The sequence below is a fragment of the Methylosinus sp. sav-2 genome, assembly GCF_004366495.1.
Classification (GTDB): Bacteria; Pseudomonadota; Alphaproteobacteria; order Rhizobiales; family Beijerinckiaceae; genus Methylosinus.
This window is the reverse complement of the sequence record NZ_SOEJ01000016.1, coordinates 1-57,671: the sequence shown is the minus strand read 5'-3', so window position 1 is coordinate 57,671 and position 57,671 is coordinate 1. Positions and strand designations below refer to the sequence as shown.

35 protein-coding genes and 1 tRNA gene (1 of these 36 running past the window's edge) are annotated in these 57,671 nt (G+C 63.4%); 22 read left to right on the top strand and 14 right to left on the bottom strand.

Annotated features, from left to right (window positions below):
- The 3 genes in view from EDE12_RS18645 to EDE12_RS18635 are tightly spaced (each overlapping or abutting the next) and all read left to right on the top strand, a layout consistent with a single transcriptional unit that may run on beyond the window.
- Nucleotides 1–469 carry the end of an FUSC family protein gene (locus EDE12_RS18645; RefSeq protein WP_026598245.1) on the top strand. It extends 1,529 nt beyond the left edge of the window, so only the last 469 of its 1,998 coding nucleotides appear in the window; the start codon falls outside the window, past its left edge; it ends in the stop codon at nucleotides 467–469.
- Nucleotides 466–675 carry a DUF1656 domain-containing protein gene (locus tag EDE12_RS18640; protein ID WP_024881741.1) on the top strand — a complete coding sequence of 70 codons (210 nt, stop codon included), beginning with the start codon at nucleotides 466–468 and terminating at the stop codon, nucleotides 673–675. The genes EDE12_RS18645 and EDE12_RS18640 overlap by 4 nt, the downstream gene beginning before the upstream one ends.
- Complete coding sequence (locus EDE12_RS18635; protein WP_026598244.1) at nucleotides 672–1,556, top strand: HlyD family secretion protein; 885 nt, start codon at nucleotides 672–674, stop codon at nucleotides 1,554–1,556. Before EDE12_RS18640 ends, EDE12_RS18635 begins: the two co-directional genes overlap by 4 nt.
- 48 nt (nucleotides 1,557–1,604) lie before the next feature.
- Here the strand turns inward: EDE12_RS18635 and EDE12_RS18630 are convergent, their stop codons facing one another.
- From EDE12_RS18630 to EDE12_RS18615, 4 genes are all read right to left on the bottom strand, one after another.
- Entirely contained in the window at nucleotides 1,605–3,116 is a 1,512-nt protein-coding gene (locus tag EDE12_RS18630; RefSeq protein WP_026598243.1) for a diaminobutyrate--2-oxoglutarate transaminase, read from the bottom strand.
- Between the two features lie 284 nt (nucleotides 3,117–3,400).
- Nucleotides 3,401–5,146 carry a DEAD/DEAH box helicase gene (locus EDE12_RS18625; RefSeq protein ID WP_026598242.1) on the bottom strand — a complete coding sequence of 582 codons (1,746 nt, stop codon included), beginning with the start codon at nucleotides 5,144–5,146 and terminating at the stop codon, nucleotides 3,401–3,403.
- A gap of 204 nt (nucleotides 5,147–5,350) precedes the next feature.
- Nucleotides 5,351–5,698: a TIGR02300 family protein gene (locus tag EDE12_RS18620; RefSeq protein ID WP_024881745.1), complete on the bottom strand. Its 348-nt coding sequence runs from the start codon at nucleotides 5,696–5,698 to the stop codon at nucleotides 5,351–5,353.
- Between the two features lie 31 nt (nucleotides 5,699–5,729).
- The gene (locus EDE12_RS18615) at nucleotides 5,730–5,939 is read right to left on the bottom strand and encodes a cold-shock protein (protein WP_024881746.1); all 210 of its coding nucleotides are present in this window, start codon (nucleotides 5,937–5,939) and stop codon (nucleotides 5,730–5,732) included.
- A 497-nt stretch (nucleotides 5,940–6,436) separates the two neighbouring features.
- On the opposite strand from EDE12_RS18615, the gene EDE12_RS18610 reads away from it, so the two are divergent.
- Both EDE12_RS18610 and EDE12_RS18605 read left to right on the top strand, forming a co-directional pair.
- Nucleotides 6,437–6,967, top strand: a complete 531-nt coding sequence (locus EDE12_RS18610) for a YchJ family protein (RefSeq protein ID WP_026598241.1) — start codon at nucleotides 6,437–6,439, stop codon at nucleotides 6,965–6,967.
- Between the two features lie 151 nt (nucleotides 6,968–7,118).
- Nucleotides 7,119–9,059 carry an adenylate/guanylate cyclase domain-containing protein gene (locus tag EDE12_RS18605; protein ID WP_051592389.1) on the top strand — a complete coding sequence of 647 codons (1,941 nt, stop codon included), beginning with the start codon at nucleotides 7,119–7,121 and terminating at the stop codon, nucleotides 9,057–9,059.
- 9 nt (nucleotides 9,060–9,068) lie between these two features.
- Here EDE12_RS18605 and EDE12_RS18600 read toward each other — a convergent pair whose 3' ends face one another.
- The gene (locus tag EDE12_RS18600) at nucleotides 9,069–9,698 is read right to left on the bottom strand and encodes a FecR family protein (protein ID WP_024881750.1); all 630 of its coding nucleotides are present in this window, start codon (nucleotides 9,696–9,698) and stop codon (nucleotides 9,069–9,071) included.
- A gap of 678 nt (nucleotides 9,699–10,376) precedes the next feature.
- On the opposite strand from EDE12_RS18600, the gene EDE12_RS18595 reads away from it, so the two are divergent.
- Nucleotides 10,377–11,099: an aminotransferase class III-fold pyridoxal phosphate-dependent enzyme gene (locus tag EDE12_RS18595; protein WP_245275726.1), complete on the top strand. Its 723-nt coding sequence runs from the start codon at nucleotides 10,377–10,379 to the stop codon at nucleotides 11,097–11,099.
- Nucleotides 11,100–11,279: 180 nt separating this feature from the next.
- Here the strand turns inward: EDE12_RS18595 and EDE12_RS18590 are convergent, their stop codons facing one another.
- On the bottom strand, nucleotides 11,280–12,653 hold the full coding sequence (locus tag EDE12_RS18590) for a HAMP domain-containing sensor histidine kinase (RefSeq protein WP_024881752.1): 1,374 nt from the start codon (nucleotides 12,651–12,653) through the stop codon (nucleotides 11,280–11,282).
- Nucleotides 12,650–13,327 (bottom strand): response regulator transcription factor, encoded by a 678-nt coding sequence (locus EDE12_RS18585; RefSeq protein WP_024881753.1) that lies wholly within the window; start codon nucleotides 13,325–13,327, stop codon nucleotides 12,650–12,652. Before EDE12_RS18585 ends, EDE12_RS18590 begins: the two co-directional genes overlap by 4 nt.
- Before the next feature lie 369 nt (nucleotides 13,328–13,696).
- Here EDE12_RS18585 and EDE12_RS18580 point away from each other — a divergent pair, with 369 nt between their 5' ends.
- The 11 genes from EDE12_RS18580 to EDE12_RS18530 all read left to right on the top strand — a co-directional run bounded on the left by EDE12_RS18580 (nucleotide 13,697) and on the right by EDE12_RS18530 (nucleotide 43,789).
- Nucleotides 13,697–14,116: a hypothetical protein gene (locus EDE12_RS18580; protein WP_134188220.1), complete on the top strand. Its 420-nt coding sequence runs from the start codon at nucleotides 13,697–13,699 to the stop codon at nucleotides 14,114–14,116.
- A gap of 84 nt (nucleotides 14,117–14,200) precedes the next feature.
- The gene (locus tag EDE12_RS18575; protein ID WP_024881755.1) at nucleotides 14,201–16,444 is read left to right on the top strand and encodes a TonB-dependent siderophore receptor; all 2,244 of its coding nucleotides are present in this window, start codon (nucleotides 14,201–14,203) and stop codon (nucleotides 16,442–16,444) included.
- 34 nt (nucleotides 16,445–16,478) lie between these two features.
- Complete coding sequence (locus tag EDE12_RS18570; RefSeq protein WP_036290553.1) at nucleotides 16,479–17,720, top strand: PepSY-associated TM helix domain-containing protein; 1,242 nt, start codon at nucleotides 16,479–16,481, stop codon at nucleotides 17,718–17,720.
- A 408-nt stretch (nucleotides 17,721–18,128) separates the two neighbouring features.
- Nucleotides 18,129–18,353, top strand: a complete 225-nt coding sequence (locus tag EDE12_RS18565; RefSeq protein ID WP_024881757.1) for an MbtH family protein — start codon at nucleotides 18,129–18,131, stop codon at nucleotides 18,351–18,353.
- Nucleotides 18,354–18,455: 102 nt separating this feature from the next.
- Nucleotides 18,456–19,349 carry a cupin-like domain-containing protein gene (locus tag EDE12_RS18560; protein ID WP_024881758.1) on the top strand — a complete coding sequence of 298 codons (894 nt, stop codon included), beginning with the start codon at nucleotides 18,456–18,458 and terminating at the stop codon, nucleotides 19,347–19,349.
- A 52-nt stretch (nucleotides 19,350–19,401) separates the two neighbouring features.
- Nucleotides 19,402–28,020, top strand: a complete 8,619-nt coding sequence (locus EDE12_RS18555) for a non-ribosomal peptide synthetase (protein WP_051592388.1) — start codon at nucleotides 19,402–19,404, stop codon at nucleotides 28,018–28,020.
- Nucleotides 28,021–28,175: 155 nt separating this feature from the next.
- A complete protein-coding gene (locus tag EDE12_RS18550; RefSeq protein WP_166671893.1) occupies nucleotides 28,176–31,451 on the top strand; it encodes a non-ribosomal peptide synthetase in 3,276 nt (1,091 codons plus the stop codon).
- Nucleotides 31,441–33,039, top strand: coding sequence for an MBL fold metallo-hydrolase (locus EDE12_RS18545; RefSeq protein ID WP_026598237.1), 1,599 nt, complete (start codon nucleotides 31,441–31,443; stop codon nucleotides 33,037–33,039). The genes EDE12_RS18550 and EDE12_RS18545 overlap by 11 nt, the downstream gene beginning before the upstream one ends.
- A 23-nt stretch (nucleotides 33,040–33,062) precedes the next feature.
- The gene (locus tag EDE12_RS18540) at nucleotides 33,063–39,554 is read left to right on the top strand and encodes a non-ribosomal peptide synthetase (RefSeq protein WP_051592386.1); all 6,492 of its coding nucleotides are present in this window, start codon (nucleotides 33,063–33,065) and stop codon (nucleotides 39,552–39,554) included.
- A gap of 142 nt (nucleotides 39,555–39,696) precedes the next feature.
- Nucleotides 39,697–41,409 (top strand): cyclic peptide export ABC transporter, encoded by a 1,713-nt coding sequence (locus tag EDE12_RS18535; RefSeq protein ID WP_134188219.1) that lies wholly within the window; start codon nucleotides 39,697–39,699, stop codon nucleotides 41,407–41,409.
- Complete coding sequence (locus EDE12_RS18530) at nucleotides 41,402–43,789, top strand: penicillin acylase family protein (protein WP_026598236.1); 2,388 nt, start codon at nucleotides 41,402–41,404, stop codon at nucleotides 43,787–43,789. The genes EDE12_RS18535 and EDE12_RS18530 overlap by 8 nt, the downstream gene beginning before the upstream one ends.
- On the opposite strand, the gene EDE12_RS18525 is transcribed toward EDE12_RS18530, so the two are convergent.
- The 5 genes from EDE12_RS18525 to EDE12_RS18505 form a co-directional block, all read right to left on the bottom strand.
- Nucleotides 43,693–45,459: a recombinase family protein gene (locus EDE12_RS18525; RefSeq protein ID WP_026598235.1), complete on the bottom strand. Its 1,767-nt coding sequence runs from the start codon at nucleotides 45,457–45,459 to the stop codon at nucleotides 43,693–43,695. The two genes, EDE12_RS18530 and EDE12_RS18525, sit on opposite strands and share 97 nt — an antisense overlap.
- Before the next feature lie 18 nt (nucleotides 45,460–45,477).
- The gene (locus tag EDE12_RS22140) at nucleotides 45,478–45,846 is read right to left on the bottom strand and encodes a hypothetical protein (RefSeq protein ID WP_198029870.1); all 369 of its coding nucleotides are present in this window, start codon (nucleotides 45,844–45,846) and stop codon (nucleotides 45,478–45,480) included.
- Nucleotides 45,847–45,861: 15 nt separating this feature from the next.
- Nucleotides 45,862–46,158 (bottom strand): helix-turn-helix domain-containing protein, encoded by a 297-nt coding sequence (locus EDE12_RS18515; RefSeq protein WP_026598234.1) that lies wholly within the window; start codon nucleotides 46,156–46,158, stop codon nucleotides 45,862–45,864.
- Nucleotides 46,155–46,511 (bottom strand): type II toxin-antitoxin system RelE/ParE family toxin, encoded by a 357-nt coding sequence (locus tag EDE12_RS18510; protein WP_036290551.1) that lies wholly within the window; start codon nucleotides 46,509–46,511, stop codon nucleotides 46,155–46,157. The genes EDE12_RS18515 and EDE12_RS18510 overlap by 4 nt, the downstream gene beginning before the upstream one ends.
- A gap of 157 nt (nucleotides 46,512–46,668) precedes the next feature.
- Nucleotides 46,669–47,247 (bottom strand): hypothetical protein, encoded by a 579-nt coding sequence (locus EDE12_RS18505; RefSeq protein ID WP_134188218.1) that lies wholly within the window; start codon nucleotides 47,245–47,247, stop codon nucleotides 46,669–46,671.
- A gap of 93 nt (nucleotides 47,248–47,340) precedes the next feature.
- Between EDE12_RS18505 and EDE12_RS22325 the strand changes: the two genes are divergently transcribed.
- The 3 genes from EDE12_RS22325 to EDE12_RS18490 are packed head-to-tail and all read left to right on the top strand — an operon-like array spanning nucleotide 47,341 to nucleotide 48,178.
- Nucleotides 47,341–47,712: a helix-turn-helix transcriptional regulator gene (locus EDE12_RS22325; protein WP_245511944.1), complete on the top strand. Its 372-nt coding sequence runs from the start codon at nucleotides 47,341–47,343 to the stop codon at nucleotides 47,710–47,712.
- Nucleotides 47,709–47,951, top strand: coding sequence for a hypothetical protein (locus EDE12_RS18495; RefSeq protein WP_026598231.1), 243 nt, complete (start codon nucleotides 47,709–47,711; stop codon nucleotides 47,949–47,951). The genes EDE12_RS22325 and EDE12_RS18495 overlap by 4 nt, the downstream gene beginning before the upstream one ends.
- Nucleotides 47,948–48,178, top strand: a complete 231-nt coding sequence (locus EDE12_RS18490; RefSeq protein ID WP_026598230.1) for a type II toxin-antitoxin system HicB family antitoxin — start codon at nucleotides 47,948–47,950, stop codon at nucleotides 48,176–48,178. The genes EDE12_RS18495 and EDE12_RS18490 overlap by 4 nt, the downstream gene beginning before the upstream one ends.
- Before the next feature lie 117 nt (nucleotides 48,179–48,295).
- On the opposite strand, the gene EDE12_RS22320 is transcribed toward EDE12_RS18490, so the two are convergent.
- Complete coding sequence (locus EDE12_RS22320) at nucleotides 48,296–49,552, bottom strand: DUF3363 domain-containing protein (RefSeq protein WP_245275723.1); 1,257 nt, start codon at nucleotides 49,550–49,552, stop codon at nucleotides 48,296–48,298.
- Between EDE12_RS22320 and EDE12_RS22315 the strand changes: the two genes are divergently transcribed.
- Both EDE12_RS22315 and EDE12_RS18475 read left to right on the top strand, forming a co-directional pair.
- Nucleotides 49,526–50,617 (top strand): hypothetical protein, encoded by a 1,092-nt coding sequence (locus tag EDE12_RS22315; protein WP_245275722.1) that lies wholly within the window; start codon nucleotides 49,526–49,528, stop codon nucleotides 50,615–50,617. The genes EDE12_RS22320 and EDE12_RS22315 overlap by 27 nt on opposite strands.
- Nucleotides 50,618–51,173: 556 nt before the next feature.
- Nucleotides 51,174–57,182, top strand: a complete 6,009-nt coding sequence (locus tag EDE12_RS18475) for an ATP-binding protein (protein WP_026598226.1) — start codon at nucleotides 51,174–51,176, stop codon at nucleotides 57,180–57,182.
- 193 nt (nucleotides 57,183–57,375) lie between these two features.
- Here EDE12_RS18475 and EDE12_RS18470 read toward each other — a convergent pair.
- Nucleotides 57,376–57,452 (bottom strand) — tRNA-Met (locus EDE12_RS18470).
- Nucleotides 57,453–57,671: the final 219 nt, after the last annotated feature.

Sequence of the window (57,671 nt, the reverse complement as noted above, 5' to 3'; positions counted from 1 at the left end):
CCGCGCCGGCGCGCAATGGCGCGCGCGCCGCTATGCGCGCGCCAACCGGGACGCGCTCGTTCAGGCGGCCGATCCGCGCGCGGGAAACGACGTGCGCCTCATGGGCTTGATGCTCGATCGTCTGTTTCTGCTCGCGCCCATCGCCCATGCGGTCGAAGGCAAACTGCCGGACGCGCTGCGCGATTTGAGAACCGGGCTGAATATTCTCGATGCGCGCCGATCGCGAAACACGCTGGTCGGCTCTCGCCGAAGACGGATCGACGCGTTGTTGAAGCATCTCACCCGCTCTTTCCAGATCGGTGCGCCGGCGCCGTCTCGGGCCGCTCTGCATGCGATCGACCGCGCGATGGCGATGGCGCGAAACGCCGGCGACGCGCGCCTGCTGCTCGCTCTGGTCGGCCTGCGGCGCTGTCTCTTCGCCGCAGAGCCCCCGCCCGACCAGTCCTTGTTGGAGGCGAAAGTCGCATGAATGCGGAAATCAGCATCTTCGGCGTGTTCGTATCGTCGCTGCTCGCCTTTGCGCTCGTCGCTTTCGTTCTGGAGGTCGTGATCGAGCGAGCGCTCGAAACCATCGGCTTCTACCGCTTCGTCTGGCACCCGGCATTGTTCAATTTCGCCATGTTCGTCTGTCTGCTCGGCGCTTGCGTTCTTCTCTTATCCCCGGAACGTCTGTGAAAACGAAGCTGCTCACCTTCCTTCGCATCGCGACGACATTAGCGCTCGCCCTGGCGGCGGCCTTCGTCGTCTGGCGCCTTTGGGAATATTACGAAGCGGAGCCCTGGACCAGGGACGGGCGCGTGCGCGCCGATGTCGTCGCCGTCGCCGCCGATGTGTCGGGGCTCGTCAGCGAGGTGCTCGTTCACGACGATCAATTCGTACGCAAGGGCGAGGCGCTGTTCCGCATCGATCGGGAGCGCTTCGTTCTCGCGCTGCGACAGGCCGAGGCGATTCTCGAGGGACGCGCCGCCGCGCTCGACGTCGCGACGAAGGATCTGGCGCGTTATCGCGCTCTCGAGGCGACGAAGACGATCGCGGTCTCCAAGCAGCAGCTCGACGCGGCGATATCCGCGCAGGCGCAGGCCCAAGCGGCGTTGCGGCAGGCGGCGGCCGACCGCGATGTCGCCAGATTGAACCTCGATCGATCGGAGGTGCGCGCTTCCGTCAGCGGGCCTTTGACGAATTTCGACCTGAGGCCCGGCGTCTATGTGACGGCGGGCAAGGGCGTCGCGGCGCTGATCGACGCGGAGAGCCTGTATGTCGACGGCTATTTCGAGGAGACGAAGCTGCCGATGATTCACGTCGGCGACCGCGCCGAGATTCATTTGATGGGCGAGACGAAGACGATCTTCGGACGCGTCGAAGGAATAGCGGGCGGCATAGAGGATCGCGAGCGCAGCGCCGGAACGACGATGCTGCCCAACGTCAATCCGACATTCAGCTGGGTGCGGCTCGCGCAGCGCATACCTGTCCGCATCGCGCTCGATCCGACGGCCGACGACGTGGCCATGATCGCCGGCCGCACGGCGACTGTCGTTATCGGCGCGAAGAAGCCATGACGCCGCCGCTCGACGACGACCACCCGTTGCGTTGAGCGGAACGCGCGCTCAGCGACTCGCGGAGGAAGCGTAGCCTCGCTCGACGGCCTTCAACGCCGCCTCGAATCTGTCGAGAATCGCGCCGATGTCGCTGTCGCTCACGATGAGTGGCGGCAGGAGGCGCACAACCGATGCGAAGCGGCCGCCGAGCTCGAGAATGAGGCCGCGACGCAGGCACTCGTGTTGGATTTTTCGCGCCGTCTCCGGAGCCGCCGGCCGCATCGCTCCATCCGGCGCGCGGTCGTCGACGATCTCCACGCCGACCATGAGGCCGCGTCCGCGAATGTCGGCGATGCAGGATGCGTCTTCGGCGATCGACGCCAGTCCGCGCCGAAGACGCGCGCCCATCGTCTCCGCATTGAGATCGAGCCTTTCGCGCATGATATGGCGGATCGTCGCGGCGCCCGATGCGAAGGCGAGCTGATTGCCGCGAAACGTCCCGGCATGCGCGCCGGCCTTCCATATATCCAGATCGCGATGATAGACGACGACCGATAGCGGAAGCCCGCCGCCGATCGCTTTCGACAGCACGAGCACATCCGGCGTCACGCCGGCATGCTCGCATGCATACATGCGCCCGGTGCGTCCGAGACCTGTTTGCACCTCGTCGAGAATGAGAGGAATGCCGCGGCGCTTGGTGATGTCGCGAATCTTGCGCAGCCAGTCGTCCGGCGCCGGATTTACGCCGCCCTCTCCTTGAACGACCTCGAGTATCATGCCGGCGGGCGGCAGCACGCCGCTGTTCGGATCCTCGAGGAGATTCTCGATATAGCGCGCGCCAATGTCCGAGCCGGCCTCCCCGCCGAGTCCGAAGGGACAGCGATAATCGGAAGGGTAGGGAAGAAATTGCACCTCGCCGCCGAGACCGCCGACGGCCCTTCGCGGAGTCGGCTCGCCGGTGACGCCGAGGGTCGCATGCGTCATTCCATGATAGGCGCCCTGGAACGATGCGACGCCGCGCCGCCCGGTCGCGGTCTTGACGAGCTTGAGAGCCGCCTCGACCGCATCCGCGCCGGAGGGGCCGCAAAATTGTATTTTGAAGTCTTCTGCGAATGTCGGCGGAAGACTGTCGAACAGCTCGCGGATAAACCGATCCTTCAGCGGCGTCGGCAGATCGAGCGTCTGGAACGGCGCCTGCTCCGCCAAGGTCGCGCGGATCGCCTCGACGACAACCGGATGATTGTGGCCCAGAGCCAAGGCGCCCGCTCCCGCGAGACAGTCGATGTATTCACGTCCTTCGGTGTCCTCCACGATGACGCCGCGGCCTGCTCTGAGGGCGATCGGCAGGCTTCGCGGATAGGTCCTCGCATTGGATTCGATATCGGCCTGGCGCGCGAGATAGCGATTGCCGAACGCGCTATAGAGCGGATATGCGGCATGGAGGTTCTCGGCGCCGGAACTCGGGAATTCGCCGTCCGAAGGGCGATCGACGAGCTGCACGCTCGCATTCGAAAATTCCGGGTCGGTCGGCGCGGTCGACGGCGCGCGGCTGCTCGCAAACGCATCTGACGATTTGGACATCGTGCACCCCATCGGCGCCCCCGCGACGACGGACCATTCCGTCGGCGTACGCATTCCTGCTGACAAAGACGTGCGAGGTCGGACGAAGGCGCCAAACAATTTTCTGCGCGCGCGTCGCCCTGGGGGAGCGTCGACGATGAGCAGCCTGCGGTCGCTGCTCGGCGACGAATGTCACGAAAATATTTGCGCAGTGGGTGCGGCGGCTATCGATGGTCGGGCGTCGCCATCTGGCGGACTGTCAGAAAGTCACGCCCGCCGAACGCAGCGCAAAGAAGCCGAAGCCGTCAGCCCCGCGGCTGCTTTTCCCGCCGCGGCTTCTGCTTGTGCTTCGGCGGGGCGTCTCTGCGCGGCGGCTTGACGTGTCTCGGCTCGGAATAGCCGTCCAGACGATCCACGCGAATATTGTCGCCGCCCGGCCGGCGCATGTCGACGACGAATTGCGCCGCCGCCGGCTCGGCGATCTCGACCTGCGTCTCATGCTCGAAGATCTGGATCGCGCCAATGTCTTGCCGCGTGAGATTTCCCTTGCGACAGAGCATGGGCAGCAGCCATTTCGGATCGGCGTTCTTCGCTCGGCCGATGTCGAGACGAAACCAGACGGCGCCGCCGGGCAAGCGGGACGGACGCGGCTCTTTGGCCGGCTTTGCGCCTGCCGCCCGGGAGGGGCGGGGCTCTCGGGGCTCCCGAGACTCGCGAGGTTCCCGGCGCTCGGGCTCCTGCCCGGGGTCGACGACGGCCTCGGTCGCGGGAAGCCGCGCGCGATAGAGGCGAACGAGCATCGCGCCGAGCTGCTCGGGCGATTGTTCCGCGAGAAGCAGCTTCGCCGCTTCGAAATCTTCCTCGTTCGGCGGCTCCAGCAGCAGCGGGTCGCTCATCATGCGCTTGCGATCGAGCTCGCTGATTTCCTCGGCGGAGGGCGGCCCGCTCCAAAATGCGTGAACGCCCGCGTCTCGCAGCAGACGCTCGGCGCGCTGACGTCTCGCGGAGGGAATCAGCAGCGCGCTGACGCCCTTGCGCCCGGCGCGTCCGGTACGACCGCTGCGGTGCTGCAGCGCTTCCGCGTCATGCGGCAGATCGGCGTGAATGACGAGATCGAGATTGGGCAGGTCGATGCCGCGCGCCGCAACGTCGGTGGCGATGCAGACGCGCGCCCGCCCGTCGCGAAGCGCCTGCATGGAGTGGTTGCGCTCGTGCTGGCCGAGCTCGCCCGACAGCAGCACGGCCGCAAAACCGCGTTCGAGCAAGATCGCATGCAGATGGCGAACAGACTCGCGCGTGTTGCAGAACACGATCGCAGTCGGCGCCTCGAAATAGCGCAAGAGATTGACGGTCGCGAGCTCCGTCTCCTTCGGCGCGACGCGAACCGCGCGATAGTCGATGTCGCCGTGACCGCGCTCCCCACGCGCCACGTCGATCCGCCGCGCGTCGCGCTGATAACGCTTGGCCAGAGCCGCAATGCCCTTCGGCATGGTGGCCGAGAAGAGCAGCGTGCGTCGATCCTGCGGCGTCGCCTCGAGAATGAACTCGAGATCCTCCCGAAAGCCCAAGTCGAGCATCTCGTCGGCTTCGTCGAGAATGACCGCGACGATGCGCGTCGTGTCCAGCCCGCCACGCTCTATGTGATCGCGCAAACGTCCGGGCGTTCCCACGACGATATGGGCGCCCTCCGTCAATTTGCGGCGCTCGAGGCGCGCGTCCATGCCGCCGACGCAAGAGACGATTCGCGCCGCGGCGTGCTCGTAGAGCCAGCCCAGCTCGCGCTCGACCTGCAAGGCGAGCTCGCGCGTCGGCGCGACGACGAGCGCGAGGGGCGCATGCGGCTCCGGCAGGCGATCCGCCTCGCCGAGAATCGTCGAGGCGATGGCCAAGCCATAGGCGACCGTCTTTCCCGATCCGGTCTGAGCGGAAACGAGAATGTCTCCGTCTTGCGCTTCGGCGGACAGCACCGCCGCTTGAACCGGCGTGGGCGAATTGTAATTGCGCTCCGCCAAGGCTTTGGCGAGCGGGGCGCGGGCGTTCGGGAAGGTCACGGGTGAGCTTGCCTGGCGAGTGGGCGATGCAGAGAATGGGCGAGAGATACGCGCTCGAACGGGTCTCGTCGAGCCATCGGCTCGTTGGAAGGTCGGGGCCGCCGAAGCGAGCTTGGTCGGCGCGATATTATTTGCTTCGCGCGCGTCCCGCTAGATGGCGCTTCCGATCGAACGGAGAATAGCGTTCTAACGGAGAATAGCGTTCTAGAGGAGGTCGTCGATCTCCTCGATCTTGTCGTCGTCGTCGATCGGCGGCGGGACGCTGTCGTCGGCTTCTGCGTCTTCGTCCACCTCTTCCTCGGTCTCTGTTTCCGCCTCGGCTTCCGTCTCCGTTTCAGACGATGAAATGGCGTCGCTCGGAGGCTGGTCGCCGATGCGCGCGTCGCCGGCCATGGAGCGATACGGAGCCCTCCGCGGAAGCGAGCGCGGCAGCTCCACGACTTGGAAGATCGCCGCGCATTTGGGACAAGTGATCGGCTCGCGATTGAGATCGAAAAACGCGGCGCCACAGCTCAGGCATCGGCGCTTCGCGCCAAGTTCGGCTTTCGCCACGGCCTTCTCCTCTTGGTCGAGAATTCGGGCTTCAGGCGACCTGCAGCTGGTCGGCCGAAGATTTGCCGCTGCGCTTGTCGATGACGGTCTCGTAGGAAATCTTCTGGCCTTCGGCGAGGCCGCGAAGCCCTGCGCGCTCCACCGCGCTGATGTGGACGAACACATCCGCGCTGCCGGAGTCCGGCTGGATGAAGCCGAAGCCCTTCTGCGAGTTGAACCACTTCACGATACCGGTTTGCATGCGTTTTCCTTCTCTCGCGCGAAGACTGGGCGGCCGCGGTCGCGCGGTCGCATGTAGATCGAAGCTCTGGGAGGAAAGTCGCACGCCGACGCGCCAAAAGGCGGGAAAGCTCGTTCGTTCGGCCGAAACTCGATTTAGGAGATATAGGGCGTCGGGACGAAAATGCAACAGAGCGGTTTCGCTGCGAGACTATGTTTGCGGGGCTCGCGTGCTGGCGTCGCCACAGGATGCGCCTCGCGCGCTTTATTTCGAGACGCGATTGCGCGCGAGCTCGGCCCCTGGGCCGGCCGCCTCGAGCTGCTGAGCCGCGTCCTGGTCCCTGTCAAACATCAGGGGGATGGGAATCAGGCGCTGAAAAAACAGTTGAACCTCGAGACACAGGCTGCTTACTGCGCCAAGATTCCACTTCCAATTCGCTATGCAATCTAAATGAATAGCGCATTGGATTCTCTCTTCGGACACGAATTCCGTCGATCGGAACGCGTCCGAGCAAACAAATGAGCCGTCCTCGAATGACCGATCAGCCCTGTCCCTGCCGCGCCCAGGACGCCGAGCCGGCGCCCCTCTCCGCTTGCTGCGGCCCTCATGTCGAAGGGGCGAAACCCGCGCCGACCGCCGAGGCGCTGATGCGCTCGCGCTACACGGCCTATGTTCTCGGCCGCATCGATTATCTGGAGAATACGCTCGCGCCCGAGCGTCGGGCCAGCTTCCACCGCGCGGCGGCCACCGATTGGTCGAAAAAATCGCAATGGCTCGGCCTCGACATAGAAGCGACGGAGGCGGGCCAGCCCGGCGACGCCACCGGCCATGTGGAATTCACCGCACATTATATTTCGGAAGGCCTGCGTCTCACGCATCGTGAGAAATCCCTGTTTCGCTTCGACGAAGCCGATCAGCGCTGGTATTTCGTCGAGGGCGCGGGCCGCAAGAGCGCGCCGGTCATCCGGCAGCCGAGACCGGGACGCAATGACCCTTGTTCTTGCGGATCGGGCAAAAAATACAAAAAATGCTGCGGCGTGGCGACCTGAGATCGCGCCGCGGCGGCTTGGCGTTCGCTCTCGGGGGAGCGCCGAACGCCGGCTCGGCCATGGCGACGCCGGATTGACCCTAGCGCCAGCGCTGTAGCAAAAGGCGTCGGCGCTCGCTCTTTCCTCAGTCGGCGTCAAAGGCCCGCATCGCATGATCGACCGGCGACGCCAGCTCAAACGCCTTCTCACGGCGCCGGCCGTCGTCGGCGGCGTCGGCGCGCTGATCTTCGCAGCCCTCTCGGCCACGGATCTCCACGGATTCGCGAGCGTGCTGCGCGAGCGCGCGATCGACGCGCTACAGCGGGTCGCCCCGCGTGAGACAGGGCGCGCCGGCGTGCTGGTCGTCGATATCGACTCGGCGACCGTCGTCCGCGCCGGCGGCTGGCCGCTTCCGCGCGACGACATGGCGCGGCTCGCGGCGCGCATTCTCGACGGGCGTCCCGCGGCGCTCGCTTTCGACATTTTCTTCGACAGATCCGATCGACATTCCCTGCGCGCTCATATCGAGGGCGTGTCCGATCCGAAATTGCGCGCCGAGCTCGCGCCGATTCTCGCGCAGGCGCCGGATCCAGATCACGAATTCGGCGAGACGCTCGAGCGTGGCCAGACGATTCTGGCGGCGCTGGCGGGCGGCGCGGCGCCGCCGGCCGCGTTCAATTTCGTGCAGGCCGAAGAGCCGACCGGACCGCAATCCGCGCGGCCGATCGCCGGCGCGCTCACGCCTCACGAGCCGCTCGCGGCCTCGGCTCTGGGCCTCGGCGTGTCGTCGCTGTTCGGTGAGGAGGGCGGGGTGGTGCGCAGGGCGCCGCTGCTGTTCTCGGTCGGCGATCGGCTCATTCCCGGCCTCGCGCTGGAGGCGACCCGCGTCGCCGAAAATGTCGCCATGCTCTCTGTCGAAGGCGGCCGGCTCGAGATTGGGGCGCGCCGCGCGCCTTTGGGCGAGGGCGGCGCGCTGCGCCTGCGCTGGTCCGATCCCGCCCATTGGGCGCAGCGCACGCTCTCTGCCGCCGACCTTCTCGAAGGGCGCGTCGCGCCCGAGCGGCTTGCGGGACAATTGGTCATTGTCGGCGCCAGCGCGCCGCAGGCGGGAGCGCTGCGCCCGACTCCGCTCGGCCCGCTGACCCCCAGCGTGCAGATCCACGCCGAAGCGGCGGAGCAGCTCCTCGCCGGAATAGCTCCGTTGCGCCCGAAGCACGCGGTCGCGATGGAAGTCGGCGCGGCCCTCGTCCTCGCCGCCGTCGCCGCCGCCGTCGCCGCGAGGGTCGGCCCCATGACGGCCTTCGCCCTGCAGTCGGCCCTGTCCGCGTTCTGGATCGCCGTCGCTGCGACGGCGCTGATCTTTCAGAATATCGTCCTCGATCCCGCCGGACCTCCGCTCATCGTCCTGCTCTCCGGCAATATGGCCGCGGCGGCGGCCTTCGCCCGCACGCGCCAGATGAAGGCGTTCATCTCGCGCAAATTCGAGCAATATCTTTCTGTTGACGTCGTGCGCGAGATCATCGCCCACCCCGAGCGTCTGCGGCGCAAGGGCGAGATGCGCGTCATCACGGCGCTCTTCACCGATATCGAAAATTTCACCCCCATGACGCGCCGCCTCGCGCCGCGCGACCTCATCGCCCTGCTCGACGTCTATCTCGGCGGCCTGGAGCGAATCGTCACCGATCACGGCGGCATGGTGGACGGCGTGACCGGCGACGCCATTCACGCCTTTTTCAACGTGCCGCTGGAGCGCGCCGATCACGTCGACGCCGCCATCGCCTGCGCCGCGGCGATCGTCGAATTTTCGGAAAGCTTCCGCAAAGAGCCGCTGGCGGCGCAGGCGGGCTTCGGACGCACGCGAGTCGGCGTCGAGACCGGGCCGGCGATCGTCGGCGATGTCGGCGGCGCGCGCCGCTTGAACTACACGGCCTATGGCGATGCGGTGATCGTCGCGGCCCGGCTGGAGCAGGCGAACAAGCAGTTCGATTCGCAAATCTGCATCGGACCGGGCGCCGCCGCGGCGGCGGCGCGGCGCGATTTGGCGCCGCTCGGCATGCTGCGGCTCAAAGGCCTGCCAGAGGACACGATGATCTTCACGCTCGCGGGCGAGTGACGCGCCGCGTCAGCGGACGGACTCCAGCGCCTCCTCGATGCGCTTTGCCCCCCATTTTGTCACCGGGCTCGGCTCCGAGGGCTCAGCGTCGAGCAGTCCGGGAAGGAAGACCACGCGAGGCGGCGGGAAATCGACGCCCTCTCCGGCCGTCAGCCGCACGGAACCCGACCGCGTGACGACGTCGACGGCGCCTTTCTGGACGAAAACGCCGAACACTCCCCGGCTGGGGCCGGCGAAAAACACCGTGCCGCGCGCCGACAAAAGCCCGTAAGGCGTCTCGAGGTCGAAGCTTTTTTCGGCCCCGCTGGCGCGGTCGATCAGAACGGCTCCCTCTTCCAGAGTGGTCCGGGCGGATAATTTCCCGACGAATTTGTCGACTTTCAGCACCGCATTGGCGCCGAGCCGCAGGCGCGTCGCCGCGCCGAGCTTGAGATCGAGCCGCGACGCATCGCCAGTGGTGGCGCGATCGTTCAGCAGGACGGCCGCACCCGCCTCCGCCGGCGAACGCCCATCGGCTCGCTCCAGCGCGGCTTCCCCGCGCGCCGCGACCACAGAGCCGACCGGCTCCGCGCGTGCGAGCCCGAGGGAGCCGATCGTGGCGAGGGCCGCGGCGAGGATAGCAAAGTGACGGTTGGACATGACGCAGCTTCCTTTCGCCGCACTTTGGTGCGGCGACGCTGGCGGCGCAAGCCCATCGGAGACAGCGCTCTGGGGAAAGAGCCATGGCGCTCGCGCGATGAGATCGCAAGCCCGAGACACCGTCTTCTTCGTCGCTCGGTCCAAAGGCGCTTGCGACAATCATTTTGCGAAGCGAGAGAGAAGCGGCGGCAGTCGGGCATCTGTATCGTAAAGCCGACTTTGTCCGGCGACGGGGCCTGTGGCTCTATCCTTGCTTGCGGAATTACGACTGGAACCGGGCGCGACGCCTCGAAAGCGCGCAGCCTCGCCCTCGAACAGCGGAACATGTCAGGCGCATCGTCAGATTCGGCCAATGAGCCCAATGAGCAAATCGAGCCCGTCATCGGCAGTGACGGGTCTGCGGCCACGACTCCGCTCGACTTTTCCGGCGCCGCGCCCGAGAATTGTGAAGACTCAGCTGATTTATCGGACGAGCCTCTCGAGCCGGCCGCGCTCTCCGACGCGCTCTGCGCCCAAATCACTCCGCTTTCTTTTGGCGATCGCGTCTTCTTGTTTCGATCCGAGGGGGAGGCTTGGCGCTACGCAGTCGAGATGATGCGGCGTCACCATCGGATTGTCGGCCGCCCAAAGCGACGCCGGCTCATCGTTTGCGTCGGAGCCTCGGACGGAGCGGCAGGCTTGCCCCCCGGCTTGGAAGCCGATGGCGATGTCGTGCTGCTCCAAACGGACGATCCGGGCGCATTGGCCACGGAAATCGACAATCGGACGGCTGGAATACTGATCGCTCCGGTGAGGACGAAATCCGGTTTCGAAATCGTTCCGGGAGGGCAGCTCGCGCGATTGCGCGAGACCGCGGACGAATATGGACTCGTCCTCGCTTACGACGAAAGCGCTTGCGGCTTCGGGCGCTCGGGCATGCTGTGGGCGCATGAATGGACCGGCGTGACCCCGGACGTGATGGTCGCCCTCCATCGGCCGGCGAACGCCCCGCCGCTGGCGGCGCTGGTCGTCACCCAAAGATTGGCGCGCGGAGCGCCGGGCCACCCGCCTCTCGTCGATCGGTCGACGCTCGTGAGCGGGCGCGCTTTTATGGATATGCTGGCGGCTCCCGGCTTTCTGGAACGCGTGCAGAATCGAGGCTGGCGTCTCGAAGACCGGCTCACGGAGCTGTTCTATAAGCGCCGCGGGGCGTTCACGGCGCTGAGCGGCATCGGCCTGTTGCAGGGCCTGGCGTGCCCCGGAGAGGCGGAGCCGATGCGCGCGATGCTGGCCGAACGCGGGCTCCTCACCCGCGCCATGGGATCGTTCGTCGGCCTATTTCCTCCGCTGACGATCGAGGAAGGCGAAATCGACGCGGCGGTATCCATCATCGACGCGGTCTGCGCGCGGGAGACGCAATGAGAGCCGACGCGATCGCGCCGGGAATTGCGATGATGCGGAGCGATGATCGGCGCGACGGAAATCAAAGGATCGGGCGTCGCTATCGAACGGATCGAGGCGCGAGGCTCGATCCGTCGGCGCCTTCACCGGAGGTCGGCGCGAGGCCTTCATCGATATCTCGGAGGTGCAATTTGCCGCATCTCACTCTTGCGGCAGCCGCCGAAAAGAGAGCTTGAACGTCGCGCCTCCGCCTTCGGTGTCGCCGACGACGATTTGGCCGCCGAGGCGCGTCATCAGCTCTCTCGCGATCGTCAGGCCGAGACCCGTTCCCGGCGGCGCCTCGCTCTTGCGCCAGAACGGCTCGAAAATGAGCTCGCGATCCGCTTCCGCGATTCCTTCGCCATGGTCGATGACTTCGACCATGGCGTCGGCGCCGACGCGGACGATCACAGATCCGCCTTCGGGCTCGGCGCGTAGCGCGTTGTCGACGAGATTGGAGAGAACGGACTCGAGGGCCGCGCGATTTCCGCGGACAAAGACAGCGGAATTGGGAGCATCGAATTCGATTTGGCGACCATTCTGAACAGCGAGCAGCAGCGCATCGGCGGCGACGCGCCGGCTCGAGGCAACGAGATCGACCTCTTCTGTCGAGCGGGCAGGGCTATCCGACAGGCGGGTCGTCGCCAGCAATTGCTCGACGATATTGCGAATGCGATGCGCGTCGCCTTGCAGATCGAGGAGAAAGCTCGGCTGCTTCGGAGCGTCGAGGCGCGCGGTCAAAATCGCGACAGGGGTGCGCAATTCATGAGCGGCGTTGGCGGTGAAACGGCGCAGTCGCGCGGCTCCGGCGTCGAGGCGCTCCAGCGCCTGATTGAAGGCGACGACCAGCGGCCGGACTTCCGCGGGCGTCGTTGCGTCGGGAAGACGTTGTTCGAGCGTGTCCATGTCGATCCGCGCGGCCTCGGCGGCGATGTCGCGCAGCGGGGCGAGCCCGCGGCGCACGGCGAACCAGCTCGTGAAAATGGAAAAGAGAATGGCGGGGCCGAAATAGGCGCTCATCCATTTGGCGTCGTAGAACATCGAGACAAATATATCCGGCCAACGAAATGTGAAGCCGTGGACGCCGATCGACACGGGGCCGTAGGGCGTCTCTCGCGATTGGAGATAACCGGTCGGTCGGCCGTGCTGATGCGGGTCCAGCGAGAAATGAACCCAGCTCGGATGAAGAGCGCGGAGGCTCGTCAAAGCCGTCACGAGCTCGGGCGAGGAACCTGGGGCGGGCCGCATCTCTATCGGCTCGAACACCGCATATTTCAACTTTGGGTTGCGCGCCAATTCGGCGAGTAGCGCCTGTGTGGGCTCGACTCGTAGCGCCCCATCTGCGCCGCGTTCGATAGACGCCATGATCAGCTCGCGTGTGCGTGGATAGGCGATCTCATCGAGCGAGGTCGCAAAATCCTCCAGCCCGAAGAGGCCGAGAACGAGCGCGCAGATCCAGCCCCCGCCGACCGCGACGAGCTGCGCGGCCAAGAGATAGGCAGCCGCCCGCAACGCCAGCGAAGGGCCTCTGCTCATCGCGCCGATTCCGTCAGCATATAGCCGATGCCGCGCGCGAGATGAATCGTGACGCCGGCGCCGAAGGATTCGAGCCGCTTGCGCAATCGCCAGACGAGAGTGTCGAGCGTATGCGGCTGGATTTCGGCATCGAGGCCGTAAACCTCGTCCAACAACGCTTCACGCGCTATGACACGATCGGCGCGCCGCATCAGCGCTTCGAGCAGCGCGAGCTCGCGCCGATGCAAGCCGACGGGTCGGCCGGCGATCGTCACCTCGCGACTGGCGAGGTCCAGGGCGAGATTGGCGACGGCGAGCGAAGGCTGCGGCTCGGCTCCAGGACGCCTCAGGCAGGCCCGGATCCGAGCCATCAGCTCCGGGCCGCGGAACGGCTTGGCGAGATAGTCGTCCGCGCCCGCGTCCAGCCCGCAAATCGTGTCGTCCAGCGAGTCCAGCGCCGTCAACATTATGATCCGCACGCCGGGCCGCAGCCTGCGCAAATCGGCGACGATCGACAGACCGTCGCCGTCGGGCAGGCGCCGGTCGAGCAGAATGAGACCATAATTGGCCCTCGCCGCGGCTTCGATCGTCTCCTCGAGCGAGCCGCTGCGATCGACGATGAATTGGGCTTCCGCGACGAGCGAGGCGACCAGTCGCCCCATCTCCGGCTCGTCCTCGACGAGGAGAATACGCATGATCTCACCCTTCCCCTGGGGAAAATACTCTCCTAGAGCGCTCTCCGATCGTTCGATCGATCAGAATTCGCTCCCGAATAGAGAATCTCGAATGTGATCCGAGCCGATTGGATCGGGTCACGCTCTAGTTCGCGGCCGGGCTGGACGTCGAGGCCGCAGCAACTTTGATCTGAACGAAAACTTTACGATAAATCAATGGCTGGCTCCGTCGATCGAAACGCGGTCTGTTGCTCGGAGGATACAGTGAGCCGATATTCGGCGCGCCGCGCCGGATGTGAGACTAAGGGGAGGATTTATCCGTATTTTGCCGGGGTTGATCGGCGTCGAGTCGGCGGGCGGCGACAAATGGAGATGCGGAGGCTTCGCGCCATGACGGCGGCTGGAACCCGGCTGGAAGGATTGGCGCAGAGGCTCCATCGGCTCTTTATGAGCCTGGCGGCGCTCTCGTTCGTCCTCCAGAGCCTCGCCGCAATCGGCGGCGTGTCGCCGCATTCGATGTCGCACGAGCTCGGCGCATCGCCGCCCTCTATCGATTGCGTCGCGCAAAAATCGAATCCTCATTCGCACATCCCCGTCCGGGCCGAGGAGCCGGCCTGTTGTCTGCTCTTCGGCGCCTGCGACTGCGACGCGGCGCGGCTGGCGTTCGACCTCGACAGCGCCTTTCTCGCCGAATTGCCGGGTTTCGGCGCGATGGGCCGCGGCCCTAGACCCATGGTCGACAAGCGCGGCGGCCGCCCGACCGGCTGGGCGAGCTCTTGGTCGCCACGCGCGCCGCCCCTGTTCTCCTGAAGTTCGATCGGCGCGGCAGCTCCGCGTCTTCGTTCCTTTCGGCTTTCGCGCGGCCAATGTCGTCGCGCCAGGAGAAATTCAGCTATGATCGACTCGACCCTCTTGCGGGGCGTCTCCGCCTTGGTTCTTCTGCTTCCCTCTATCGCCGCCCGCGCACAGGAGGCGCTCCCGACAATCGATGTCGCTGGGGAAGCCAAGCCGTCTGCCGTCCGCGGCGCCTTGGGACCCGCGGCGAAGGAGACCGGCTACGCTCGGTCTTCCGCCGTCAGCGCCACCAAGACCGATGCGCCTCTGCTCGACACGCCGGTGTCGGTGCAGATCATCCCGCATGAGGTGATCGTCGACGAGCAGGCCCTGAGCACGATGGAGGCCGTCAAGAATGTCAGCGGCGTGCAATCGTCGCCCGGCACTTATTATGACCGCTATATGATTCGCGGCTTCAACATGCCTGCGACCTGGCGCAATGGTCTGAAGCTCCAGAGCCTCATCGGCGGGGAGGAGATCGCTTTCACCGATCGGGTCGAAATCGTCAAAGGGCCGGCTTCCGTGCTCTATGGGCGCCTCGAGCCCGGCGGCTTCGTCAATGTGGTGACCAAGCGTCCCCAGGAGGAGTTCAAGGCGGAGGCCGAGACGAAGTTCGGCAGCTGGGGATTGTCGCGCACCACCGTGGATATAACCGGCCCCGCGAATGACGAAAAAACTCTGCTCTACCGCGTCATGGGCGCATATGATCACGGCGACTCTTTCACCGATTTCGAGCACCATGACAATGGCGCGGTGGCGCTCTTTCTGACGTTCAGGCCGACTCAGAACTTCGAGTTCAACACTCAGGTCGAGCATTATCAGAAGAAGCAGTCGCAGCCGGACGGGCTCGGCAAAGTTCCCGTCAACACGCTTTTCGACGACAATGGTCGGCCCGTGGTCATTCCGGGCTTCAACGATCGTCCGCTGAATCTGTCGAGGCGCTTCTCGGTCGGCGACCCTGCCCTGTGGAGCGACTTTCCCTATGTCGTGCATCGAACCGTCGTCGGTTACGACTGGTCCTTCAAATTCGACGACAAATGGAAGATCACCAATCGCTTCCATTTTGTCACGAATGACGAAAATCAGACCGGCTTCTTTTCTTACGGCGGGTTCGACGGCGTAAATGTCGCGAGGACTTTCAGCAATTACCAGTATCAGCGACGCATCGTCGCGACCAATCTCGATTTGACTGGCGAAATACTGACGGGACCGATCAAGCACAAAACCTTGATCGGAGTCGACTGGTATTCCTATCAGGACGACTCGTTCGGCATCGACGCCGCCGGCACGCCGACGTTGCCGCTCAACGTCTATGCGCCGACCTATGGCAATTTGAACGGCTATTTGCATTATCTCGCCGATACGGGACGAGGAAATGCGTTGTTCCGATCCCGCGAGCGAGACTTCGGCGTCTATGCTCAGGACCAGATTTCTTTCTGGGACGATCGCATTCACGTCCTGCTCGGCGGCCGTTGGGACAAAGCCGAGGTCAATTATTCGCATGTCTATGGAGAGGCGGATGCGCCATGCTTCCCTGCTTGCACCGCCTATCCGCTGGATCACTTCGCCGATAAGCCGAAGCTATCGCCTCGCGTCGGCGTCTTGTTCAAGCTCGCGGACGACACATCGATATTCGGCAGCTATGTCCGGTCGTTCGGCACGAATAATGGCGTGTCGAGCGGCGGAACCATATACCCGCCAGAAGAAGCCCTGCAATGGGAGGCGGGGATCAAGAAGATCTGGCTCGATGGGAGGGTGACGACGAGCGTCTCCTTGTTCGATATCACCAAGAAAAACGTTCTGGAGCCGGATCCCGTCAACCCCAGCTTCAGCCGCGCCGCAGGCACTGTCGCCAGTCGAGGAATCGAGGTCGACGTGGCTGGAAATCTGACCGAGAATCTGAGCGTGATCGCCAGCTATACGTTCGATTCCGCGAAGATCGTCGACGATCTCGGCAATGGCAACGCCGGCAAGCGCTTCAACAGCGTCGCGCCGCATGTCGGAAATATCTGGGCGAAATGGGATACGGCGCCGGGCGTGCAGGAGGGTTGGGAGTTTGGAGGCGGCGTCTACGCCACGGACGATCGCTGGGGCACGGACGCCAACACATGGAAGCTCCCAGGCTATGTCAAGCTGGATGCGATGGGCGCCTATCGCACCGTGATCGAAGGGCATAAGATCAAGTTTCAATTGAACATCAAGAATCTGACCGACCGACGGTATTTCGAATATAGTGATCGCGTTCAATCCGCCTATTACGCCGCGCCGCGCACCTTTATCGGATCAGTGAATTTTCAGTGGTGACGAGCGGCGTTCGGCTCTGGAGAGGAGGGAGGCCTTGCGTGGCTTTTTCGTCTTTCTGCATCGCTGGGCCGGACTCGCGATGGCGGCGTTTCTCGTCGTCGTCGGCCTGACCGGCAGCCTGCTCGCCTTCAATACGGAGCTGGAGCGCGTTTTCGCGCCCCGGCTCTTCGCCACGCCGCGGACCGATGCGGCGCCGCTCGATCTCGCGGCTCTGGCGTCTCGGGCCGAGGCGCAGGTCCCTCGAGGCCGCGTGACCTCCGTGACCTACGCCGAGCCCGATCAGGTCTCGATTTCCTTCGCGCCGCGGCAGAATTCTCAGACGAACGAGCCGTATGATCTCGGCTTCACGGAATTCTTCGTCGATCCATGGACTGGCGCGGAACTCGGCCGACGTAGGCGCGCCGATCTCTCCGAAGGCCTCGTCAATCTCATGCCCTTCATCTACGATCTCCACTGGCGCCTCATGCTCGGCGGCGTCGGACAGCTGATATTGGGGATCGTGGCGACGATCTGGACGATCGATTGCTTCGTGGCCTTCTTTCTGACCCTTCCGCCCACGACGAAGTCCTTTCTGCGGCGCTGGAAGCCGGCATGGCTCGTCAAGCGCAACGCCGGCTTCTACCGCCTGAACTTCGATCTCCACCGCGCGGGCGGCCTCTGGCTATGGGCGGCGCTGTTCGTCTTCGCCTGGTCGAGCGTGATGATGAATTTGCGGCCCTTCGTCTACGAGCCGGTGATGCGGACTTTGTTCGATTTCCGCTCGTCGATCGATCTCTACCTATCCTTGCCGCAACGCGCCTACCGGCCGCCGGCGCTCGACTGGCCTGCGGCGCAGGGAGCCGGCGAGCGGCTCATCGCCGAGCAGTCGGCCCTGCGCGGCTTTACATTCGGCAATGCCTTGGCGCTCTCCTATCTGGAAGAGGCGAACGCCTATCTCTATGAGGTCCGCGGCAGCCGCGATCTCTTCGAGCGATCGCCCAAAGGCGGCGCGACGTCGGTGATGTTCGACGGCGACGATGGCCACTTGATCGAAGCGTCGCAGCCCACTGGCGAGCATATCGGCAATACGATCGAGAGCTGGCTCTACGCGCTTCACATGGCGCGCATTTTCGGCATGCCTTACAGGCTCTTCGTCTGTGCGCTCGGCCTCGCGCTCACGGCGCTGTCGGCGACGGGCGTCTACATCTGGTGGAAAAAGCGAAGAGCCCGCCGCCTTCATGCGCAACGCGACTCGGCCAAGGCGCCGAAATCGGTTGCGCTCCGATCCTCGGAATAACGAGCCTCGCGCGCGCTTCGCGAGCTGAAATCGCGAGCCGATCTCCGACGAGAACGCTTTCGACGCACGAGTCGAACAGCGCGCGCGCTTTCTGGCGCGAGGCGATGCGCGGCGCGCTGGCGTCTTCCGCCGCGTAGCGGCTGACGCTTTCGGCGAGCGCCGCTGGGCGGCGATGAAGTCCACGCATCCGAAAAGCAATTTCTGAAATTTCGTTGGCATGTTTTGCGAGACCGATCCGTCTAACTCTGTGAACGAACCGAACGCGGTTGCAGCCTTCTGCAAGACTGCGACAGCGAGGCGCGATGTCGTCGGAGCCAATTCTGTTCGTGGAATATTTCGGCCGCGTCGTGCGCAGCTCATTGTGAGCGCTGCAGGCGAACGACAATTCGGATCGAGAGGAGCTTGCTCATGGATCGGGACGACGAGGATCGCACGACCTACACGGTCGTGATCAATCACGAAGAACAATATTCGATATGGCCCGATTACAAGCCAGTTCCCGCCGGCTGGCGCGCTGTCGGCAAAACCGGCCCGAAAGCGGAGTGTCTCGCCTACATCAAAGAGGTGTGGACGGATATGCGTCCTTTGAGCTTGCGCCGGCAAATGGCGGAAGCTCAGTCGGAAGCGTCCTGAGCCTGTCCTGTCGCCGATCGTCGCGAGCACGGTCGCCTCGGGACGACGCGCGAATTGCGCGTGCGGACTGCGGTCGCAAAAGATCAGAGAGTAGGAGCGGGAATGTCGAAGGCCTACCGCGTCGCTGAGCTGGACCGTCTGTCGCCTGACGATTTCGCGAAATTCTACATTCGCCCCGCGCGGCCGGTGGTCGTGCGAGGCGCCTTGAAAGAATGCGCGGCCCTCTCCGACTGGACCTTCGATTATCTCCGTCGGCACGCCGGCGGCTCGAAGACGCCGCTGAAAGAATGGACCGCTTCCGGGGTCAAAATATCTCATATGCCTTTGGCCGATTATCTGGATGGTTTGGAGCTCTATGAAAGGCGCTGTGCGGCGGGCGAGCAGGTCGGAGAGAGGCCGCTCTATCTGCACGACATTCCATTGACCAGCGTGTTTCGTAACGCGAACGCTGATCTCGCGGCCTTTCCTCAAAGCTACTTTCCGTCCTGGTACGGCGCCGACTGGCCCAAATTCGCCCAGATGTTTCTCGGGCCGTCGGCCAGCCTCACGCCGCTGCATTTCGACTGTCTGCTGACTCACAATTTGTTCTTTCAAGTCTCGGGCAGGAAGCGCTTCACGCTATTTCCTCACGACGATCTGCAGCGCTGCTACCCCTACAATTGGCGCTGGTGCAAAGTGGACGTGGAAAATCCCGATCATGAGCGCTATCCGCTCTACCGCGACGCGCGAGGCGTCGAGATCGTGATCGGCCCCGGCGATCTGCTCTACATGCCGCCCGGCACGCTGCATCATGTCAGAAGCCTCGACTGCGCTTTGTCCTTCAACGTCGATTGGCACACGAAAGGCAGCGCTCTGAAAGGTTTGCTGGCGGCTATGCGCGGCATGCCTCTCCAGAATGTCTACTACAATGCGCTGATCGCTTTCGGCATGTGGGCAGGCGTCCCGTCGAAGCGCGTCATGCCCTTTTACAAATCCTATCTCAGCTACGTGTCGTGACCGATCGGCGCTGCGCGCCACGATCGGGAAAGTGCAAAGGAAACGCCGAAAAATGTCGATCGTTCTCGATGGCGTCCGAAAGGCCGAGCTTCCTCTCGCGGCCCGAAATCTCGTCGATCTTTTGCGTATCCGCGCCGCCGAACAGGCGACGAAGCCGGGCTATGTCTTTCTCGACGATGGCGAGAGAGAGGGCGCGCGCCTCAGCTATGCGGATCTCGATCGAAGAGCGCGGGCGATCGCGACGCATTTGACGGCGCTGGGGCCGACAGGCGCGCGCGCGCTGCTGCTCTATCCGCCGGGTCTCGACTATATCGAGGCCTTTTTCGGTTGCCTTTACGCAGGCGTTATCGCCGTCCCCGCCTATCCGCCATCCGGCCGGCATCTGCAAAGGCTGCAATCGATATTCCGCGACGCGCGACCCGCCGCGATCTTGACGACGGAGGCGCTGCGTCAACGGTTCGAGAACGAGGCCGGCGAGCAATTGGCGCGAATTCCTTGCTCTTGGACGGCGACCGATGTGATCTCCTCCGAACAGGCGGAAGCGTGGCGCGCTCATGCGCCCGAGCCAGACCAGATCGCTTTCCTGCAATACACGTCGGGCTCGACCGGCGATCCCCGCGGCGTGATGGTCACGCATGCCAATCTACTCAGCAACCAAGCGCTCATCAAAGAGAGCTTCGGCCATGACGAGCGCTCAGACCTCGTCGGATGGTTGCCGCTCTATCACGATATGGGATTGATCGGGAACATCCTTCAGCCGCTCTATATCGGCGCCACCGCCTATCTGATGTCCCCCATGGCGTTCCTCGAAAAGCCGCTGCGCTGGCTGAAGGCGATCTCCACTTATCGGGCGCATACGAGCGGCGGTCCGAATTTCGCCTTCGATCTCTGTGTGCGCAAAATAAAGGAGGAGGAGAAGCGCGACCTCGATTTGAGCCATTGGCGCATCGCCTTCAGCGGCGCTGAGCCGGTGCGCGCGTCGACGCTCGATCGCTTCGCTCGGGGTTTCGCCATTTCCGGCTTTCGGCGTGACAGCTTCTATCCCTGTTACGGCCTCGCGGAGGCGACGCTAGTCGTGACGGCGCCGACGCGCGACCGGCCGCTTCCCATCGTCGAGGTGGATCGGCAAGCATTGGAGGCGCGTCGCGTCGCTCCGTCGCAAGGCGCCAAATCCACGGCCGTCGTCGGCTGTGGCCACGGCTGGCCGGGATATGACGTTCAGATCGTCGACCCCGAATCGACGAGCATCTGCGCCCCTGGCGAAATCGGCGAAATCTGGGTCGCGGGGCCGGGCGTCGCGCTGGGCTATTGGAACAGGCCGGACGATACGGCGCGCGTCTTCGGCGCGACGGTCGCCGAAGGGGATGGGCGCGCCTATCTGCGGACGGGCGATCTCGGCTTCCTGGAGCGGGGAGAGATTTTCGTCGCCGGCCGTCTCAAGGATCTCATCATCGTCGCCGGCCGCAATTTTCATCCGCAGGACATTGAATGTGTGATCGACGAACAGATCGAGGGGTTGCGGCGCGGCTCCACCGCGGCCTTCCCCGTGACCATCGACGATCGAGAAGCTCTCATTGTCGTGGCGGAGCCGGATCGCTCGCACCTGGGCGCATTGGAAAATAGCGGCGGCGAGGCGCTGTTTCGGAACATTCGCACTTGCGTCGTCAATGAGATCGATGTCGAGCCGGCGGATATCGTGCTCGTGCAGCCCGGCTCGGTCCCGAAAACGTCGAGCGGCAAGCTTCGGCGGGCGGAGTGCCGGCAACGTTATCTGTCTGGAGAACTGCGGACGTTGGCGCGCGCGCATTCCGCCGCGCCGTCATCCGCCGCCGTGGCAGAGCAATCCAGCGCGGAGCGGGCCGACGCGTTCCTGCGCGAGGCGCTCTCCTATCTGGCGCCGGCGCAAAAAGCTGCGCTTCTCACACGTTTTCTCATCTCCAGAGTGGCGCGATCGCTTGGGGCGCCGGAAAGCGATTTCAGCCCCACGACTTTGCTTTCGCGAAGCGGGCTCTCGTCGCTGCGGGCGATCGAAGTGAAGCATTCGCTCGATTCCGCGCTCGGGATCGAAACGCCGATCGGCGTTCTGCTCTCGGATGCGAGCTTTGCGGAGGCCGCTGAAGCGCTCGCCCGGCTCGCCGACGACGACGCTTCATCCGCACGCGAGGTCGCGCTGGCGCCGGACCCGCGCGCTCTGTCGCACAGCCAGCACGCGATGTGGACGGTCCATCAGCTCGACGCAGCGAGCAACGTCTATAATCTGCATCTCGCGCTCGATATCGACGGGCCGTTGGATTTTGCCCGCTTCCATCGGGCGCTGTCGTCGGTCGTCGAGCGTCATGCTCAGCTTCGCACCGTCTATCGCTCCGGCTCGGACGGCGTCACGCAGGAAGCGCTTCCCCTCGAAGAGTTGGCAGATTGGTTGCGCCGGGAGGACGCGACGGCCTGGACGTCGGCGGAGCTGGAGGGCGCGCTGTCGCAGGAAGCGCGGCGTCCGTTCGATCTCGACGCGCAAGCTCCGTTTCGGATCGTCGTCTACAGCCGAGGCGATGGCGGCTCGACCCTCTTATTCGTCGCACATCATATCGCTGTCGATTTGTGGTCATTGCTGCTTCTGGTCTCGCAGCTCGACGCGGCCTATCTCGCGCCGGAGGCGGGAGACGGCTTTGCGCCGCCCGCGAGCGGGGACTACGCCGAATTCACGCGTCGTGAAGCAAATTATCTCGCTTCCCCTGCCGCGGAGCGGGATTGGAGCTATTGGAGCGATCAGCTTCGCGGCCCACTGCCTGCGCTCGAATTGCCGACGGATTTTCCGCGCCCGTCCGTTCCCGACTATGCGGGAGGATCGGCGCCGCTGCGGCTCGACCACGAGACGACCCATAGGCTGAAAGAGCTGGCCAAGCGCGAGGGCGTAAGTCTTTTTTCGCTGCTGCTGGCCGGCTATTTCGCGCTTCTTCAACGCGTGACCGGGCAGCCCGATCTGGTCGTCGGAGCGCCCACGAGCGGCCGCTTGGGTTTGGAGACGATCGGTCTCGTCGGAAATTGCGTCAATCCTGTCGCGCTGCGGGTGCGGGCGCTGCCGCAAGACAGCTTCGAAGGTCTGTTGCGCGCGACACACGCAACGGTGCGAGGCGCGCTCGAGCATCAGCAATTCCCATTTCCGCTGATTGTCGACCGCCTTCAGCCCGAACGCCATGAGAACCAATGGCCGATCTACCAGAGCTGGTTTGTTCTGCAACAGGCGCAATCGGAGGCGCCGGCGGAATTCGCCGCTCTCGCGCTCGGTGAGGATGGCCCTTCGTTTTCTTTCTGTGGGCGCACAGCGAGATCGTCGACCCTGCGTGAGCGCGTGGAGATGTTCGACCTCGCGGTGATGGCGGCCGAGGTCGATGAGGAGCTGCTGCTGTCGTTTCAGTTCAAGACGCAGCTATTCGCCGCCGCCACAATCGAGCGCCTGGCGCGCCGCTACCGAGCGCTGCTCGACGGCATTCTGGACAATCCGCAGGCGCGCATCGGCGATCTTCCCATTTTGGAAGAGGCCGAGCGCGGCGAGCTGATATTCGATTGGAACGACACCTCGGCGGAATTTCCGCGCGACTTGTGCGTCCATGAGCTGTTCGAGGCGCAGGCGCAGCGCAGGCCCGACGCTGTGGCGGCGATCTTCGGCGACGACACTCTCACCTATGGCGAATTGAACGCGCGGGCGAACCGGCTGGCGCGCCATCTCGTCGGGCTCGGCGTCGGGCCGGAAGCGATCGTCGGCCTGTGTGTCGAGCGTTCGCTGGAGATGGTGGTCGGACTGCTCGGCGTTTTGAAAGCGGGCGGAGCCTATCTGCCGCTCGATCCAGACTATCCGTCCGAGCGTCTCGCCTACATGATCGCCGACGCCTCGCCGCGTCTCGTGCTGACGCAGCAGCGTCTGGCGGAGCGTCTTCCTGTGGGGACGCCGCTTCTGCGACTGGACGCGGATCGGGAGCAGTTCGCGCACGAGAACGCCGAAGCGCTCAGCCGCCGCGCCACGCCGCAGAATGTCGCCTATGTCATCTACACATCGGGGTCCACAGGAAAGCCGAAGGGCGTCGCCGCGCCGCATGGCGGCGTGGTCAATCGCATCGATTGGATGCAGAAACGCTACGGCCTGACCGCCGATGATACGGTCCTGCAGAAGACGCCGTTCGGCTTCGACGTCTCGGCATGGGAGTTTTTCTGGCCGCTGCAGGCCGGCGCGCGCCTCGCGCTCGCTGCGCCGGACGATCATCGCGAGCCTGCGCGGCTGGCGGAGCTCATCCAACGCCATAGCGTCACGACGCTGCATTTCGTGCCGTCTATGCTGCGGGCGTTCTCGAGCGTCGTCGACATGGCGACGCTGCGCTCGCTGCGGCTGGTGATATGCAGCGGCGAGGAGCTTCCCGCTGCGGCGGCGCGGCGCTTTCATGCCGCCACTGCGGCGGAGCTTCACAATCTCTATGGCCCGACCGAAGCATCGATCGACGTCAGCGCCTATCGATGCGCGCCGGACGACGATAGCGAGCGAGTGCCGATCGGCCGGCCGATCTCGAACATTCAGCTCTATATTCTCGATGCGGGTTTCGAGCCGATTCCGGTCGGCGTCGCCGGAGAATTATGCATCGGCGGCGTCGGCCTCGCGCGCGGCTATCTCGGCCGCGCCGATCTGACGGCCGAGCGCTTTGTCGCGAACCCTTTTGTCGCGGGGGAGCGCATGTATCGCACCGGCGATCTCGCGCGCTGGCGGCGGGATGGGAACATAGAGTTCCTCGGGCGGCTCGATCATCAGGTGAAAATCCGGGGTTTTCGCATCGAGCTGGGCGAGATCGAGGCGGTGTTGCAACGTCTTCCCGATGTGCGCGAGGCGGTTGCGCTCGCATGGGCGGACGGCTCGGGCGACAAGCGGCTCGCCGCCTATGTGACGAGCGAGGGTGAGCTGGACTTTGGCGCGCTGAAGATAGCGCTGCGGCGGGAGCTGCCGGATTATATGGTTCCGCAGCTTTTCGTTCGTCTCGAGGCGCTGCCGCTGACGGCGAGCGGCAAGCTCGATCGCAAGGCGCTGCCGGACCCCGATCCCGACGCGCAATCGCGCCGGAACTATGTCGCGCCGCGCACGCCGACGGAAGAGACGCTGTGCCGCATCTTCGCCGATGTGCTCGGCGTCGAGCGCGTCGGCGTCGACGATAGTTTCTTCGAGCTCGGCGGCGACTCGATTCGCGCCATTCAGGTTGCGAGCCGGTTGCAACTGGCCGGATATGAGCTGACGCCGCGTCAGCTATTCCAATATCCAGCCGCGAGCCTGTTGGCGTCGGAATTGACGCTCGGCGCAGAGGCCTCTCCGATATCCGATGTCGAGCGCGCGCTCGCCCAATTCACATCCCCCTTCGCTCTTGCGGAGCTGGAGGCTGATGACATCGACCGCATCGTGCGTCGGCACGGAGATGTCGAGGACCTCTATCCGCTGACGCCGATGCAGGAAGGCATGCTGTTTCACGCCCTGTCCCAGACGGGAACGGGTCTATACCATATGCAGGAGCGCTACGAGATAAGAGGGCCGCTCGACATCGAGGCTTTTGCTGCCGCTTGGCGCCGCGTGGTCGATCGTCATGCGAGCCTGCGGACCTCTTTCGAATGGGACCTGAAAGGCCGCGCTCATCAGGTGGTTCACAGCCACGCCACTCTGCCGGTCGACATCCTCGACCTCCGACATTTATCCAATGCCGATCAATCGTCAAACATCGACCAATTGCTGAGCAGCGAACGCGAGCGCGGATTCGATCTCGCGACTGCGCCGCTGATGCGCATCAAGATCATCCGAGTCGACGACGACCGGCACATCTGCGTGCGCAGCTTCCATCACATCATCATGGACGACTGGTGCACATCGCCGCTGCTGCTCGACGTGCGAAAGCATTATGCGGCTGGGTTGGCAGGGCAGGCCGTCGAGGCCGAGCCGGCGGGACAATTCCGGGACTATATCGCCTGGCTGCGAACCAAGGACATGGCGTCGGCGGAGAGCTTCTGGCGCAGCTATCTCGACGGATTTTCGGAGCCGACGCCACTCGTGGGCGCCAAAGCGATCGAGATTCGGGCCGACGCCGCCGCTTCCGTCGACGACGTCATCGTGACTCTCTCGGCGGAGGATCGGAAAAAGCTCGAAGCGCTCGCGCGCCAGCACCGCTTGACCGTCAACACCTATGTTCAGGGCGCGCTCGCGCTGCTGCTCGGCCGATATGCCGACGTGGATGAGGTCGTGTTCGGCGTGACGGTCGCTGGTCGTCCGATCGATCTTCCGAGCTCAGAAACAGCATTGGGCCTGTTCATCAACGGATTGCCGCTGCGTGTGCGCATCCGTCCAGATCAGCCGATCATCGATTGGTTGAAAGAGATAATGTCCAGCAATTTGGAAATGCGTCAGCATGAGTTCGTCTCTCAATCGATGATCCAGAGCTGGAGCTCCATACCTCGCGCCGACGCGCTGCTGTTCCAACATCTGCTCACTTTCGAGAATGCGCCGATCGACCCCAGCCTGCGCGGAGAAAAGGAGATACTCGATATCGATCTCCTGCAGCTTCGCGTCCACACGAATTATCCGATCACCTTCGTCGCCATTCCAGGCGAGACGCTCACGCTTCGCCTCACTTACGACCGCGATCGTTTCGCGGCGTCGACGGTCGAGCGTATGGCTATTCATTTTAGGCGCGCTCTCGAAAAATTGATCGCAAAGAGCGACCGCCGGGTGAGAGACGTGCAGCTTCTGCCCCCGGCGGAGGGTCATCGAGCCGCAGTCGAATGGAACGAGACGGATCACGACTATGGCGAGCCACTCGATCTCGTGCGACGCTTCGAGGCGCAGGCCGCGCTGCGTCCGGACAGCATCGTCGCCGCCTGCGAGGGCAAGACGCTGACCTATCGCGCGCTCGACGAACGCGCGAACCATATCGCAAGCGCATTGGTCGAGGCGGGCGTCGGCCGGGACGACATTGTCGCCTTGTGGGAGACGCGCGGGCTGAACTTTTTGGCGACTATGCTCGGCGTCTTCAAGGCTGGCGCGGCCTATCTTCCGATCGATCCTGCCTATCCAGATGGGCGTATTTTGCAAGTGCTGAAGGAGGCCGAGGTCGAATGGCTCTGGGCCGGGAAGAATCATCTGGCGCGCGCGAGCGCGCTCTGCGCGGATCTCGATGAGGCAGAACGGCCGCGTCTGATCGAGCCGATGACGACATGCGCAGCTGCGACGATGAAAGCGCCGCGACACAACGGGCCGCGCAATCTCGCCTTCGTCATCTTCACCTCGGGCTCCACCGGCAGGCCGAAAGGCGTAATGGTCGAGCACAGAGGCATGTTCAACAATCTGATCACGAAAGAACGCGTCCTTGCTCTGACCTCGGATGACGTCATCGCGCAGACGGCGTCGCAATGCTTCGACATTTCTGTTTGGCAGTTCCTCACGGCGATCGCCATCGGCGCGCGGGTCGAGATTTTCCCCGATGATATATCGCGCGATCCGCAACGACTGCTCGATGAGATCGATCGTCGAAAGGTGACAATACTCGAAGCCGTGCCGTCGATGATCAAGGCGCTGCTCGATGTGGCGGAAGACGACGAAAGACTGGTTCGACTCCGGTGGCTGCTGCCTTGTGGGGAGGCCTTCACGCCGGAATTATGCCGGCGCTTCATGGCGCGTTTCCCGAATATTCGCCTTTTGAACGCCTATGGACCGGCGGAATGCTCGGACGACGTATCCTATTATCCTATCGAGTCGTCGCCCGAAGGAGACGATCTCAGCGTTCCGATCGGCCGGCCTGTCGACAACACACAGCTCTACATTCTGAATCGGCGCCTCGATTTGGCGCCGGTGGGCGTCGCCGGCGAAATCTGCGTCGCCGGCGTTCAGGTGGGCCGAGGCTATCTCCATCGTCCGGACTTGACCGCGCAATCCTTCGTTCCCGACCCATTCGGGCCACCCGGCTCGGTCCTCTATCGAACCGGCGATTTGGGACGCTACCGATCGGATGGCGTCATCGAATTCCTGGGCCGCGTGGATCATCAGGTCAAAATTCGCGGACATCGGATCGAGCCGGGGGAGATCGAAGCCTGTCTCGTCACCCATCCGCGCATCGAAGAGGCTTGTGTCGTCGCTCGCCGGCTGTCCAAGAATTTGTATGGGCTGATCGCTTATGTCGTCGCGCCGCAGCTGGATGCGAGCTCTCTTCGAGAGCATGTGTTGCAGACGCTGCCGGAATTCATGGTTCCGAGCGCCTTCATTTGCATGGAGTCTCTGCCGCTCACGTCCAACGGCAAGGTCGACCGCAAGAAATTGCCGGACGTCGACGCCTCCGCCCATGTCTCGCGCGTCTATGTCCCGCCACGCAACGCGACCGAAGAGATTTTGTGCAAAATCTGGTCGGAGGTGCTCGATGCGCCGCGCGTCGGCGTCGAGGACAATTTCTTCGAGCTCGGCGGACATTCTCTGCTCGCGATTCAATTGCGTTCGCGCATTCGCGCCGCCTTCGGCGTCGAAATGCCTTTGCCCGCGGTGTTCGACGCCGCAACTGTGGCGAAGCTCGCCGAGCGCGTCGAAGATCTGATCCTTGCAGACATCGAAGAGCTGAGCGACGTCGAAGCGTCTCGGCGCGCGCGAGAGACGGTGGAAGCTCGCGCCTGAGGGCGCGATCCCGCCTTCAGGAACGAGTCATCCGGAGTGGACACCTCATGGACATGATCGAGAGTCGGCGAGAGCAGCAGGATAAGAAAGCACGCCTTTCTCCGGGCAAGCGCGAGCTTCTCGAGCTTCGCTTGCGGGGGCGCGCTTCGCTGCAAATGACTCAGAACGATATCGCTCCTCGGCCGCCGGGCGACAATCCATTGTCGTATGGTCAGGAACGCATCTGGTTTCAATGCCAAGTGTCGCCCAATCCCGCTTTGTTCAACATCGCGCTGCTGGCGCGCATTGGTGGGGCTCTCGACGCGGGGGCGTTGCAATCGAGTCTCGCGGAGATTATTCGCCGTCACGAAGTGTTGCGCTCCGGCTTCGCGAGTAACTGCGGCGTTCCGCGGCTCTTCTATTCATCCGATGCGGATTTTTCCTTCGAACGGATCGATCTGCGCAGCCTCGATGAAGAGGCGCAAAATAGTGAAGTTCGGGCGCTGTCACACGCCGAGGCGCGCAAGCCTTTCGACCTGGATGCGCCGCCGCTGATGCGGGCGACATTGCTCATCTTGGGGGACGAACGGCATGTTCTGCTGCTAACGATCCATCACATCATATGGGATGGCTGGTCCAGCGGACTGCTGATCCAGGAAATTGCGCAGCTCTACGAAGCGGCGATGAAGGGCGCGCCGAATCCGTTGGCGCCGCTGTCCGTGCAATATGGCGATTTCGCCTATTGGCATCGTCGCCTGATGACGAGCGAGGCGGGCAGAAAGCAGCTCGACTATTGGGCGAACAGGCTCGCCGGACTTCCCGATCTGTTGGCGCTCCCGACCGACCGGCCGCGCGCGTCCAAACAAGCCAACCGCGGCTCACGCTATTCATGGACTCTGTCGCAAGAGGCGCTCGCGGGACTGACGGAGCTCGCCCGACGGACGAACACCACGCTGTTCGTCGTCTTGGTGTCCGCCTTCAAGACCTTGCTTTATCATTACAGCGGCCAGACAGACATCGCGGTCGGCACCACCATCGCCTATCGCACGCATCCAGAACTGGAACGCTTGGTAGGATTTTTTGCGAACGCTCTGGTTCTGCGCACGACGCTCGACGACAATCCGAGCTTCGAGACATTGCTCGCGCGTGTGCATGAGGCCGCCGTCGGCGCTCAATCGAACCAGGATGCGCCATTCGAGACGCTCGTCGAAAAATTGGCGACGAAGCGCGGCCTCAGTCACAATCCTCTGTTCCAAGTCGCGTTCGTTCACCACAATATTCCGATCGAGCGGCTGACGCTCTCAAATCTCACCATCGACGTCGAGGAAGTGAGCACGGAGTCGGCGATTTTCGATCTCGTTCTGCATGTCTTCAACGAAGCGCCGGGGCTGCGGCTGCGTTTCGAGTTTGATGTGGGCCTGTTCGACGATGCGACCATCGCCGCAATGGCGGGGCATTTTACGGCTCTTGTCCAAAACATGCTGGAGGCCCCGACGCTGCGCATCGCCGCGTTGAGTCTTTCGGATTCGGCGGAACGGTCGCAGATCATCGCCATGTCGGAAGGCGCATCCCTCCAAACAGTCACGCCGGAGCTGATTCATCACTGGCTCGGCAGAAATGCCCGTGCAGATCAGCTCGCCGTGTCGACGTGCGGCGCGGCGCTGACGTATGGCGAATTATCCGCCCGCTCCAATCGGATCGCGCACTGGCTACAGCGCCTGGGCGTCGGCCCCGACGTGCCTGTGGGCGTGCTTCTCGAACCCTCCGTCGAGCTGGTGGCGGCGATCGTCGGCGTGTCGAAGGCGGGGGGCGCATTCGTGCCGCTCGATCCGGCCTATCCGCCCGGACGGATCGACTACGTTCTGTCCGATGCAAAGGCGGGCGTGCTGCTGACGACGCAGGAGCTGGCGTCGAAGCTCGGCGACATTTCGATCCCGATTGCAATTTTGGATCAGAAGGTCCTCGACGCTATGCCGGACGTTCCCGTCGTCTCGAGCGTCGCGCCTGAAAACATCGCCTATATCATCTACACATCTGGCTCTACGGGCCGTGCGAAAGGCGTGATGGCCACGCATCGCAACGCGGTGGCCTCGACGCGCGCGCGCGCGGGGCATTACGCCGAGGCCGTCACCGGCTTCCTGCTGTTGTCGTCCATTTCCTTCGACAGCTCATTGGCGGGGCTGTTCTGGACCTTGTTCCAAGGCGGGCGGCTGCACATCCCGTCTGAGACGATGCGCCGCGACCCGGGCGCGTTGATGCGTCTTGTCGAGCGAGAGTCGGTCTCGCATCTCTTGTGTCTGCCGTCATTCTATTCCGCGCTGCTGCAGGTGACGACATCGAAAAGCGGCGCATCGCTGCGGTGCTGCATCGTCGCTGGCGAGGCTTGCAAGCGCGACGTCGCCGACCATCATTTTGCGAAGCTGCCGCACGCCGCTCTCTTCAATGAATATGGACCGACCGAATGCTCCGTTTGGAGCACGGTCCATGAAATCGCCGAGGATGAGAACCGGTCCGAGCCGGTGAGCATTGGGAGGCCAATTCCCGGCGCTCGGACTTATGTCGTCGGGCCGGACGGCGAGCTGTCGGCCGCGGGCCTTATCGGCGAGCTACATATCGGCGGTCCGGGCGTAACGCGAGGGTATCTCGGGCGGCCTGAATTGACCGCGGAGAGGTTCGTTCCCGATCCCTTCGGCGGCGGTGGCGAGCGACTCTACAGGACCGGGGACCGCGTAAAGCGCCGCCGAGATGGCGGGCTGGAGTTTCTCGGCCGTTTCGACGAGCAGATCAAGCTGCGCGGCTATCGCGTCGACCCTCGAGAGATCGAGGACGTCTTGTCGTCGCATCCCTCGGTTTCGGACGCTGCAGTGGTCGTGCCCGCAGAGAAGGAGGGGAGCGCCAGGCTGATCGCCTATGTCGTCGCCGAAGGCGATTCGGGCGAGATCGAATCCGCGCTACGGCGGCATGTCGCTCAGAATTTGCCGGCTTTCATGGCGCCAGAGGTCATCGTCGCGCTGCCGGCCATGCCACGACTTCCGAACGGGAAAGTCGATCGTTCGGCGCTGTTGGAGCCTGCGGCCGTCGCCACGGAGCAGGATTTGGAACGCGAGGGCCACGCCAGCGCGATCGAATTTCTTCTCGCCGACATTTGGCGCGCTGTGCTCGGCGTGGAGGAGATCGGCCGCAACGACAATTTTTTCGATCTGGGCGGCAATTCATTGTCGGCCATTCAAGTCGTCGCGCGCGCGCAGCAGCTGTTCGGCAAAGACATTCCGATCACGACGCTTTTCGAGGGAGGGACTCTCGGCGAGCTCGCCGGGGAGATCGAGGGCGCCGCTGGCGCGGACGCCATCAACGAAAAGCTGAGCTTTCTGCTCGCAGAGATCGACCCGACCGCCGAGCTGGACGCCGTCGTTCGTGGCCTCGGAAACGAAGGGCCGCAGCATGTCTGGTGAGATCCGTTATGCTCTCGCGGAGAGCGCATGTGTGGAACCGCTGGTCGGACGCTGGGTGGCTTGGCCTCATGTGATGGCGCCGGTCACGCAGAGCCTGCATCTCCTGAACTACCAGATCAAAACGATCGGCTCCTATCTCGGCAACCCGGCGATTCACGAGATCTCCTGCCGCAATCCGAAGCTCTTGGGCGGCGCTTTCGTCGATGTGCCGGCGACGCGCCTATCCGAAGTTCGAGACTTCTTGGCCCTGACCGAGGAGACGTTTTCGGACAATCTGGCTTTCGCGCGCAAGCTGATCGAGTTTCACAACAAGCTCGTCGCCGAAGCGAAGGGCGAAAGCCTCGAGGACTGCTACCAGAGGATTCCCGAACCGCTGCGCGGCTATGTCGAGCTTCTCTACGACTACTATAACCGGCCGATCGTGCGGCCGCTCGAAGGGCTTCTCTACAAGAGCGGGTATTACAAGAAAGAGGCGCAGTCGTTGCGTCTCTTCCGTCAGGAAACCGATCTCGAACGGCCCTATTATATGAGCACGCCGAGATTGTCTGGAGACGATTCGCTCGATTGGACCGTCGCCTTCGACGATCCCAGAATCGACGAATTGTTCCGTCTGGACCAGGAGCCGAAATCCTTCGACGAGATCAGATCCTTGCTGGACGCTCCGGCGTCGCAGGATGCGAAGCTGCGCGCCATTTTGCGAGAGACCGACGGCGCCATTCGCGCCCCGTGGAGCGGCGACGAGGTTCGTGTTCGATACTTCGGGCATGCCTGCGCCCTCGTAGAGAGCGGAGGCGTTTCGATCCTCATCGATCCGCTGATCGCCGCGCGGCCCGAGCAGCATGACGTCGAACGCTTCAGCTTCGGCGATCTGCCCGAAAGAATCGATTATGTTCTCATCACGCACGGGCATCACGATCATTTCGTCATCGAGTCGTTGTTGCGATTGAGGCACAAGATCGGCACGCTCGTCGTGCCGAAAAGCTCGGGCGTTTTCTATGGCGATCTGTCCCTGAAGCTTCTTGCGCGTCAGCTCGGGTTCGCAGATGTCCGCGAGGTGGACTACCTCGATGAATTCGCCATTCCCAATGGGCGGATCGTCGCCGTTCCATTCCTGGGGGAGCACAATGATCTGCCTTCCGCGAAAGCTGCGTATTTTCTGCGTCTCGGCGCGCGTAGCCTGCTTTTCGCCGCGGATTCGAATTGCCTCGATCCAGAGATCTACGCACATCTGCTTCGTGAGACCGGCCCCATCGACACACTGTTCGTCGGAATGGAATGCGTCGGCGCGCCGTTGACGTGGGTCTATGGGCCGATTTTGCCCAACAAGCCCGAGCATCGACACAGTCAGGGACGCCGCTCGAATGGCTGCAACTCTAGCGCCGCGCTGGAGCTCGCGCGCGCGGTGGGTTGTCGGTGGGTATTCGTCTATGCGGTCGGGCGCGAGCCCTGGGTGCGATACCTCCTCGCTCTCACTCCCGCCGACGACGACGTGTACATGGTGGAGATCGCCAAATACATCCGGTCGCTGCGCGATGAATTGGGCGTCGGCGCGGAGCTTCTCTTCGGCCGAGCCGAAATCCTGATTTAACGCGCGAGCCTGGAAGAACGATAATGGCTGAGCTGGTCGAGCGCTTGTCGCGCCTTTCTCCTGAAAAATTGCAGCTGTTGCGGACGCGACTGAAGGATGAGTCGGAATTCGAGCGTCCGATCGCGGCCTCCTGCGGCGCAAAGAAGCTGCTTTCCTACGCACAGCAGCGCCTATGGCTGCTCGACCTCATCCAACCCGAGAGCGCCGCCTATAATAACGCCGGCGCGTTTCGCTTTATCGGCGCATTGAACATCTCTGCATTTTCATGGGCGGTGAATGCGATCGTGGCGCGTCACGAGACGTTGCGGACGCGTTTTTCGGTGGTCGATGGCGAGGCGGTTCAGATCGTCGCGCCCTCGCTGGAGTTCGCCTGTCCCATCGTCGATCTGAGCAGTCTCGAAGCGGACACGCGCGCCGCCGAGGCGCGGCGTCTCGTCGAGGCGGAGGCGCGGCGCCCGTTCGATCTGACGCAGGGTCCGCTGCTGCGCGTCCTCGTCATCGATCTCGGCGTCGGCGATGCGGCTGGGGCTCGCGAGCATGTGGTCGCCTTCACGCTGCATCACATTGTGTCCGACGGCTGGTCGACCGACGTGCTGATGCGCGAGTTCGCCGCGCTCTATGATGCGCGCATCGCCGGCCGTCCGTCGCCACTCGCCCCGCTTCCCATCCAATATGCCGATTACGCCGCCTGGCAGCGCGACTGGCTGCGCGGCGAGCTGTTGGAGCGCCAGCTCTCCTATTGGCGGCGGACGTTGTCGGATGCGGCCTTGGTTCTGGAGCTGCCGACCGATCATCCGCGTCCGGCGGTTCAGGACACCGCCGGCGGCATGCATCGTTTCGAGATTCCGGCGACGGTCGCGGATCGGCTGAAGGGCCTGGCCCGGGAGCAGGGCGCGACGCTGTTCATGCTTCTGCTGGCGGCGTTTCAGCTTCTGCTGTCGCGTTACAGCGGGCAGAAGGACATTTGCGTGGGCGTGCCGGCGGCCAATCGGCGTCGGGTGGAGCTCGAGGGGCTGATCGGCTTTTTCGTCAACACGCTGGTCTTGCGCGCGGACCTCTCGGGCGAGCCGAGCTTTGTGGAGCTTCTGGGGCGAGTGCGAGAGGCGGCGCTGGGCGCGCAGGAGCATCAGGATCTTCCCTTCGAGCGTCTTGTGGAAGAGCTGCAGCCGGCGCGCGACATGAGCCGCAGCCCGTTGTTTCAGGCGATGTTCGTCTTTCAGAACGCGCCGGCGCGGGTGTTTTCTCTGCCCGGTCTGCGGATCGAGACTCTGGCGGCGGACAGCGGAACGTCGAAGTTCGATCTCACCTTGGAGCTCGCCGAGGTCGAGGGCGGGTCGATCGCATCGATCGAATACGCCGCGGCGTTGTTCGAGCCGGCGACGATCGCGCGCATGGCGGATCATTATCGCAGGTTGCTGGAAGGGATCGTCGCCGATCCGCGGGCGCGCATCGGGGCGTTGCCGATGCTGAGCGAGCCAGAACGTCGGCGGCTGTTGATCGATTGGACCGATACGTCGGCGGATTTTCCGCGCGAATTGTGCATTCATGAGCTGTTCGAGGCGCAGGCGCAGCGCGCGCCCGACGCTGTGGCGGCGATCTTCCGCGATGACTGTCTCACCTATGGCGAATTGAACGCGCGGGCGAACCGGCTGGCGCGCCATCTCGTTGGGCTCGGCGTCGGGCCGGAGACGATCGTGGGTCTGTGTGTCGAGCGCTCGCTGGAGATGGTGGTCGGACTGCTCGGCGTTTTGAAAGCGGGCGGCGCCTATCTGCCGCTCGATCCGGACTATCCGTCCGAGCGTCTCGGCTACATGATCGCCGACGCATCGCCGCGCTTGGTGCTGACGCAGGAGCGTCTGGCGGAGCGTCTTCCGGCGGGGACGCAGATTTTGCGGCTGGACGCGGATTGGGAGCTGATCGCGGACGAGGGCGCGGGAGCGCTCGGCCGCCGCGCGACGCCGCAGAATCTCGCCTATGTCATCTATACCTCGGGGTCGACAGGAAAGCCGAAGGGCGTCGCCATCGCTCACGTCAATACGGCCGCGATGCTGCATTGGGCGAAGGACATTTTCATTCGTCCCGGCGCGTCGACGATGCTGGCGTCGACATCCTTGTGCTTCGACCTGTCTGTCTTCGAGCTGTTTCTGCCATTGAGCTTCGGCGGCGCCGTGGTCGTTGTGAAAAACGCGCTCGAGATCGCGGGGGTGGCCGGAGCATACGCGGCGCATCTGATCAATACAGTGCCGTCGGCCATGGCGGAGCTCTTGAGGATCGACGCGCTTCCGCCGTCCGTCCGGATCGTCAATCTGGCCGGAGAACCTTTTCCGCCGGCCATGGCCGAATCCTTGGGGAGCCGCGAGAGTCTCGACGGCGTGTTCAATCTCTACGGACCATCGGAATGCACGACCTACTCCAGCTACATTCGCTTGCGTGAGGAGGATTGGCGCAATCCGCCGATCGGCCGTCCGATTTCGAATACGCAAATCTTCCTTTTGGACGACAAGCTGGAGCCTGTTCCGGTGGGCGTTTCCGGGGAAGTGTATATTGGGGGGGCAGGGGTGGCGCGCGGCTATCTCGGTCGCCCCGACGTCACGGCGGAGCGCTTTGTGCCGGACCCGTTCGGCGCGCCCGGAGAGCGGATGTATCGCACCGGCGATCTCGCGCGTTGGCGAGCGGACGGCAATATCGAGTTCCTCGGGCGGATCGATCATCAGGTGAAGATCCGGGGCTTTCGAATCGAGCTCGGCGAGATCGAGACGGCGCTGCGTTCTTATGTGCGTGAGGCTGTCGTGCTCGCGCGTGCGGACGCCTCGGGCGATAGGCGATTGGTCGCCTATCTGACGGGGGAGGGGGAGCTGGACATCGGCGCGTTGAAGACAGCGCTGCGACGAGAGCTACCTGATTATATGATCCCTCGCCTATTCGTGCGTCTGGAGGCGCTGCCGCTGACGGCCAATGGCAAGCTCGACCGTAAGGCGCTGCCTGATCCTGATCCAGACGCGCAACCGCGGCATGATTATGTCGCGCCGCGCACGCCGACAGAAGAGACTTTGTGCCGCGTCTTCGCGGATGTTCTCGGCATCGAGCGCGTCGGCGTCGAGGACAATTTCTTCGAGCTCGGCGGTCATTCGCTGAAAGCGGTCCGTGTGATCGACCAGTTGCGCCGGCGCGGGGTGCGCGCCGACGCCCGCATGCTATTTGTCGCGCCGACCCCAGCGGCTCTGGCGCTTGCGTTAAACGACCGGCGCGAAGTGATCGTTCCGCCGAATCTCATCCCGAGCGCCGGCGGCGACATCACGCCGGAGATGGTGACGCTCGCAAGCCTCTCTCGAGCGGACATCGATCACATCGTTCGATCCGTTCCCGGCGGCGCCGCCAATATTCAGGACATTTATCCGTTGGCGCCGCTGCAAGAGGGCATATTGTTTCATCATCTGATGAGCGCCGACGGCGACCCTTATCTCATGCCGGTCCAGCTCGCCTTTCAGTCGCATGAGGCGACGAAACGCTTCATCGACGCGCTGCGAGCGATGATCGAGCGAAACGATGTGCTCCGCACGGCGGTCCTTTGGGAGGGGCTGCCGGAGCCGATGCAGGTCGTTTGGCGTCACGCGACGCTGAACGTCGACTATGTGAACGTCGAGTCTGCGGAGGAGATGCGCGCGCGTTTCGATCCTCGCCATACCCGTCTCGACGTCCGCACGGCGCCGCTGATGCGGGCGGTGGTCGGTCATGACGAAGAGAACAGCCGTTGGCTCCTCCTCCTCCTGACGCATCATCTAGCGTTGGACCACGCCACCCTCCAATTCCTCGTGGCGGAGGTGCAGGCGTATCTGTCGGGGCAGAGCCATCTTGCGTCGGAGCCGACTCCCTTCCGGAATTTCGTGGCGCAAGCGCGCTTGGGCGTAAGCGCCTCGCGGCATGAAGCGTTTTTTACGTCTCTGCTGGGAGATGTCAGCGAGCCGACGGCGCCCTTCGGGCTCGTGGACATCCAAGGCGATGGCGCTATCGCGGAGGCGAAGCTCGCCCTTTGCGCGAGCCTGGCGCAGTGTCTGAGGGATAGCGCCACGAGGCTCGGCGTCAGCGCGGCGAGCCTGTTCCATCTCGCTTTCGCTCAAATGCTCGGCAAGCTGACGGGGCGTCAGGATGTGGTCTTCGGCTCGGTGCTGCTCGGTCGGATGAGCTGCGGCGGCGGCCGCGCTCTCGGGCTTTTCATCAACACTCTACCAATGCGGATAAAGCTCGGGGAAGGAAGCGTCGTCGATTGCGCGCGAAACGCGCATCTGTTGCTGGCGGATTTGCTCGAGCATGAACATGCGTCGCTCACTTTGGCGCAGCGATGCAGCAAGGTGACGGCGCCGACGCCATTGTTCTCCGCATTGCTGAATTATCGTCACAGCGATCCTGACGACGCGCGCTCATCTGCTATCGAGGGCGCTGAGCTGATCTTTGCGGACGAGCGCACGAATTACCCGCTCACGCTTTCTGTCGATGATTTCGGCGAGGCCTTTCTGCTCACGGTCCAAGCCGCGGAATCCATCGATCCGGCGAAAATTTGCGATTACATGCGAGTCGTTCTCGACGCTCTCTCGAGCGCTCTCGAAAAGGCGCGGGCCACGCCGATACGGGCGCTCGATATTCTGACCGCCGCGGAACGCGGTGAGCTTATATTCGATTGGAACGACACCTCGGCGGATTTTCCGCGCGACTTGTGCGTCCATGAGCTTTTCGAGGCGCAGGCGCAGCGCACGCCCGACGCTGTGGCGGCGATCTTCCGCGACGACGCTCTCACCTATGGCGAATTGAACGCGCGGGCGAACCGGCTGGCGCGCCACCTCGTCGGACTCGGCGTCGGGCCGGAAGCGATCGTCGGCCTGTGTGTCGAGCGTTCGCTGGAGATGGTGGTCGGACTGCTCGGCGTTTTGAAAGCGGGCGGAGCCTATCTGCCGCTCGATCCAGACTATCCGTCCGAGCGTCTCGCCTACATGATCGCCGACGCCTCGCCGCGTCTCGTGCTGACGCAGCAGCGTCTGGCGGAGCGTCTTCCTGTGGGGACGCCGCTTCTGCGACTGGACGCGGATCGGGAGCAGTTCGCGCACGAGAACGCCGAAGCGCTCGGTCGCCGCGCCACGCCGCAGAACCTCGCCTATGTCATCTATACATCGGGCTCCACAGGAAAGCCCAAGGGCGTCGCCGCGCCGCATGGCGGCGTGGTCAATCGCATCGATTGGATGCAGAAGCGCTACGGCCTGACCGCCGATGATACGGTCCTGCAGAAGACGCCGTTCGGCTTCGACGTCTCGGCATGGGAGTTTTTCTGGCCGCTGCAGGCCGGCGCGCGCCTCGCGCTCGCTGCGCCGGACGATCATCGCGAGCCTGCGCGGCTGGTGGAGCTCATCCAACGCCATAGCGTCACGACGCTGCATTTCGTGCCGTCGATGCTGCAGGCCTTCTCGAGCGTCGTCGACATGGCGACGCTGCGCTCGCTGCGGCTAGTGATATGCAGCGGCGAGGAGCTTCCCGCTGCGGCGGCGCGGCGCTTTCATGCCGCCGCGGCGGCGGAGCTTCACAATCTCTACGGCCCGACCGAAGCATCGATCGACGTCAGCGCCTATCGATGCGCGCCGGACGACGATAGCGAGCGAGTGCCGATCGGCCGGCCGATCTCGAACATTCAGCTCTATATTCTCGATGCGGGCTTCGAGCCGGTTCCGGTCGGCGTCGCCGGAGAATTATGCATCGGCGGCGTCGGCCTCGCGCGCGGCTATATCGGCCGCGCCGATCTGACGGCCGAGCGTTTTGTCGCGAACCCCTTCGTCGCGGGGGAGCGTATGTATCGCACCGGCGATCTCGCGCGCTGGCGGCGGGATGGGAACATAGAGTTCCTCGGGCGGCTCGATCATCAGGTGAAGATCCGCGGCTTTCGCATCGAGCTGGGCGAGATCGAGGCGGTGTTGCAACGTCTTCCTGGCGTGCGCGAGGCGGTTGCGCTCGCATGGGCGGATGGCCCGGGCGACAAGCGGCTCGCCGCCTATGTGACGAGCGAGGATGAGCTGGACTTTGGCGCGCTGAAGATAGCGCTGCGGCGGGAGCTGCCGGATTATATGGTTCCGCAGCTGTTCGTTCGTCTCGAGGCTCTGCCGCTGACGGCGAGCGGCAAGCTCGATCGCAAGGCGTTGCCGGACCCCGATCCCGACGCGCAATCGCGCCGGAACTATGTCGCGCCGCGCACGCCGACGGAAGAGACGTTGTGCCGCATCTTCGCCGATGTGCTCAGCGTCGAGCGCGTCGGCGTCGACGATAGTTTCTTCGAGCTCGGCGGCCATTCGCTCACCGTGATGCAATTGGTCGCGCGCGTGTCGAACATGCTGAATGTCAGTCTGCCGATTTCTCTCGTGTATCGGAACGATAGGCTCGCGGTCCTCGCGGAGACCGTGGATCTGATGAAGGCGCTGAACCCATCCCACAGCGATCGAGCTTCGTCGGCCGCCGCTTTCGAAGAATTCGAAATATGAACGCCATGGAGCTCATGTGCGAGACCCATTCTCGACGCATATTGGTCCGCCTCGATGATGGTCGCCTGCGGGTCGAGGCTTCCGTCGGCGCGCTGCCGGCGCGCCGGCGAGCAAAATTGGCGCAGAGAGCTCGGAGCGGCGCATGAGTGATGGAGGTAATGAAATGGATGCGCCGCGCGCAACCGCTCTGCATTTATGGCGCGTGTTCGCGGCGTCGAAGACCGCCTTGACGTTGTCGATCGCGACCGGGCTGATCGCAGGCGTGACCAGCGCTCGGCTCTTGACCTTCATCACTCATGCGCTCGAAAGCGGGGGGCGCGGGACGTTCGAGCTCGCCGCCAGCTTTTTCGCGCTCTGCTTCGTCGCGCTCGCGTCGAGCGCCGTCTCGCTGATCCTATTGTCGCGGATCGCCCAGGAAAATCTCTACAGCCTTCGTCTGTGGCTCAGCCGTTGCATTCTTGCGGCGCCGCTGCGTCAGGCGCAGGCTCTGGGAGCGCATCGCCTGATGGCCGCGCTCACGAGGGATATCGACAGCGTCGTGGTCGCTCAGGAGGTATTGCCGGCTCTGTTCATCGAAGGCTCCAAGGTCGTCGCCGTCTTCGTCTATCTATGGATGCTGTCGCCTCCGCTTTTTCTCATCACCGCGATCTATGTGATCGTCAGCATCGTCGGTCTGCAAGCGCCGCAAAAATGGGCCTTGCGATGGCTGGAACGGGCGCGGCAAACCGAAAATGCGATGTTCAATCATTTCCGCGCGGCCACAGAAGGCGGCAAAGAGCTGAAGATGAACGCGCGGCGCCGGCGCGCCTTTCTGGACGATGAATTGCGCGAAACGGCGGGCGCGCTCAAGACGCAGAGAATCAAAGCGCTGGTGATTTTCGTCCTGATCGACCGCTGGGCTGAAACGCTATTCTATCTATTGCTCGGTCTCGTTCTCTTCGTCGTTCCGCGCTTTCAAGCAGCGTCGTCCGAGACGCTGACGGGCTTCACCCTCGCGATCCTGTTCCTCGGAGGCCCTCTATCCTTGGTCGGCGGCTGGCTGCCCAACATAGGCAAGGGCGTCGTAGCCCTACGCAACATCGAAGCGATGGGCTTGCGTCTGACGGCGGAGGCGGAAGTCGCCGCTGACGCGCCGCTGGCGTTTCGCCAGTCGCGGCCCGGCGTTCTGGAGCTCGAAGGCGTCACGCATCGATATATGAGCGAGAATGACGACGTGGGATATCGGCTCGGCCCGATCACGCTTCGTATCGAGCCGGGAGAGCTCATATTCGTCACCGGCGGCAACGGCAGCGGCAAGACGACGCTGGCTCTGCTCGTTCTGGGTCTTTTTCCACCCGACGCCGGCGCCGTTCGGCTGGGAGGAACGCTCGTCACTCATGACAATCGCGAGGCATATCGGCAGAATTTCTCCGCTGTCTTCGCGGACGCGTTTATTTTCGACTCGTTGCTGGGCTATGCCGGCGCAAAAGCGCAGGAGCGCGCGCAGGAACTGTTGGAGCTTCTCGATCTCGACAAGAAGCTGCGTATCGAGAACGGACGGCTTTCCACGGTGGATCTGTCGCGCGGACAGCGCAAGCGATTGGCGCTGCTGACCGCTTATGTCGAGGATCGCCCCTTCTATTTGTTCGACGAATGGGCGGCCGAGCAGGATCCCCCGTTCCGGGAGCTGTTCTATCGCAAGCTTTTGCCGGAGCTGAAAGCGCTCGGCAAGACGGTCATCGTGATCACGCATGACGACCGCTATTTTCACTTCGCCGACCGCGTGCTCCACATGACATCTGGACAGATCGAGGCGTTTTCCAGAGCCGATGAAACATTTCGCGCCGATCGCGAGGAGCGCTTGCAACATGCGTAAGGCGATGCGTCGTTCGGGCGTTCTCATCGTCGCCGCTCTGCTGGCGGGAGCGGCGACACTCGTTGGAGTCGTGCGTCTGCCTCTCCCCTGGGAGGGCGGCTCGCATGTTGTGCCGGGGCTCGGCGAGGCTGTCGTGGTGGAGTTCGACTCGGTCGGCGTTCCGCATATTCGCGCAACGAGCCGAACCGACGCCTACGCCGCCCTGGGCTATGCGACGGCGCGCGATCGCCTGTTTCAGATGGACATGCTCCGCCGCAAGACCGGCGGACGATTGGCTGAGATTTTCGGCTCTGCTTTGGTGAAGGACGACAGTTGGAGCCGCGCGATGGGGTTCGAACGTCTCGCAGGCGCCATCTTGCGACAGCTTCCCGCCGAACAGGGAGCGGCGCTGACGGCCTATGCGGCCGGCGTCAATCAAGCGATGCGCGACGCTTTGGCATGGCCTTGGGAGTTTACTGTTCTAGCGTATGCGCCGGAGCCATGGCGTCTGCAGGACAGCATTCTGGTTGCATTGAATCTGGCGGATTTGTCTTATTCGGCAGATCAAGAGCGCGCGGCCAGCGTCATGCGCGCGGCCTTGCCCGAGGCCGTCGTCGATTTCCTGACGCCGGACGGCGATTGCTACAATGAGATGCTCGCGCCACGAACGCCCGAACGCTGCACGCCGGGCGCGCTTCCGGCGCGAGAGATAGAGCAGCTGATGCGCGAGGCGGGAGGACGCGAGAGAAGCGCGGGCTTGGTTCAGAACGAACGTGCGCCGCGCGGCTCCAATGGCTGGGTCGTTGCGCGGGGGAAGACGCGCGACGGCCGCGCGATCCTCGCCAATGACATGCATCTGTCGCTCGAGACGCCCAACATCTGGTATCAAGCCGACCTCGCCTATGGTTCACGGCGGGTGGAAGGCTTGACCTTGCCGGGCTTGCCGATGGTGATCACGGGGACGAATGGGCGCGTCGCCTGGGGCCTGACCAGCGTCGAGGGCGATTTCGCCGATTTGGCCCGCCTGCGCAGAGATGCGGCCGAGCCGTCGAAATATCTCACGTCCGATGGCGCGCGTGAGTTTTCGGCGCGTGTGGAGCGCATCGGCGTGCGCGGCGCGCCGGAGATCGTGCTGCAGGTCAAAGAGACGATCTGGGGGCCGGTTCTACCCGAGCCGCTTCTCGGCGAGGAGGTCGCTCTCCGGTGGACGATGCTGGATCCGATCGCAACCAATCTCGACCTGATGGACATGGACAGCGTCGCGACCGCCGCGGAGGCCGCGCCGGTCATGCGCGGCGCGGGCGTTCCACCGCTCAATGCTCTTCTTGCGGACAGTTCCGGCTCGGTCATGTGGACGCTGATGGGGAAAATCCCAAAGAGACGCGGTCTGAGCGGCCTCTTCGCCGAATTTTGGGATGACGGCTCGGTCGGTTGGGACGGCTATTATTCACAACAAGAATTGCCCAGCATCGTCGATCCCGCGTCCGGCTACATCGTCAGCGCCAATCAGCGCATGCTCGGCGCCGCCGATTTCGCGCCGAAGATCGGCCACGACTATTCGGGCGGCTTCCGCGCCTGGCGAATCGACCAGCGCCTGAACGAGTCTTCGCGCATCGACGAGAGCGACATGGCGGCGCTTCAACTCGACGCCTCCACGGAATTCTACCGCTATTATCAGACTCTGGCGCGGCGCGCATTGAACGCTCCCGAGAGCGAGGGCGACAAAGACGCCGCCGCACTGATCCACGCGCTCGAAACCTGGGACGGGCGCGCGGAGGACAATAGTCTCGGGTTGCCGCTGATCGTCGAATTCCGAAACTCGCTGATCGACGCCGTTCTGTCGCCGCTCTTGGCGCGATGCCGCGCGCTGGAGCCGGGCTTCGTCTATGAATGGAGCAATGCGGACGTCCCCGTACAACGCATTATCGACAGCGGACGGGCCGAACTTTTGCCGGATCGCGATACGCATCACGATTGGCCGCATTTTTTGCGCGCCGTGCTGAGGGAGAGCGCGCGGCGTCTGGCGCAGTCCAATGGACGCCGTCCTGTCGACGATCTTCGGTGGGGAGAGGCGAACAGGGTCGAAATCCGTCATCCGCTTGCCGCCGCGACGCCGTTGCTGGCTCCCGTTCTGAACATGCCGCGCGTTCCCGTTGCGGGATGTAGGCAATGTGTCCGGTTTTACTTTGCGGATGCGGGCAAGAGCTCGGGAGCAAATGCGCGCATGGTCGTCGCGCCGGGGCGCGAGTCGGAGGGCTTGATGCAGATGGCGGCCGGCCAATCTGGGCAGTTCGGATCTCCGCATTATGCGGACAGGGAGATGGACTGGGTCGCCGGACGGTCGCGGCCGTTTCGCGCCACAAATTTCGACGGCAGGATGATTTTGAATCCTGCACGGTAATTCCGTGAATTAGACAGTCGTCGTTCTTGGTTGCGGGGACTCGCTGCGACCGCTGGCATGAATTTCGTTCCCGGTTGTTTTTCATCGGCTTTGATGAAGTCGAGGATGCCGAACAGCTCGCCGCGTAGCTCGGCGTGAACCTCGCCGCGCTTCTGTCCGGGCGTCAGCACGATTTCGCCGATGAGCGAGCGTAGCGCTTCAGCCGCCTGCCTGCCGTCGTCTGTATCGTCGAGCGCTTCCGTGAAGCGATCGATGCGAAGCCGATAGACATTGGCGATGTTTGGATGCACGTCCGGAATATCGGTCGGAGCCTGCGACAAGCGCGCGACGATGTCCGCCTTCTGCCGTTCGAGGTCTTCCATCCGCGCCTTCATGGATGGCTGGTACATGCCGTCCTCGATCGCCGTCATGATGCCGGCTATCCCCTGTTCGATCTTCTGAAGCGTCCGGCTGTCGACCTCGGCCTGCGCCCGCCGTTCATGGTTCAGCCGGTTCATCTCTTCGGCATAGGCGCGCACAGCCTCCGCAACCGCGTCGGAGGACACAAGCCGGTCCTTCAGCCCCGCCAGCACGCGCGCCTCGATCTTCTCGCGGGGGATGGTGCGGTTGTTGTCGCACGTCCCGCGACGATGATGGTTGAGGCAGCCGTAGCGGCCGGGAGTCAGGATGCCGATCTTGCCGCCACAACATCCGCAGGTGAGAAGGCCGGAAAGAAGGGAGATAGGCCGGTTGGCCAGATGTAGCCGCTTCGCCCGCCCTTCCCGCGTGGTCGCCGGATTGGGGCCGAAGATCGCCGAGATTTGCTGCTGTCGCTTCCGCGCCGCCTGCCACAGATCATCGTCCACGACCCTGAGATGCGGCACTTCGGTCCTGATCCACTGATTTTCCGGATTCGGCCGCGAGACACGCATGCCAGTGGCCGGGTCTTTGACGAAACGCTGCCGGTTCCACACCAGCACGCCGGCATAAAGTTCATTATTGAGGATGCCGGAGCCACGCGAGACGTGACCCCGAATGCTGGTGTCGCCCCAGGCGCGGCCCAACGGACCGGTAATGCCTTCCTTATTCAGTTCGACCGCGATGGCCTTCGGGCTCTTGCCGGCGGCGAAGGCGCGGAAGATGCGCCGGACGACCGCCGCCTCTTCCGCGATGATCTCACGATCGCCTCGGATCGGCTCGCCGTTGGCGTCGAGTTTCTTGGCCACGCGATAGCCGTAGCAGAGGCCGCCGCCCGCCTTGCCCTTCTCCACTCGGCCGCGCAGACCGCGATGGGTCTTCATCGCGAGGTCTTTCAGGAACAGGGCGTTCATCGTGCCCTTCAGGCCGACGTGAAGCTCGCTGACCTCGCCCTCCGCGAGAGTGATAATGGAAACGCCCGCGAAGCGCAGATGCTTGAACAACGTGGCGATATCCGCTTGATCGCGGGAAATCCGGTCCAGCGCCTCGCCCAGCACGACATCGAACTGGCCGCGCTGCGCGTCCTGCAACAGCGATTGGATGCCGGGCCGCAGGATCATGCTCGAACCCGAGAGGGCGGCGTCGTGATAGGCGCCCACAATTTTCCATCGCTCGCGCCCAGCATGTTCCCTGCTAAGGCGAAATTGGTCCTCGATCGAGCTTTCGCTCTGGTTGTCTGACGAATAGCGGGCATAGAGCGCGACGCGGGTCATGGGCGGTCTCCGTTCCTTCTATTCCTCGTCCTCCGCGCTCTGCGCGTTTTTGGGCCTATTGTCGTTCGCAGCGCCGAGCGCCGCGAACTGCTCTCGCGCGATCCGTCGTCCGATCAGCCGCGCGATGGTGAGCGCCACCTGATCCAACTGTCGCCGTGTCTCTCGGTTCGGTTCATCCCGTTTGCCGTCCGGACCTCGATTGTCGTTGGCCGGTATGAGGTCGTCCGGCTCGGATTCCGTGTCATCCGCCATGCCGTCGCTCGCCTTCTTTCCGAAATCAAACGGGCATGAAGCAGCGGCAAGTTCAGGATGAGAAGATAGAAAATCCGTTCGTCGTATGGCGGCGCAAAAATACTCGCGAACGGCGATTCTGGCGTAGGCGTCCAAAACACTCTACACGCATCACACGGCCCGCAAAGCCTTCTGAACTGCCTTGGGCGCGCGCTCGATCACCAGAAGATAGGCTCTGGTCGGTCCTTCCGGCTGTCGCGAGCCTTGCTCCCAATGACGCAGCGTGTTGACGCTGAATCCGAACCGGCCCGCGAACTCTTCCTGCGTCATGTCCAGGCGTGTGCGGATCGCCTTCACGTCGATCTTCTCCGGCACATGGACGCGATAGGCGCTCTCGTCCGCCCTGCCCTCGGCATAGGTCACCGCTTCCTCGAGCCCGCGCCGGATGCTGTCGGCAACCTTGCTCATGGCGTTCTCCTCTTGAATGCCTCGACCAGCAGCGTCGTAAGCTGCCGGAAGTCATTGCGGTCCTGCTGGCTCAAATCAGCCCGCTCATTCTTGGCGAAAGCGGTCAGCGCGAAGAGCGGCATGCCGGCGTCGTGGTGGAAATAGATCACCCGCGCCCCGCCTCGCTTGCCGCGGCCTTCCAATCCCCAGCGCAGCTTCCGCACGCCGCCCGTTCCGGGGATCAGATCGCCGGCCGTCGGATTGTAGGCGAGATAATCCACCAGAAGCGCCCGTTCCTCGTCGCTCATGAGCTTGCGGGTCGCCGACAGAAACTCCGGCGTTTCGACGACGCTGATCGGAGCCGTTCGAGCCATGATGGACACTACTCCAATGAGTCAGTCTAGGCAACCGGAAATATGATCCAATGAGTCAGGTGCTCCTCCTTTGTCAGCATTGAAGCGCCTCACCACAATTCCGGGCCGAGGAGTGGCAGCTCGAAATTTTGCGATAACATCTTCGGCACCAGCCGCTTCAAAACTCGGGAAACGAGTCGAGGCAACCGATCCGGATCAGGTCGGTCAGCGCCGAGCGGACCTGCGGCCAGGGAAATTCGGGGCAGTTCTCGCACCATTCACCCGCGCGGAGCACGGCGTGGAGCTTGGCGGCCACGCCTGCGACGGAAGCCGCCGGCGTGGCCGCCAGCGCATCGGCGAGTTCTTTCGCTATATCCACGGCTCGCTCCTCCTCTTTTTTCGCTTCGGAGTAGCCGACAGCCAAATCGGCGGCCGCCCAGCGGGCGCGCTCATCCTCTTCCTGAGCGGCGCGGTCCGCCTCGGCGCAATCAAAATTGTCGATTGAGCAGGACCCACGAATCAACCGCATCAATTGGGTTTCCAAGCTTTGCTGCTTCTGGCAGAGAACGTCGGCGGCGTCCTGGGCTGCCCTCCATTGTGTCCACATGGACATTGCCGCGTCGGCCGCTTCTATACGCGACGTGTCGAGAGACGCGATTTCCCCGAAAGACGCCGGCACGGCAGCGCCGACGCTCGCGACCATCAGGGTCCTTCGGGTGAAAGAAGGCGCACGCGTGGTAATCTCGGGTTCAGCCATGATCCGAATTCCTCATTAGCCGGGCTACGAACTGCATGAGCACGAGGGCTTCCTCATGGTCCTGCAAGACCGCGGTTTTGCCGAGCCTTGGTGATGGGCAAACCTCGGGCGTTCGCCGGAAAGGGGTTTTCTGGCGTTGCTTTATGGGCGTTCAGTGGCATTGTGCGCACGAAACATGCAACATCTCGCGAAGCATGTCAACATAAATTTTGCAACTGGGGTCTAATCGTGATTACTTCTGCTCAGTGCAGAGCCGCCCGCGCCCTTATCGAATGGTCGAGGGAAGACTTGGCCACGGCGTCAAAGGTCGCCGCACGAACTGTCGTCGATTTCGAGAGGGGAGCGCGCCAGCCGATTCATTCAACGCTCGCGGCGATCCGCGCCGCCTTCGAAGCGGCGGGCGTCATCTTTGTCGACGAAAATAGCGAGGGGCCCGGCGTGAGGCTGCGGAAGAAACAGCCATGAGCCGGCGGCTCGAAGACATGCGGCGGAACCCGGCGGCCGACTGGCGCATAGAGGATGCGGCGGCGCTATGCCGAGAGTTCGGCGTCCTATGTGAGCCAGCGCGCGGCGGCGGCTCGCATTATAAGGTCGGGCATCCCCGGCTCGCGGAAAAGCTGACGATTCCTTTCAAGCGGCCGATCAAGGCGATATATATCCGCAAGCTCGTCGCCTTCATCGATGCGGTCAGGATGCTGCCATGACGACCAAGCCAACCGACTACCCGCTCATTGTGGAGCCTCTGCCCGCGGAAGACGGCGGCGGCTTCGTCGCGATCGTGCCGGACCTGCCGGGCTGCATGTCGGACGGCGAGACGCCGGAAGAAGCCGTGGCCAACGCGCGCGATGCGGTCATTGCGTGGATCGAGGCGGCCAAGGACCTCGGCCACGCCGTTCCTGAGCCGTCCCGGCATCTGGCGCTCGCGAGTTGACAAGCGCATCACGCGCTCACGGCGCCGCATTTCTCAACCACGGCGCGCCGATAGCGCCGATTCATCACCGGCTGGCCTCGCGCGCCTGGGGCGACACGATGAAACGGAGCGGCTCCGTCACAGCCCGAGCCCGCGTTTGCGACCAAGATCCCACTCGATGCCGCCGCCGTCACGGTGAACGCCGCTGAGATATTGGCCGATGCGCTTTTCGAGAACGGGCTGCCAAGGCACGAGCTGGAAGCCGAGGCCATCCTCGATCATCGCGAAGCGCCCGCTGGCGAGATTGGCGACGCCAGCCAGCCGCCCCGACACATATTCGCCCGGCCCGCTCGGCGAATACGACAAGCCGCGCTCCGCGGCCATCTGACGGCCGACGCGCTCCACCTCTCGCTGCTCCAGCGTAGCGATGGCGCCGCGCGGGACGGAGATGGATTTTCCGTTGTCCGTGGCGAGGCCCATTTCCACCAGCCGTTCGGCACGCCGGTGGAGCGCATTCTTCACGTCGCGACCGAAGCCTGCTTCTGCTAACGGAATCGGCTTGTCGGCGACGAGTTCGCGGTCGAGCCACGTCGCTCCGTCGCTCGCGATCTGCCGTTCGAGATCGAACGTCGAGAGCGTGCGCACGCGAAGGCCGTCGCCGCCCTGGGCCAAATCATAACTTTGGCCGCGCTCGACGATATCCGTCGGCACGCGCCAATGGTCCGCGTCGACGCGTTCGACGTGCCCGGCCCGGCGCAGCGCCTCCAGCCGGCGGACATGAAAGCGAACGAATGCGTCCGGGTCCTTGCCCTGCCGCTCGAAGCTCTCGCGAATGCGTTCGAGATGAGCGCTCGGTCGGTAGACCCCGTCCTTCTCCGCGACGATGGCGATGTTGCGGTCGGCCGGCCTCGGACCGGAAACGGCGGGCGCGGCTTCGACGATCATGCCTCGGCCGACTTCCTCGATGCGGGTCGGATCGGCGAACTCCATGTGATGGACTCGTCCGTCGACGCCGTCGACGACGAGGTAGACGCGCTCACTCATCTCGTCGCCGGCCAGCCCTTTGGCCAGCACCCGGCCGACGATCGGCTCCTTTCCAGTCTCCCCGTGGCAAGCATATTGCGCGACGCCGCGCTCGTCCGCCAGACCGTGACCGGCTAGCGCCCGACGGATGGTCGAGATCGCTTCGTCGCGCGCTCCCAATTCTTTCAGCATCGGCTCGACGCGGTCGGAAATGGTCCACCGTCCCGTCTCGAGTTCGGTGGCGAGGCCGTAGCGTTCCAGACGCCGCGCGCGACCGAGCAGCAACGCCCGGTTCTCTCGGACGAGATAAGAGGCGCCTTCCCCGAGCCTGAGATCAATGACGCCGTGTTCGCGCTGCTCGGCGATCAGCATCTTGTCGAGCCGCGTCAGTCGCTCCGCCGCTACTTCATTCGCGAGCTTCGTCTGAAGCTCGATCTCGCTCTGATGGCCGAGTTCCAGCGTGACGAGCTCGCTCGCCCGGTGACGAACTCCGTGAGCGATATAGTCGCCGGCGATATTGAGGATGCGGCCGTCGTCGAGCACGCCTCGGACGATGATGTGGGTGTGGGGATGGCCGGTGTTGTGATGGTCGACGGCGATCCAGCCGAGGCCCGTGTCGAGGTCCTTCTCCATCTGCCGCATGAGGTCGCGGGTGAAGCCCCGCAGGTCGGCCATGTCACTGGCGTCCTCCGGCGCGACGATGAAGCGAAACTGATGACGATCGTCGCGTCCGCGCTCGACAAAGGCGCGGCCGTCCGCCTCATTCTCGATCGCCGAGTAGGCGTGGCCCCTCTCGCCGTTGTGGGTGACGCCATCGCGTTCGAGATAGCGGAGATGGGCGTCGACGGCCTTGCTCGCGGCGCCGCGCATCTTCGCACTATGAGAGCCGCGTTGTGGATTGAGCTTCACGACGCGCGCCTTGACGACGACGCGACGCGATCGAAACCGTCCGGCGGAGTCGCGCTGCCAGCCGCCGCCGTCGCTCGGCAGCGACGCCGCCACCTTCGCGCCTCGCCCCCGCGCGTTGAACCGGCCGCCTCCTTCTCCTTTCCGGCCGCTAGCCGCCGCCGGACCTCGGCCGATCCGGCCCGGATCGCCGCCGGCCTTTTGGACAGCGATCTCGACCTGCCGGACGAAGGAAAGCGAGCGCGGACTGCCGCTCCTTCCGCCAGCTCGGGACCGCCCGGGTCTAACGTGAAAATTGTCTATGTCGTCGCTCGCCATTCCGAAATGATCGGCGCCGAAATCAGTCTGCGCAATGGCACTCGAGCGTCAGTCTTAGTGGATCGCAAAAACACTCGCTCCAGCGTAGGAACGGCGGGACATGCCACGTCGCGCCTCCTCAATGCCGGCGTCTATGACATTGAAAACAAGCATGAATTCTCTTTGATCGGAAGCCGGCGCACATCGCACGGCGCCATGCCTGCGCATTTGTAGGCTGCAAAAACCAATGTGCAGACAACACTTTACGAGCGAAGCGAGGCGCGAACGTCAGTTCGCTTTATCTTGCCGTCTTAATCGCCGCCGTCTTAATCGCCGCCTTGTAGCGTTTGGTCTTTGCACATCCTTTGGGAGAGGCATGTCGGGTTTGCGCAGAAGAAGCGCGCTCGACTTGCGCCCGTTGCGCTGCCGAACGGCGTGGCGACCGCGCATCTTCTGCAGAACCTCATGCAGGCGCCTGACGGGATGACGGCTATCGAATTGAGCGACGGAAGACGCGTGTTCGCACCTATTGGCAGCGATCCCGAAGTCGTTCGGACGAATGTCGAAAGCGGGAAGATCGCGCCAAGGTGATCGTTCCGGCGGGAGTGAAGGTGCATCTGGCGCTCGGCTACACGGACATGCGCAAGGGCGTGCCGCCGCAGCCGACGGCATATAGGTGAATACTCCGCGCCGGTGTATTCCCCGCGAGCCGAACTTACATAGCTGTTGGCGATGCGGAACCAACCCCAGCGCAGGCGCGCTGACGGCGAAATTGTGCTAGAATTGTCCCATGGACGCGCAGGAAAAAAAGAACTCCGCCGCCGGCGAGCAAACGGCGATCGTGGGCTACTTCAAGCAGTACGAATATTCGGCCTGCGAAATCTTCCGCGTTATGAACGACGGAACGTTTCGCGGCATCACCATTAGCGAGCCCGAAGCCGGCATTTTCGACGACTTGGTCTTGCACGCCGGCGAGGCCGTCGTCGCCACCCAGGTCAAAAGCCAAGAAGATGTTCAATCTGTCGCCTTGAACACCGCGCTCATTTCGAACGCGTTGATCAAGGACATCGCCGCGTCCTGGGCCAGGCTGAAGGCCCGTTTCACGGATCGGCCGGTCAAGCTGCGTTACATTTTCGGCGGCTATTTCAGCCAAAACGACACCGCGCTGGCCAACACGGGCTCGAACCAGAAGAAACACAGCGCCGAGTTTGCGCGGTTCGTAGCTCACGACGACCTTACCGTCGCCGAGCTTAAAGCTGCCCCCTGGAGCGCGAAGCTCGAAGAGATGCGCGCGTTGACCGGTCAAAGCGAAGACGAGTTCTGCGCGTTCCTCAACGCGCTTGAGCTGCTCGATCATGGCGAGTTGATGCGCAACCGGGCCTCCAATTTCTTCAATCTTGAGCGCCAGCGCGTCGAAGCGCTTATCCAGCTCATTCCGCGGCTGATAATCAAACGGAAGACTGGCGCGTATTTCTCCGAAGCAGACCTCGTGCGCGAACTCGGCTGGCGCAAAGTCATCCAGCGGAATGTGCACGAGTTTCCAGTGCCCGACGATTTTCAAGACAACGACGCGACGCGCGACGAACTGCTTCAGAAAATCAGCCAGCAGTCGCGCGGGTATATCAGTCTGGTTGGGCCGCCCGGCACGGGCAAGTCGACTCTGCTTCAGACGGCGCTTTTCAACACGTCCGAGTATGGCGTCGCACGCTATCTCGCGTTCGTGCCAAATCAGCGCCATGGCTTGGGGCGCGCCGAGGCCGGTGAATTTCTGAACGACCTGATCGCCGAGCTGATGAGCCTCGATCTCGGCGGCAGCCGTTACGCGTTGGATGACCTGGCGGGCCAGCGAAAGGAATTGGCGCACCAGCTCGAAACCGCAAGCGAGCGATACGCCAAGACCGGGCGCAAGACGATCATCGTCATCGATGGCCTTGATCACGTTCCGCGTGAAGAAGATCCGCGCGAAAGCTTCCTCAAGCAATTGCCGCTCGCCCACGCCGTTCCCGACGGCGTGCTGTTCGTGCTTGGCACCCAAACGCTCGACCTCGCCGACTTGAAAGCATCGATTGTTCAGCAGGCTAAAGGCGCGGACCGCCGTGTCGAAATCACGCCCTTGCCGCCAGCGGCCATTTTCGCCATGGCCAACGACGCTGGCCTCCCAGACTACGTCGATCGCGACGGCCTTCTCGCCGCCTCCGAGGGCCATCCTCTCACGGCCCGCTACTTCGTCGAAGCGCTGAAGCCGGTTACGTCCGCGAGCGAGGCGCAACACATCCTCTCGGCGACGGATGGCCTCGGTCGAAGCTTGGACGAAATCTATGCGCGCGTTTGGATCGGATTGTCGGCTGATGAGTCCGCTAAAGCCGCGCTTGGGTTGCTGGCGCGCGCCGATGGCGGGTTGACGCCCGCGCAAATCGCCGGCGTCTATTCGAATGCGACGGTGGAAGAGGTTCTCAAGAAGGCCGGTTTCTTGCTGTCGGGCGTTGGCCAAGAACGCCTATCGATTTTTCACAACAGTTTTCGGCTCTTCGTGGTCGCGCAAACCGGAGTCAGATTCGGCAAACGCGAGCCTGCGCTCGAGGTCGAATTCAACCAGCGCCTCGCGGGAATCGCGGCCGCAGCTGACGAGAGCGACGCGCAGCATTGGATGGAATTGCGCTATCGCGCGCGCGCGGGCGAGACAGACCCTGTGCTCGCGCTTGCGACACCTGAATATTTCCGTCGTTCGCTCATGCTTTTTCGACCCAGGAGCGAGATTGACGTCGATCTCCGGCTGACCTATGCGGCCGTCAAGCCGACGCGTTCGCGCGTCATCCTTCTCAACAAGCTGCTTATCGAAAAGGAAGTCGAGTATCGGCGCGAGGCCGTGAGCCAACTCGACATGGTGGGGCTGTTTCTCGACCTCGGCGACGTCGATCTCGCAATCCACCATGCCCTTGAAGCTAACACGCCTGGCGAGGGTTGGCTCCGACTGGTCGACGTTCTCTGGGAAGACGGCCACGCCGCGATCGCGCGCCGCGTCCTGGATGCAAACGAGCCGCTCGAAGCGCTCTTCGGGGTAGACAAATTCCACTCCGGCAGCGGCATCAACACGGCGGGCGATTGGATTGAACGTGCGCAACGTTTTCGTCCGATCGAACGGCTGGTCTCGATCATCGAGCGCATACCGGCGAATGATTACGAGGATGTCGATCTCATGCGGCAGGGCCTCCTCTATCGCGTCGCACGCGGGATCGTCAAAGACAAACCAGACGCTGACATCGCAACGCTCTGCATCCAACTGAAACTCCGCGACGAATATCAGCACTATCTCTACATCACCGCCGCCGACGCAGCGCGCGCGGCCAACGACCTCGATCGCGCCAAGCAATTGCTCGGAAGCATCGCTGCGCTTCGCGATTTCTCGACGCTTGACGCGCATTGGAAAACCTACGGCGCGCGCGTTGCGCGTCAGTTGGGCGATGACGATCTTGCCAAGCGCCTGATGCAGGACATCGAAATTCCTTCGATCGGAGCGGAGGAGAGCGGGTCGCAAGGCGACGCCTTGAGCGAGTTCGCGAGCAAAATCTACGAACGCACCGCGCTCAGCACGATCTTGTTGACGCCCGCGCGCTACAGCGCGCGCGGCCGCGACAACCCGTTCTTCAACGGTCTCGACGACAAGGTCATCGAGCTCGGCCGCATTCGTGGCGCGATCGAAACCAAGGCGGACGACGGCGATATCTTGGCCCTCAAAACGGTCATCCGTTATTTCGCCAACGCGAAACCCGATCGTGGCGACTTCTCCGCCTACAAGTTCCACGGCTTGATCCCGGTGATCGGCGAGCGGATCGCTCGCATCACCCGACGGCTTCACGGCGCCCAGTTTGCCGACATTGTCGGCCTGGTTGACGAACTCATCGCCGCTGGAGGGACCAATTTTCACGGTTCTGAGACATTTCGCCTGGTTTGGGCGTCCAACGTCTATCAGATCAACGGGGACGCCCCCGGCGCTCAGGCGCGCATTGAAGGCGTCGAAACGCTAGCGCGGTCGGACCGTACGCCCCACGAGGTTGTCGAATTTCGCGCGTCGCTGGCCAAGGCCTACGCCGAGATCGGATTGGACGACAAAGCGAAGGCCTCGCTCGACGCCATGCACATCGATACCTTCGGGTATTGGCTGCGCGCCAAGAAAGAACCGCAGTACGAGTTTTGGCTCTGGTCTTATTTGAAGGCGTGCGACGCTGATCCAACCAATGCCGGTGAACGCGCGATCACGTTCTCGCAATTCGTCCTTGGCATGGATGAAACCGAAGGCGACGACACGGCCCGGCGCTTGGTCGGCGATCTCCTCGCGGGCGCCGCGACCTCGCCCGCCGTAATGGGCGGCGTCGCGCGCCGCCTCATGGCTAGCGATCTGACTTCATGGGCGGAAATCGTGGATGGGGTTTTGGCCGCGGTCGCTGCCCAACGGAGCGATCTTGCCGTGCTTGCGCTCGACGTTTTTGCTCAACTCGTCGTGCCCTACGTCACCGCGCGCAACGATCGTGCTGTCGCCGCGTGCCTTGCTGCGATGCCGTCCGGTGATCGCGCCGCCGCGATCGATCGCCTGGTTGAGCAAGCCTCGATATATTGCCCGCCATCTGAGCGGCTGGCCTTGTTCGAGCAAATCAGCTCCGCCGCGCCCGATCTTGCCGCTCGATTTGCGAACGCCCAAGCCGCCGCCGTCGCAGATCGAGATATGCTGCAGCGCAAATCCGAAGACAAAAGCGCCGAGAAAGGCGTCAGCGTCGAGGAATCCGATGCGACAACCCTGTCGGAGCTGCTCGCCGAGGGCGACGGCACGAGCAAGTATGGCGACGGGATTGACTATTTTTACGCACGCACTGCCGAGCGTCTGGCGGGCGGGGCGACAAAGGCGGAGATCGAAACCTTCATCACCCAGCGCCCTCGCCTGGTGCAGGACGCGAAGTTCATGGCGGCCTGCGCGCGCGCTGTGCTGAATGCAGGAGACACCGCTGCGGCGAGGGCCTTTTTCGCCAAGGCGGAAAAGGCGGCACAGTCGGGACATTGGTCGTCGTTCATGGGCGGTCAAAAGCTCGAGCTCCAATCCCTTCGTATCACACTCGACGGCGACCAGGGCCGCGAGAAAGGTTTCGATGTACTCATCGATGAACTGTCTAGCGGTCAGACGTATGGCAGCTCGCTGTTCCTCAACCTCGACGATGTTCTTGAAAGCGTGAGCGTCGATCATCCCTACGTCGAATGGTGGGCCGAGACGGAAACTCACCTGCGCCAATACAGAGAGTTTCGCCTGGCGCCGCCGGTCGAGGCGGACGCTAGCGTTCAAAATCACGGCGATATCATTGCGTGGCTGATCGCCGAAGCGTATTCCCTCCACTGCCCTGACGTCCTCGATCATGCGCGTGCCGCGATGCTGACGATCGCGCCTCTGCCGGGGGGCGCGTCGGTCTTGCAAACCGTGTTCAAACTGCTGCACGACCAACCCGACGGCTCCCGCGAAGCCATTGCGCTCGCTTATCGGCTGCGCCGCGAAGCTACGTTGAAAGACGCGCTTCTTATCGAAGCTCGCCGCGGCGTTGAGCACGCTGATTTCGTCGTCTCGAACCTGGCGCAGCGCGCTCTGAAGCATTTCCAGGTGGCACATCCGGCAGCGCCACCAGGCAAGCTCCCGACATTTTATGATTTGGCGCCGAGCGGCACGCCCGAAGCCGAGAAGTTTGATCTTCCGCCCGGCGTGATGAGCGGCGCTCGGCCGATGTGGTCGGACGATCCCTGGACCCAAACGACCATGCTGCGGTTCGCTTTCCGTGTCTTGGCGGATCATACCGAGGTGCCGATGGAGACGCTGCGGCGGCGCTGCGCTGAGTTTCTGCGGCGTCTGGGCGGACGCGAAAAGTTTGGTCCAGAAGCCGAAACCTGGGTTCAAGGGAAATTGCGCAGGCTTCATCTGATGCTCACGTGGCGCAAGCTCCAGCCTATGGCGGCACAGCGAGCGTTCGGCATGGTGCTCAAGGAATTGGCCGACGCGGACGCCGTCGATCCCAGAGTGTTTGAATTGCTGTGGGACGAAATCGGCGGTCCTTCGCTGAGGGACTTCGATCTGCGGTTCCAGGCGCGCCCAGATTGGGCGCATCGCCCGGCTACCACCTCACGCGAATATGGCGGCCTCGACGCTGACGCTTGGCTCGCTGCCGCTGAAGAAGATCTCTACGCGTCGGTCGTGACCGAAGGCTTTGTCTTGGCGGAACGCCGCTACTACAAACTCCGCGTGTGGCGCGAGAACGCCGAGAGCACGCGCCTTACCTTGCCTAACGTGTTCGACATAGAAGACACATCTATCGATCTCGACGACGTGCCTCGACTTCATACCTTGGACAATCTCCAACCGCTGTATGATTCACAAGAGTCAAAGCTGATCTGCCGGATTTTCCAGCCCTATTTCGGGGATTTGCGCGAGACGGCGATCACCATCTGCCCTTACCTCGCGTCCAAGCTCGGCTGGATCAGGTCAAAGGCGAAACCCTTCGAACTGCACGACGCGTCCGGGGCGATCGTCGCGACCACGATGCGGTGGATCGACGGCACCGACCAGGTCGACACGTACGAGTCCGAAATCTTTGAAGAGGGTCAGGCTATCGTCCTCTCAATCGACGGACGCGCCCAAGTCGAGGCGTTTGTTGGTCCATTGCTGATCAATACGAAGACCACCAGACGCACCGCGCGCGAGGGCAGCGGCACGAACAGCCGATCGCTGTTTTCGGCGACACCCGAACCTCTCATCATCGCCGCGGAATGATGTTCCCAAACGCGCTTGTTTGCGCGCTGCGCGATGTAAGTCACCGGCCCTGGTCATTCCGCCGACAGCGGATCATGGAGAGGGATTTGAACTTCAGCAAAATGCGCTTTTCAACTTTGAAACATCTCTCCGCTACAAAGCAAGAAACCGCCCCGACGCTCAGATCGGGGCGGTGATTGATTTATGTATGAAGTGGTTGCGGGGACAGGATTTGAACCTGTGACCTTCAGGTTATGAGCCTGACGAGCTACCGGGCTGCTCCACCCCGCGCCAAGGACGGCGGCCCTCTTGTGGGAGAGGGCTCGAAGACGAGAAAGGGGAGTAGCGAAAGGCGAATAGAAACCGTCTACTCGCTCTTCGCTACTCCCCGTTCGCACATCGTAGATAAGGAAACTTTTGCCCTTTGCAGGCCTGGCGACGACCTACTCTCCCAGGTCTTGAGACATAGTACCATTGGCGCTGAAGCGTTTGACGGCCGAGTTCGGGATG

What these genes read in the sequence shown, in the direction of transcription:
- EDE12_RS18590 (WP_024881752.1), bottom strand. Translation starts at nt 12,653, where the DNA reads ATGAGCAGAGGCCCTTCGCTGGCGTTGCGGGCGGCTGCCTATCTCTTG.
- EDE12_RS18475 (WP_026598226.1), top strand. Translation starts at nt 51,174, where the DNA reads ATGGACGCGCAGGAAAAAAAGAACTCCGCCGCCGGCGAGCAAACGGCG.
- EDE12_RS18600 (WP_024881750.1), bottom strand. Translation starts at nt 9,698, where the DNA reads ATGTCCAACCGTCACTTTGCTATCCTCGCCGCGGCCCTCGCCACGATC.
- EDE12_RS18630 (WP_026598243.1), bottom strand. Translation starts at nt 3,116, where the DNA reads ATGTCCAAATCGTCAGATGCGTTTGCGAGCAGCCGCGCGCCGTCGACC.
- EDE12_RS18490 (WP_026598230.1), top strand. Translation starts at nt 47,948, where the DNA reads ATGACGACCAAGCCAACCGACTACCCGCTCATTGTGGAGCCTCTGCCC.
- EDE12_RS18605 (WP_051592389.1), top strand. Translation starts at nt 7,119, where the DNA reads ATGATCGACCGGCGACGCCAGCTCAAACGCCTTCTCACGGCGCCGGCC.
- EDE12_RS18505 (WP_134188218.1), bottom strand. Translation starts at nt 47,247, where the DNA reads ATGGCTGAACCCGAGATTACCACGCGTGCGCCTTCTTTCACCCGAAGG.
- EDE12_RS18555 (WP_051592388.1), top strand. Translation starts at nt 19,402, where the DNA reads ATGTCGATCGTTCTCGATGGCGTCCGAAAGGCCGAGCTTCCTCTCGCG.
- EDE12_RS18565 (WP_024881757.1), top strand. Translation starts at nt 18,129, where the DNA reads ATGGATCGGGACGACGAGGATCGCACGACCTACACGGTCGTGATCAAT.
- EDE12_RS22320 (WP_245275723.1), bottom strand. Translation starts at nt 49,552, where the DNA reads ATGCTGATCGCCGAGCAGCGCGAACACGGCGTCATTGATCTCAGGCTC.
- EDE12_RS18510 (WP_036290551.1), bottom strand. Translation starts at nt 46,511, where the DNA reads ATGGCTCGAACGGCTCCGATCAGCGTCGTCGAAACGCCGGAGTTTCTG.
- EDE12_RS18585 (WP_024881753.1), bottom strand. Translation starts at nt 13,327, where the DNA reads ATGCGTATTCTCCTCGTCGAGGACGAGCCGGAGATGGGGCGACTGGTC.
- EDE12_RS18640 (WP_024881741.1), top strand. Translation starts at nt 466, where the DNA reads ATGAATGCGGAAATCAGCATCTTCGGCGTGTTCGTATCGTCGCTGCTC.
- EDE12_RS22325 (WP_245511944.1), top strand. Translation starts at nt 47,341, where the DNA reads ATGGGCAAACCTCGGGCGTTCGCCGGAAAGGGGTTTTCTGGCGTTGCT.
- EDE12_RS18550 (WP_166671893.1), top strand. Translation starts at nt 28,176, where the DNA reads ATGACTCAGAACGATATCGCTCCTCGGCCGCCGGGCGACAATCCATTG.
- EDE12_RS18545 (WP_026598237.1), top strand. Translation starts at nt 31,441, where the DNA reads ATGTCTGGTGAGATCCGTTATGCTCTCGCGGAGAGCGCATGTGTGGAA.
- EDE12_RS18525 (WP_026598235.1), bottom strand. Translation starts at nt 45,459, where the DNA reads ATGACCCGCGTCGCGCTCTATGCCCGCTATTCGTCAGACAACCAGAGC.
- EDE12_RS18515 (WP_026598234.1), bottom strand. Translation starts at nt 46,158, where the DNA reads ATGAGCAAGGTTGCCGACAGCATCCGGCGCGGGCTCGAGGAAGCGGTG.
- EDE12_RS18575 (WP_024881755.1), top strand. Translation starts at nt 14,201, where the DNA reads ATGATCGACTCGACCCTCTTGCGGGGCGTCTCCGCCTTGGTTCTTCTG.
- EDE12_RS18530 (WP_026598236.1), top strand. Translation starts at nt 41,402, where the DNA reads ATGCGTAAGGCGATGCGTCGTTCGGGCGTTCTCATCGTCGCCGCTCTG.
- EDE12_RS18580 (WP_134188220.1), top strand. Translation starts at nt 13,697, where the DNA reads ATGACGGCGGCTGGAACCCGGCTGGAAGGATTGGCGCAGAGGCTCCAT.
- EDE12_RS18610 (WP_026598241.1), top strand. Translation starts at nt 6,437, where the DNA reads ATGAGCCGTCCTCGAATGACCGATCAGCCCTGTCCCTGCCGCGCCCAG.
- EDE12_RS18615 (WP_024881746.1), bottom strand. Translation starts at nt 5,939, where the DNA reads ATGCAAACCGGTATCGTGAAGTGGTTCAACTCGCAGAAGGGCTTCGGC.
- EDE12_RS18560 (WP_024881758.1), top strand. Translation starts at nt 18,456, where the DNA reads ATGTCGAAGGCCTACCGCGTCGCTGAGCTGGACCGTCTGTCGCCTGAC.
- EDE12_RS18535 (WP_134188219.1), top strand. Translation starts at nt 39,697, where the DNA reads ATGAGTGATGGAGGTAATGAAATGGATGCGCCGCGCGCAACCGCTCTG.
- EDE12_RS18540 (WP_051592386.1), top strand. Translation starts at nt 33,063, where the DNA reads ATGGCTGAGCTGGTCGAGCGCTTGTCGCGCCTTTCTCCTGAAAAATTG.
- EDE12_RS18495 (WP_026598231.1), top strand. Translation starts at nt 47,709, where the DNA reads ATGAGCCGGCGGCTCGAAGACATGCGGCGGAACCCGGCGGCCGACTGG.